The sequence below is a fragment of the Dehalobacter sp. DCA genome (assembly GCF_000305775.1).
GTDB lineage: Bacteria > Bacillota > Desulfitobacteriia > Desulfitobacteriales > Syntrophobotulaceae > Dehalobacter > Dehalobacter alkaniphilus.
Genome location: NC_018866.1, coordinates 229,209 through 286,879, shown reverse-complemented (window position 1 = coordinate 286,879; position 57,671 = coordinate 229,209). Strand labels below are relative to the sequence as shown.

At 44.3% G+C, this 57,671-nt stretch carries 53 protein-coding genes (2 of these 53 cut by a window edge); 19 read left to right on the top strand and 34 right to left on the bottom strand.

Annotated elements, in window-relative coordinates; translation table 11 throughout:
- From ndk to DHBDCA_RS01380, 6 genes are all read right to left on the bottom strand, one after another.
- On the bottom strand, window positions 1-86 hold the 5' end (the start) of the coding sequence (gene ndk, locus DHBDCA_RS01405; RefSeq protein ID WP_015042352.1) for a nucleoside-diphosphate kinase. Its footprint begins 364 nt before the window's first position; the window shows 86 of its 450 coding nt (coding positions 1-86); its start codon is at window positions 84-86; the stop codon falls past the left edge of the window.
- 66 nt (window positions 87-152) lie between these two features.
- The gene (gene ftsH / locus DHBDCA_RS01400; protein ID WP_015042351.1) at window positions 153-2,045 is read right to left on the bottom strand and encodes an ATP-dependent zinc metalloprotease FtsH; all 1,893 of its coding nucleotides are present in this window, start codon (window positions 2,043-2,045) and stop codon (window positions 153-155) included.
- A gap of 134 nt (window positions 2,046-2,179) precedes the next feature.
- Window positions 2,180-3,589 (bottom strand): tRNA lysidine(34) synthetase TilS, encoded by a 1,410-nt coding sequence (gene tilS / locus DHBDCA_RS01395; RefSeq protein ID WP_015042350.1) that lies wholly within the window; start codon window positions 3,587-3,589, stop codon window positions 2,180-2,182.
- Window positions 3,590-3,725: 136 nt separating this feature from the next.
- Complete coding sequence (locus DHBDCA_RS01390) at window positions 3,726-5,849, bottom strand: SpoIIE family protein phosphatase (RefSeq protein ID WP_015042349.1); 2,124 nt, start codon at window positions 5,847-5,849, stop codon at window positions 3,726-3,728.
- Window positions 5,850-6,094: 245 nt separating this feature from the next.
- A complete protein-coding gene (locus DHBDCA_RS01385; protein ID WP_019224818.1) occupies window positions 6,095-6,406 on the bottom strand; it encodes an FtsB family cell division protein in 312 nt (103 codons plus the stop codon).
- A complete protein-coding gene (locus DHBDCA_RS01380; protein ID WP_025204977.1) occupies window positions 6,396-6,635 on the bottom strand; it encodes a sigma factor-like helix-turn-helix DNA-binding protein in 240 nt (79 codons plus the stop codon). The genes DHBDCA_RS01385 and DHBDCA_RS01380 overlap by 11 nt, the downstream gene beginning before the upstream one ends.
- 232 nt (window positions 6,636-6,867) lie before the next feature.
- Here DHBDCA_RS01380 and DHBDCA_RS01375 point away from each other — a divergent pair, with 232 nt between their 5' ends.
- Window positions 6,868-8,244: an ISNCY family transposase gene (locus DHBDCA_RS01375; protein WP_242824890.1), complete on the top strand. Its 1,377-nt coding sequence runs from the start codon at window positions 6,868-6,870 to the stop codon at window positions 8,242-8,244.
- 4 nt (window positions 8,245-8,248) lie between these two features.
- Here DHBDCA_RS01375 and yabQ read toward each other — a convergent pair whose 3' ends face one another.
- The 10 genes from yabQ to pth form a co-directional block, all read right to left on the bottom strand.
- Window positions 8,249-8,701 carry a spore cortex biosynthesis protein YabQ gene (yabQ, locus tag DHBDCA_RS15855; protein WP_034379277.1) on the bottom strand — a complete coding sequence of 151 codons (453 nt, stop codon included), beginning with the start codon at window positions 8,699-8,701 and terminating at the stop codon, window positions 8,249-8,251.
- A 42-nt stretch (window positions 8,702-8,743) separates the two neighbouring features.
- Window positions 8,744-9,022 carry a sporulation protein YabP gene (gene yabP, locus DHBDCA_RS01365; protein ID WP_015042345.1) on the bottom strand — a complete coding sequence of 93 codons (279 nt, stop codon included), beginning with the start codon at window positions 9,020-9,022 and terminating at the stop codon, window positions 8,744-8,746.
- Between the two features lie 65 nt (window positions 9,023-9,087).
- A complete protein-coding gene (locus DHBDCA_RS01360; protein ID WP_015045101.1) occupies window positions 9,088-9,342 on the bottom strand; it encodes an RNA-binding S4 domain-containing protein in 255 nt (84 codons plus the stop codon).
- A 99-nt stretch (window positions 9,343-9,441) separates the two neighbouring features.
- Window positions 9,442-9,714, bottom strand: a complete 273-nt coding sequence (locus tag DHBDCA_RS01355) for an HU family DNA-binding protein (RefSeq protein WP_015042343.1) — start codon at window positions 9,712-9,714, stop codon at window positions 9,442-9,444.
- An 86-nt stretch (window positions 9,715-9,800) separates the two neighbouring features.
- Entirely contained in the window at window positions 9,801-10,970 is a 1,170-nt protein-coding gene (mazG, locus tag DHBDCA_RS01350) for a nucleoside triphosphate pyrophosphohydrolase (RefSeq protein WP_015042342.1), read from the bottom strand.
- A 231-nt stretch (window positions 10,971-11,201) separates the two neighbouring features.
- Window positions 11,202-11,750 carry a stage V sporulation protein T gene (gene spoVT, locus DHBDCA_RS01345; RefSeq protein WP_015042341.1) on the bottom strand — a complete coding sequence of 183 codons (549 nt, stop codon included), beginning with the start codon at window positions 11,748-11,750 and terminating at the stop codon, window positions 11,202-11,204.
- Window positions 11,751-11,988: 238 nt separating this feature from the next.
- Complete coding sequence (locus DHBDCA_RS01340; RefSeq protein ID WP_015042340.1) at window positions 11,989-12,933, bottom strand: peptidylprolyl isomerase; 945 nt, start codon at window positions 12,931-12,933, stop codon at window positions 11,989-11,991.
- Window positions 12,934-12,996: 63 nt separating this feature from the next.
- Window positions 12,997-16,566: a transcription-repair coupling factor gene (gene mfd, locus DHBDCA_RS01335; protein ID WP_015042339.1), complete on the bottom strand. Its 3,570-nt coding sequence runs from the start codon at window positions 16,564-16,566 to the stop codon at window positions 12,997-12,999.
- A gap of 98 nt (window positions 16,567-16,664) precedes the next feature.
- A complete protein-coding gene (locus DHBDCA_RS15345) occupies window positions 16,665-16,841 on the bottom strand; it encodes a hypothetical protein (protein WP_015042338.1) in 177 nt (58 codons plus the stop codon).
- 66 nt (window positions 16,842-16,907) lie between these two features.
- Entirely contained in the window at window positions 16,908-17,480 is a 573-nt protein-coding gene (pth, locus tag DHBDCA_RS01330) for an aminoacyl-tRNA hydrolase (RefSeq protein WP_015042337.1), read from the bottom strand.
- Window positions 17,481-17,682: 202 nt separating this feature from the next.
- On the opposite strand from pth, the gene DHBDCA_RS01325 reads away from it, so the two are divergent.
- Entirely contained in the window at window positions 17,683-18,441 is a 759-nt protein-coding gene (locus DHBDCA_RS01325) for a PRC-barrel domain-containing protein (protein WP_015042336.1), read from the top strand.
- A 13-nt stretch (window positions 18,442-18,454) separates the two neighbouring features.
- Here the strand turns inward: DHBDCA_RS01325 and DHBDCA_RS01320 are convergent, their stop codons facing one another.
- The 13 genes from DHBDCA_RS01320 to DHBDCA_RS01260 form a co-directional block, all read right to left on the bottom strand.
- A complete protein-coding gene (locus DHBDCA_RS01320) occupies window positions 18,455-19,396 on the bottom strand; it encodes a ribose-phosphate diphosphokinase (protein ID WP_015042335.1) in 942 nt (313 codons plus the stop codon).
- A gap of 10 nt (window positions 19,397-19,406) precedes the next feature.
- Window positions 19,407-20,768: a bifunctional UDP-N-acetylglucosamine diphosphorylase/glucosamine-1-phosphate N-acetyltransferase GlmU gene (gene glmU, locus DHBDCA_RS01315; protein ID WP_015042334.1), complete on the bottom strand. Its 1,362-nt coding sequence runs from the start codon at window positions 20,766-20,768 to the stop codon at window positions 19,407-19,409.
- 229 nt (window positions 20,769-20,997) lie between these two features.
- On the bottom strand, window positions 20,998-21,255 hold the full coding sequence (gene spoVG / locus DHBDCA_RS01310) for a septation regulator SpoVG (protein WP_015042333.1): 258 nt from the start codon (window positions 21,253-21,255) through the stop codon (window positions 20,998-21,000).
- 112 nt (window positions 21,256-21,367) lie between these two features.
- Complete coding sequence (gene purR, locus DHBDCA_RS01305; RefSeq protein WP_015042332.1) at window positions 21,368-22,180, bottom strand: pur operon repressor; 813 nt, start codon at window positions 22,178-22,180, stop codon at window positions 21,368-21,370.
- 47 nt (window positions 22,181-22,227) lie between these two features.
- A complete protein-coding gene (locus DHBDCA_RS01300; protein WP_015042331.1) occupies window positions 22,228-22,914 on the bottom strand; it encodes a GntR family transcriptional regulator in 687 nt (228 codons plus the stop codon).
- Between the two features lie 6 nt (window positions 22,915-22,920).
- Window positions 22,921-23,820, bottom strand: coding sequence for a 4-(cytidine 5'-diphospho)-2-C-methyl-D-erythritol kinase (gene ispE / locus DHBDCA_RS01295; protein ID WP_015042330.1), 900 nt, complete (start codon window positions 23,818-23,820; stop codon window positions 22,921-22,923).
- An 88-nt stretch (window positions 23,821-23,908) separates the two neighbouring features.
- Window positions 23,909-26,539 carry a cyanophycin synthetase gene (gene cphA / locus DHBDCA_RS01290; RefSeq protein WP_015042329.1) on the bottom strand — a complete coding sequence of 877 codons (2,631 nt, stop codon included), beginning with the start codon at window positions 26,537-26,539 and terminating at the stop codon, window positions 23,909-23,911.
- The gene (locus tag DHBDCA_RS01285; protein WP_015042328.1) at window positions 26,536-27,411 is read right to left on the bottom strand and encodes a cyanophycinase; all 876 of its coding nucleotides are present in this window, start codon (window positions 27,409-27,411) and stop codon (window positions 26,536-26,538) included. The genes cphA and DHBDCA_RS01285 overlap by 4 nt, the downstream gene beginning before the upstream one ends.
- Window positions 27,412-27,480: 69 nt before the next feature.
- Entirely contained in the window at window positions 27,481-28,308 is an 828-nt protein-coding gene (gene yabG / locus DHBDCA_RS01280) for a sporulation peptidase YabG (protein ID WP_015042327.1), read from the bottom strand.
- Between the two features lie 115 nt (window positions 28,309-28,423).
- The gene (rsmA, locus tag DHBDCA_RS01275; protein ID WP_015042326.1) at window positions 28,424-29,278 is read right to left on the bottom strand and encodes a 16S rRNA (adenine(1518)-N(6)/adenine(1519)-N(6))-dimethyltransferase RsmA; all 855 of its coding nucleotides are present in this window, start codon (window positions 29,276-29,278) and stop codon (window positions 28,424-28,426) included.
- Window positions 29,279-29,902 (bottom strand): toprim domain-containing protein, encoded by a 624-nt coding sequence (locus DHBDCA_RS01270; protein WP_015042325.1) that lies wholly within the window; start codon window positions 29,900-29,902, stop codon window positions 29,279-29,281. It lies immediately after the preceding gene.
- A 1-nt stretch (window position 29,903) separates the two neighbouring features.
- The gene (locus DHBDCA_RS01265) at window positions 29,904-30,575 is read right to left on the bottom strand and encodes an AlbA family DNA-binding domain-containing protein (RefSeq protein ID WP_015042324.1); all 672 of its coding nucleotides are present in this window, start codon (window positions 30,573-30,575) and stop codon (window positions 29,904-29,906) included.
- Window positions 30,576-30,716: 141 nt separating this feature from the next.
- Window positions 30,717-31,838, bottom strand: coding sequence for a PRK06851 family protein (locus DHBDCA_RS01260; protein WP_015042323.1), 1,122 nt, complete (start codon window positions 31,836-31,838; stop codon window positions 30,717-30,719).
- A gap of 307 nt (window positions 31,839-32,145) precedes the next feature.
- On the opposite strand from DHBDCA_RS01260, the gene DHBDCA_RS01255 reads away from it, so the two are divergent.
- The 5 genes from DHBDCA_RS01255 to DHBDCA_RS01235 all read left to right on the top strand — a co-directional run bounded on the left by DHBDCA_RS01255 (window position 32,146) and on the right by DHBDCA_RS01235 (window position 37,523).
- Window positions 32,146-32,493 (top strand): type II toxin-antitoxin system Phd/YefM family antitoxin, encoded by a 348-nt coding sequence (locus DHBDCA_RS01255; protein ID WP_015042322.1) that lies wholly within the window; start codon window positions 32,146-32,148, stop codon window positions 32,491-32,493.
- Between the two features lie 218 nt (window positions 32,494-32,711).
- On the top strand, window positions 32,712-34,475 hold the full coding sequence (gene iorA, locus DHBDCA_RS01250) for an indolepyruvate ferredoxin oxidoreductase subunit alpha (RefSeq protein ID WP_015042321.1): 1,764 nt from the start codon (window positions 32,712-32,714) through the stop codon (window positions 34,473-34,475).
- Window positions 34,468-35,052 carry an indolepyruvate oxidoreductase subunit beta gene (locus DHBDCA_RS01245; RefSeq protein WP_015042320.1) on the top strand — a complete coding sequence of 195 codons (585 nt, stop codon included), beginning with the start codon at window positions 34,468-34,470 and terminating at the stop codon, window positions 35,050-35,052. The genes iorA and DHBDCA_RS01245 overlap by 8 nt, the downstream gene beginning before the upstream one ends.
- A 415-nt stretch (window positions 35,053-35,467) precedes the next feature.
- Window positions 35,468-36,700, top strand: a complete 1,233-nt coding sequence (locus DHBDCA_RS01240; protein WP_015045100.1) for a putative DNA modification/repair radical SAM protein — start codon at window positions 35,468-35,470, stop codon at window positions 36,698-36,700.
- A gap of 79 nt (window positions 36,701-36,779) precedes the next feature.
- Entirely contained in the window at window positions 36,780-37,523 is a 744-nt protein-coding gene (locus DHBDCA_RS01235) for a TIGR03915 family putative DNA repair protein (protein ID WP_242824941.1), read from the top strand.
- A gap of 2 nt (window positions 37,524-37,525) precedes the next feature.
- Here the strand turns inward: DHBDCA_RS01235 and DHBDCA_RS01230 are convergent, their stop codons facing one another.
- The gene (locus tag DHBDCA_RS01230; RefSeq protein ID WP_242824940.1) at window positions 37,526-38,254 is read right to left on the bottom strand and encodes a M48 family metallopeptidase; all 729 of its coding nucleotides are present in this window, start codon (window positions 38,252-38,254) and stop codon (window positions 37,526-37,528) included.
- Window positions 38,255-38,410: 156 nt separating this feature from the next.
- Complete coding sequence (gene glpK / locus DHBDCA_RS01225; protein ID WP_015042316.1) at window positions 38,411-39,904, bottom strand: glycerol kinase GlpK; 1,494 nt, start codon at window positions 39,902-39,904, stop codon at window positions 38,411-38,413.
- Window positions 39,905-40,079: 175 nt separating this feature from the next.
- On the opposite strand from glpK, the gene DHBDCA_RS01220 reads away from it, so the two are divergent.
- The gene (locus DHBDCA_RS01220; RefSeq protein ID WP_015042315.1) at window positions 40,080-40,781 is read left to right on the top strand and encodes a protein-L-isoaspartate(D-aspartate) O-methyltransferase; all 702 of its coding nucleotides are present in this window, start codon (window positions 40,080-40,082) and stop codon (window positions 40,779-40,781) included.
- Here DHBDCA_RS01220 and queF read toward each other — a convergent pair.
- The 3 genes from queF to DHBDCA_RS01205 form a co-directional block, all read right to left on the bottom strand.
- Window positions 40,765-41,229 (bottom strand): preQ(1) synthase, encoded by a 465-nt coding sequence (gene queF / locus DHBDCA_RS01215; protein ID WP_015042314.1) that lies wholly within the window; start codon window positions 41,227-41,229, stop codon window positions 40,765-40,767. The two genes, DHBDCA_RS01220 and queF, sit on opposite strands and share 17 nt — an antisense overlap.
- 313 nt (window positions 41,230-41,542) lie before the next feature.
- The gene (locus DHBDCA_RS01210; RefSeq protein WP_015042312.1) at window positions 41,543-42,256 is read right to left on the bottom strand and encodes a GntR family transcriptional regulator; all 714 of its coding nucleotides are present in this window, start codon (window positions 42,254-42,256) and stop codon (window positions 41,543-41,545) included.
- Between the two features lie 101 nt (window positions 42,257-42,357).
- On the bottom strand, window positions 42,358-44,151 hold the full coding sequence (locus DHBDCA_RS01205; RefSeq protein ID WP_015042311.1) for an ASKHA domain-containing protein: 1,794 nt from the start codon (window positions 44,149-44,151) through the stop codon (window positions 42,358-42,360).
- A 339-nt stretch (window positions 44,152-44,490) separates the two neighbouring features.
- On the opposite strand from DHBDCA_RS01205, the gene DHBDCA_RS01200 reads away from it, so the two are divergent.
- The 11 genes from DHBDCA_RS01200 to acsD all read left to right on the top strand — a co-directional run.
- Window positions 44,491-46,053, top strand: a complete 1,563-nt coding sequence (locus DHBDCA_RS01200) for a methylenetetrahydrofolate reductase C-terminal domain-containing protein (protein WP_015042310.1) — start codon at window positions 44,491-44,493, stop codon at window positions 46,051-46,053.
- Between the two features lie 100 nt (window positions 46,054-46,153).
- On the top strand, window positions 46,154-47,059 hold the full coding sequence (locus DHBDCA_RS01195; protein WP_041225760.1) for a formate/nitrite transporter family protein: 906 nt from the start codon (window positions 46,154-46,156) through the stop codon (window positions 47,057-47,059).
- A gap of 43 nt (window positions 47,060-47,102) precedes the next feature.
- The gene (locus DHBDCA_RS01190) at window positions 47,103-48,779 is read left to right on the top strand and encodes a formate--tetrahydrofolate ligase (protein ID WP_015042308.1); all 1,677 of its coding nucleotides are present in this window, start codon (window positions 47,103-47,105) and stop codon (window positions 48,777-48,779) included.
- A gap of 399 nt (window positions 48,780-49,178) precedes the next feature.
- Window positions 49,179-49,811 carry a cyclodeaminase/cyclohydrolase family protein gene (locus DHBDCA_RS01185; RefSeq protein WP_015042307.1) on the top strand — a complete coding sequence of 211 codons (633 nt, stop codon included), beginning with the start codon at window positions 49,179-49,181 and terminating at the stop codon, window positions 49,809-49,811.
- A 5-nt stretch (window positions 49,812-49,816) separates the two neighbouring features.
- Entirely contained in the window at window positions 49,817-50,665 is an 849-nt protein-coding gene (locus DHBDCA_RS01180) for a bifunctional 5,10-methylenetetrahydrofolate dehydrogenase/5,10-methenyltetrahydrofolate cyclohydrolase (RefSeq protein WP_015042306.1), read from the top strand.
- A gap of 187 nt (window positions 50,666-50,852) precedes the next feature.
- Window positions 50,853-51,656 (top strand): methyltetrahydrofolate cobalamin methyltransferase, encoded by an 804-nt coding sequence (locus tag DHBDCA_RS01175; RefSeq protein ID WP_015042305.1) that lies wholly within the window; start codon window positions 50,853-50,855, stop codon window positions 51,654-51,656.
- A gap of 98 nt (window positions 51,657-51,754) precedes the next feature.
- Entirely contained in the window at window positions 51,755-52,720 is a 966-nt protein-coding gene (locus DHBDCA_RS01170; RefSeq protein ID WP_015042304.1) for an amidohydrolase family protein, read from the top strand.
- A gap of 550 nt (window positions 52,721-53,270) precedes the next feature.
- Window positions 53,271-55,235 (top strand): anaerobic carbon-monoxide dehydrogenase catalytic subunit, encoded by a 1,965-nt coding sequence (gene cooS, locus DHBDCA_RS01165; protein ID WP_015042303.1) that lies wholly within the window; start codon window positions 53,271-53,273, stop codon window positions 55,233-55,235.
- Window positions 55,236-55,323: 88 nt separating this feature from the next.
- Window positions 55,324-56,094 (top strand): ATP-binding protein, encoded by a 771-nt coding sequence (locus DHBDCA_RS01160; RefSeq protein WP_015042302.1) that lies wholly within the window; start codon window positions 55,324-55,326, stop codon window positions 56,092-56,094.
- A gap of 16 nt (window positions 56,095-56,110) precedes the next feature.
- Window positions 56,111-56,878: an ATP-binding protein gene (locus DHBDCA_RS01155; protein ID WP_015042301.1), complete on the top strand. Its 768-nt coding sequence runs from the start codon at window positions 56,111-56,113 to the stop codon at window positions 56,876-56,878.
- A gap of 19 nt (window positions 56,879-56,897) precedes the next feature.
- Window positions 56,898-57,671: the 5' portion of an acetyl-CoA decarbonylase/synthase complex subunit delta gene (gene acsD, locus DHBDCA_RS01150; protein ID WP_015042300.1), read on the top strand. 171 nt of this gene lie beyond the right edge of the window; 774 of the gene's 945 nt are visible here — the first part of the coding sequence; its start codon is at window positions 56,898-56,900; the stop codon falls past the right edge of the window.

The following is a 57,671-nucleotide window of genomic DNA, read 5'->3' as shown; positions in this document are numbered from 1 at the left end:
CCTTTCTTTTCAAATCTGCCAATCACTTCACCAACCAGACCTCTTTGAATGGCGTCCGGTTTAAGCATAAGAAAAGTTCTTTCCACGGGAATCCTCCTTAAATGTCTATTATAAGATATTTTGAGCTCATCTGAGCAAGTATCTTGTCAACCTTAAGCATTTTCACTTTCTTCTTTTGGTTCATTATTTTCCGTACTGTCGCCGTTTGCGGACAGAGGCGTGTCATAAGGATCACCTATGCGTGACTCATCATATTTGGCAATGATATCCTGGAAAGAGTCTGCCTCCAGCGTTTCATTGACCATCAGTGCCTGGGCAATCGCATGCAGAATCTCAATTTTCTCTGAAATGATATCCTGCGCCTTCTGATAAGATTCATCAATGATACGGCGCACCTCATGATCAATCGCTTGGGCTACAGATTCACTGTAATTACGGTCACGCGCAATATCACGTCCCAGGAAAACCTGTTCTTCTTTATGGCCGAAAGTTACCGGTCCGAGCTCTTCCGACATCCCGAGTTCGGTAATCATTTTTCTTACGATGCCTGTCGCACGTTCCAGGTCGTTGGAAGCACCGGTACTGATCTCATGCAAAACCAGGGCTTCAGCTACTCTGCCACCCAAAAGCATGGTGACCTGGTCAAGCAGCTGGGACTTCGTCATATAGTTGCGGTCCTCTTTCGGCAGCAGCAGCGTATAGCCTCCTGCCCGGCCTCTTGGTATAATCGAAACCTTATGCAGGGGATCCGTATGCGGAAGGTATTCTCCCAGAAGCGCATGGCCGGCTTCATGGTAAGAAACCAGTTTCTTTTCAAAATCACTGATCACCCGGCTTTTCTTTTCCGGACCGGCAATGACTCTTTCAATCGAATCTTCCAGCGCCTTCATATCGACTTCCTTCTCATTACGCCGGGCTGAAAGCAAAGCAGCTTCATTGACCAGATTGGCAAGATCAGCCCCTGTAAAGCCGGGGGTTCTGCGCGCTAAAACTTCAAGGTTAACATCTGAAGCTAACGGTTTACCCTTGACATGGACCATCAGAATTTCCTCTCTTCCTTTGATATCCGGGAGAGTGACAACAATCTGTCTGTCAAAACGCCCAGGACGGAGAAGAGCCGGATCCAGGATATCCGAACGGTTGGTCGCAGCAATGACGATGACACCTTCGTTACCGTTAAATCCGTCCATTTCGACCAGAAGCTGATTTAGGGTCTGCTCGCGCTCATCATGGCCGCCGCCCAAGCCGGCACCGCGCTGACGTCCCACAGCATCAATTTCATCGATAAAAACGATACAGGGGGAATTCTTTTTAGCCTGTTCAAAAAGATCCCTTACCCTTGAAGCTCCAACGCCAACAAACATTTCCACAAAATCGGAACCGCTGATGCTGAAGAACGGAACTCCGGCTTCTCCGGAAACGGCTTTCGCCAGCAAAGTTTTTCCGGTTCCGGGAGGGCCAAAAAGGAGTACCCCTTTCGGAATCTTAGCTCCAATCTCATTAAATTTTTTCGGTGATTTCAGAAATTCTACGATTTCTTCCAATTCTTCCTTAACTTCATCTGCGCCCGCAACATCTTTAAACGTATATTTGTGTTCATCTGTTACCAACCGTGCCCTGCTTTTGCCAAATTGCATTACCTTGCTTCCGCCGCCTTGGGTTTGCTGCATCATGTAGAAGAACAACCCAAAAATAAACAGGAACATCAGGAGGGTCGGCAGGACAGAAACCCACCACGGTACAGTGGCCGGAGGCTCAAATGTAAGGTTGATATTCTGTTTTTCCATTTGATCCAGAAGGGTTTGATCTCCCGAGGGACCGGCGACTTCGTAGATCTTGCTGTCTTTCATGGTAACGGTATAGACGTAGTATTTATCATTGACCTGAACGGAAACATCACTGACACCGCCCGAAGCAATAGCCTGCTTAAAAGCATTATATTTTAGACTGGTATCCTTTGCTTCAGGAGGATTTGCCCATTTGATAAGCAAAACTGCAAGAAGAATAATCAACAAATAGATCGCGACATTTTTTAGTATTTTCAATCCGGAGATCCTCCTCTCATTGATGGAAACATATTGTCAATACTTAAAGTACATTATTCGAACGTTTGAAAAACTATGAGATATTATATCATGTGGTTTCCTATTTTACAATCAATCCAAAATAGTAGAAAACCTTATACTTCAGCCGCAACCAAATACAGTCTGGGAGATTGCGGACCAGCCGGCAAAAGGCTGTCTCCCCTGCATACACCTGGGATCCAGACGACGAGATCGCCAAAAGCAAAAAACAGAATCTTATCACGTTCCCCAGCAGGAATATCTTTGTCCTGAAAAACCTTTTTAATTGCTTTATGCCCTAAATTCTTAAAATAAATACGGTCTCCGGCCTGTCTCGTCCTACATACCAAAGGCTTAGTCTGAACAGACATTTGGCTCCTATCAAGCTCGGTACTCCACAAAACATGCTGTTCTTCCGGATAGAAATCAAAAATTCCCACCTGTACTTTTAACTCCGTAATTTCATTCCAAACGTTCAAAGCAAGGGGTAACTTGACAAAAAGCCGGAACTCTTCAATTCTATCTTTCCCGGAAATATACTCTTTTGATTCTCGCTCTACGTTAAAAAAGAAAAGGCCTTGCTTGACAACTTCTACCTTAAAACCTTGAAGATCCTGACGCCATCCGGTCTGTTGCCCCTTTTGCATCCAAAGCTTAACAAATTTAAACGCTGGCCCTCTTGTTTCTCCCGATACCTGCGAAGCCGCTTTCCGGAGCAGGCGGGAAAGGATTGCCTCCGGTTCTTTCCAGGCTTCGTGCGAAAGCAGGACTCCGGTATGATCTGCCCGGAGACAGTACCTGGGCCACAAAGCTTCCGTCTGGGCACAAATATATTCTTCGTCCCAGCGCAGCAGTTCCGCTGTTCGTCCCAAAGCATCGGTAATCCTCTGATTATATTTGCTTTCCAGTTCAGGAATTAGCTCGAGTCTGATCTTATTCCTGTAATAGTCCGTTTCCAGATTGCTCTTGTCAATTGAATAGGGAAGATTTTGAACTTTGCAGTATTCCAGGATTTCTTCTTTTGTTACCGAAAGAAGCGGACGGATGATTTTGTCTTTAACAGGATAAATGCCTGCGAGTCCTGTTGTTCCGCTTCCTCTTAAGAGACGGTAGAGAACAGTTTCCGCCTGATCTCCCAAATGGTGGGCAGTGGCCAGTAAATCACAACCCCACGCTTCCATGTCTTCCTTCCAGCGGGCATAGCGCCATTCCCTTGATGCTTCCTGAAAACTTTGGTGGCAAGCTGAAGCGTTACGTTTCGCATCAAATTCATGCAAAATAAATCCTGCTTTCCATTCCCCAGCAAGATTCTTAACAAGCTCCGCTTCCTCGTCGGCTTCTCTCCTGACCTTATGATTGACATGCGTAATAACAAAAGAAATATTCTTATCTTGATTTTCGCACGAATAGCGGTAAATGACATGAGCCAGGGCCACCGAGTCCGGTCCTCCCGAAACAGCTACAAGCACCTTGGACTGAGACGGAATTTGTTGCGGCAATACCTCCGAGCTCAAGCTTTCATACATTATTTTCTCCGCAGCCTTCCTAAAATCGTATTAATACTATTCTCTCCAGATTTTGCCGATTTGTCAAAGCATTAAAACAAAAATATTTTTATTTTTAATATAAAGGTTAAATCTTAACAAAAGCTTAAAACCGGGTTTAATTTTGGGCATCGTTTCCGGCCAAGTCCTTCCTCTTCACAACCAGGACAACCCCGTCATCCTCCAGGCAGTCCCCAGACAGTCTTCGTGCTTCTTTGACAATGCTGTCGGCCAGATCCTGCGAAGACAAACTTCTGTTGTTCTTCAGATATTCTTTGAGCCAATCGTCCTTTCTTTTAGCTACATCCAAGATTCCGTCTGTTACGATGACTAGCGTCTCGCCTTTAAAAGGAATATCAATCGCCGGGATATCAATATCGTTCAGTATACCAGCCGGCAGACTTGATGTTTTTACTGCATCTACTTTGTTTCTGCTGATGATATAGGTCGGTGCTGCTCCAATTTTTATCAACCTGGCTTGATCTGCCTCGATATTCAACACGGCCATATCGACGGTGACAAAGCTCTCTTCCGGAGAACGTAAAACCAGGATTGAATTAAGCGCTTTGATGGCACTCTCCGGTTCAAATCCAGTACTTAGAAGCTGTTCCAGTATTGTAAGTGCCGCTGAACTCATCCTGGCCGCCTCTTCCCCTGCGCCCATACCGTCACAGATAATCAGCGCGTTTTTGGATGAAGATAACGAAACCGAACTAAAGTTATCGCCGCTTATGCCATTACCGGTTTTAATAAAAGAGCCGATACCCAGATCTAAAACCAGTTTATGCTTGCGGGACCAGACCAGCGGTTTTCCGTCTTCGTGATTATGCTGAGAATGAAGCTCCTGGGCGAGGTGCCCGATCACCTGAGATACACTTCTGTACTGGCCAGCTAAGGCTTCTCTGTTTATGGCCAGACGTTTTTGCCAAACCTCTTTGTCTTTTTCCTGCTCCAGAATAAATTGAGCCGCCAGCATGACTTCTTCAAGTTTACTGCATTTTCCCCATTCGTCAGGCACTTTCTCCTGATTGATTTGATCTGAAGCTTCACCGGTTTGGTTTCTTTGAATTCTTTTCTCTTCATAGGCAAACAAGTCATACATAAAATGATAGGTTTGGTGAAAGTCCTGCTGCCAGCAATAATTTGAATCCGGGCAATGCCGGCATATCTTATCGACCAGGTTATTCATCATTTCCGGTACTTCCGGCTGCAGCCTGGATTCAAGTCCTGCCGCCTGGAAACCATAAGCAAGCTGATCAAATAGGTCGCCAACAGTTTTGACTTTGCTTACTGTTGTTTCGATTTCTGGCATTACTTTATTCTTCAGAAAAAATTTTTCATGTTTTCCGGGTAATAAGAAAAACATAAGAAGCGCAAGCGCGGACGAATAAAGATGAGAAGTCAAAAATGTCTCATTGACAAAAAAAGAGGCCATCAAAATAGAGGCGCTGTAGGCAGCCGCAACTCCCATCTTGCCAAAACGGGTAAACCCTCCGCACATAAACCCGAGTAAGCTGTAGAGTCCCGCATCAATCAGGTTATCGATTCCAATATTCCATTTTAACAAAAAGCCTAAAATTGCTCCGACACCTGCAGCCGAACCGGCTCCGTATTTATAGGCCACAAAAAGCAGAAAGAACCCCAGAAATGTGATTTGTAAATTGATTTTCCCAAAAGCAAGCCCTTGTAAGCCGCTTAAGCAGACTGCCAGAACTAAAATCCACACCATACCTTGTTCGCCCTTGAAATTGCCCTTCATAAGGCTTTCCTTATGAAGAAACGCAAAGAAAAAAATAATTGAAAAGCCTGCCGCAATAATACTTTGGACCATTACCAGCAAGATAGACTCCACTCCGAAGCCATTGGTAAACCATGATACGCCTAATCCGGGCAGTAAGGTTCCAAGTGCCGTAAGCCCGGCGAGAAGAAGTATTTTTCCCTTGCTCTCTTTGATCATCTGAACTGCCAGAACACCTAGAACCACGCTCGGCATAACTTCCAGAAACACTGAAAAATCCTGGACAGATACCAGACCGACCGTGATTCCGGTAAGACCCGGTAGAATCCATTTTTTCATATTCATGCTGAGAACTGCAAGATAGGCAATAGCAAATGGATAAATACCCAATAGGTTTGCCCGGGCTGTTAAAAAACCTCCGATAACAATTAGACATTGTATTCCCAGCGAGTCAGAGAATCGGTTAATGATTTTTTCCGCTTTGAGTGTTGCCCATTCAGCCATAATGCCACCTCTTCCACTTAATGGAATTATTATAGCTGATGGCGTCCGCGAAGCTTGTCTAATTCGGGAATCTTCGTTGGCAATCATTTTTCTTGCTTCAGCAAAAAAACTATTGGCATTGTATCATATACGAATATCACCGCCCAATTGACATGATATTACCTGATCAAAAAGCGCTGCCGTTAACAAATTAAAAATAATTCGTTGTGCGGCAGCGCTTATCAAATACACTTATCATTTATAGATTAATTTTCCGACTCTTTGGGAGCTATTAAAATTTCTCCTTTACGAACCAGTCCAAGTTTTTCTCTGGCTAATTGTTCCACATAACTCGGGGTATTTAATTTCTCTATTTCCTCATGTAATTGACCATTTTGAGCAATAATCTGAAGCTTTTTACTCTCGAGCTCTGCTTTTTGCTGCTCAATGGAACGATCCAACTGAAGCAGCTGATAGGACCAGCTTCCGCCTAACATCAAAGCAATCCCCAAAACAATTACGAATATTGGGTTTATCTTTTTTATTCTCTTCTTTGTATGCTTTTTGCTATTTCTCATTTTCCTCATCATCCTCCAGTGGATAATTCAGCCCTAATTCATGATCCTGGATGATTCCGATGATCTGATATCCTTTGGTCTTGGCCCTTGCGAGCATGGTTGAAACAGAACTGCCGCTTATCCCCAAAACCTTGGCGATATCCTCGCTGGAACGCCCGCTTTCTTTAAGCATGACAGCTTGTCTCTCCCGGAAACTCAGTTTTTCCAATCCTCGTATTTCCCAGTGCAAAATCTTCTTTTCCTTATTGCCAATTTACCAACAAAGACAAAAATCCATCTACATACCAGCTACATATTCCGTACAAACCAACTACAAAAATATTATAAGTATAGTTATTATATAATTAAAGCTAGTCAAAATCAATACTATTTGCTTTTTTTTGTTGTTGATCTGCGATAATGTCATAGTATAATTCTTCAAGGAAAATGTCATCCCCTCACAAAACAGATATAATGGGAGAATGAAATTAGAAATGAGCAAGCAAGAAGCAAGAAAAGTAACCATTATCGAAGAATTATTGGCAGGCCATTTATTAAACAAACAAGCAGCAGGGCTTCTAAATCTCAGCGTCAGACAAGTACAGCGGTTGAAAGTGGAGGCCACCGCCAATGGGGTCATGAGCATTCTGCATAAAAACAGAGGACGTAAGCCTGCTAATGCCTTAGATCCAAAGTTAGCCTTGAACATCATTGAGATTTACGAAAAGGAATTGATCAACTATAACTTTTGCCATGCTACCGATGTTCTCGCTGAAGACAAGGGGATATTTGTCTCTGTCAGCACTGTTTCAAGACATCTAAAAGCCAGTGGTATTCGATCCCCAAAGGCCAAACGAAGACCGAAGAAACATCGGTCAAGAAATGCCCGTAAACGTGAAGGAGAACTCGTTCAGATGGATGCTTCCAGTTATGATTGGCTGGGCAATGACTCCTACCTGCACCTTCATGGTGCTGTAGATGATGCCACAGGTCGTATTCTAGCTCTTCATTTCGAAAAGGAAGAAACCTTTGAAGGGTATTGTGAGTTGATGTTTCAGATGAATCAAGACGGCCATTTGCCAAGGGAAATTTACACCGATGGTAGAACAGTCTTTGCTTATGACAGTAAAACAAAAAAGAAACTGACACTAGATGAAGAACTAACTGGTAAAGTCGAGCGTCAACCCCACTTCGCAAGAGCTCTCAGAGAAACCAAAATTCTACTTATCATTGCCAAGTCTGCACAAGCTAAAGGGGGGATTGAAAGGCTCTGGGAAACTTTGCAGGATCGTTTGCCTAAAGATATGAAGCGTAAAGGCATTAATTCAATTGAACAGGCTAATGAATTCCTGAGGCAATATATTCCCTATTACAACCGCAAATTCTCCGTCCAGGCTGCCAGCATGGAAAAGGCCTATTTGCCCAAACAGGATTTGGCTGCATTTCAGTTAACCTTTGCTATACATGAAACAAGAAAGCTTGATTCAGGCCTTTCCTTTTCTTATAGAGGTCAGAAATACCGGTTGCCAATTTCTAAGGATAATAAAGAAATCCCTGCATCCCCTCATGACACGATTACTGTAGCAACCAGTAAACATATCGGAATGCAGGTTCTTTTCAAGGGCCTTGTGATTAAACCAGAACCGCTTAATACTCAGCCTAAGGAAAGTATAATACATATCTCTCAGCCGGACAACTCTACTAATTGCCTACCTTCTGAGACTTTAATTAAACCTAAAAACAAAACTAATTCCCCTTGGTTTGGCTATACCGAAATTTTCTATTCCAAGAAACTTAGGGATGACATTTCTGCTGCACAGTTATCACCCTATCAGGGTGACATTATCGCAGACTATTGACATACTATTTGCTTTTTTTGATCAAAGTATTCCGGCTTATCGCTTCACCGATCCGATACAGAAGCATCCCCAGCCAGCGCAAAATGCCATAGGGAATCCGCATCATTCCGGCAATTCCGATGTAAACGCCCCGCAAAAAAGCCTGGATAAGCTTTCTGATGAATTGGCTAACGTAACGGATCAAGCGAAATAATACATCAAAAATTTTTTTAACATATCGGCTAAAAATCACAATATAGAGCAAAAGACCTAACAAACTTCCCAAAAAAAGATAAAAACGAAATTCAAGGTAATTTGCTTTTTGCGCTAAGCAAAAAATAATTCCAAGCGCAGCAATAGAGAAAAGTAAATCCCCCAAAAACGTCTGTATCTTTGTCAGGCCCAAATGCCAGCGTAACATTCGGTAAAAATCAAAACATATCCCAACAAGTAATCCACTTAGGACAATGCTAATCAAAACAGCAAACTCGCTAATCCCGATTTCGCCCCCTTCAAAAGGCTATTTGAAAATTTTTTCCCATACTCCTTTGGAGGATTCTCCAGATCCACTCGCAGCATAAGTCAGCATGTCAATTTGGCCTTCAATCTCCAGCTCTGATTGTTCGAGGTTAAGATTGTTTACACCCAGGTCCCGCCCCTTGATCGTCACCCTACCTTTTGTGGTATCCAGCGTAATCTCTTTGGGGTCGAACGATTTTACTTTTTTTACCCCTGAAACTGTCAGTAGTCTTCTGTCTTTGATAACAATCTTATGCTCAATTTCCCGTTGGCCTGTCATTTCCATCCCCCCCAAAGCCCCTTCTGAATAAATACTTATTCAGAAAGTCGGGGGTTTAGACATCATTATTTTTTTTCATCTTTAATCAGCTGATAGAGTGTCTCAGCTTCTTCCGCCTTGGCACTTGGTGGCGTCGACAGCACCTTGACCTCAAGGATATGATTCCGCATATCAATGCAAATAATGTCTCCAGGCTTTACTTCTGCCGAAGGTTTGGCAACTCTGCCATTTACACTGACTTTTTCGCCTCCACAGACATCCTTGGCCACAGTTCTCCTTTTGATAAGCCTTGATACCTTAAGATATTTGTCCAGTCTCAAACAAAACAACTCCTTATTTTGAAATGCATCTTAAAAAACCAGGCTCAAAAAGAACCTGGTTTTTCGCAATCAAGCTATGAACTTAAAAAATTCAAGAACTTACTGTACTGACTCTTTTAAAGCTTTTCCTGCCTTAAAGCCAGGTACTTTGCATGCGGGAATGACAATTTCCTCTTTGGTTTGAGGATTTCTACCGACACGCTCTTCTCTTTTCTTAACCTCAAATGTACCAAAACCAACTAATTGGACTTTCTCACCACTTGCCATTGCTTGACTGATTGTGTCAAAGACTGCGGCTACCGCTTTTTCGGCATCCTTCTTGGTGAATTCGGTCTTTTCTGCTACTGCAGCAACGAGTTCCGCTTTATTCAAAAGTCTCCCTCCTAATAATAAAAACTAATAGCCTCTATATTCGCTATGAAACTGCATTTTCCTTCTTGGAAATGCTAAAATAAACCTCAAACCCCAGTTTTTTCTTCACTTTTTACCACTTCCCAGAAAAAATTCATGTTTTCCATGCTCAATCCTCCACTGTTAGGTCCTTCCAAATCTATTTTGTGCATCATTTTATAAAATCTTTGTTGAAATTTCTTCGTCCCCTGCCGCAGGGCTTCTTCAGCGTTTATTCCGAGAAAGCGCGACAGGTTAACAATAGAAAAGAGCAAATCGCCTAGTTCTTCTTCTATTCTTGGACTTTTTCCCACTTCCTTTTCAAGCTCAGCGAGCTCTTCATAGATTTTAGAAAGGGGGCCCCGGTGATCCTCCCAGTCAAAACCGGCTTTAGAAGCCTTTTTTTGAGTCTTTTCAGCGAATTGCAGCGCTGGAAGCCCTCCTGGAATATCAAAGAAATTCCTTTCCGTTTCTTTTTCCGGACTTTGGGATGTCAGCTTTTCCATTTTTTTAATTTCATCCCAGTTTACCAGAACTTCCTGGCTTGATGCTACTTCAACTGACCCAAAAACATGAGGATGCCGGCGTATCAGTTTGTCCGAAATGCCCTTTATGACATCGTTCAGGCTGAATCGCCCGGATTCCTCTTCAATGCGGGAATGGAACACGACTTGTAATAATAAGTCTCCCAATTCCTCACATAAATTATTCATATTTTTGGAATCAATTGCATCCAGCACTTCATAGGTCTCTTCAATCAGATATTTCTTCAGCGACTCATGATCTTGCTCCTTATCCCAAGGACACCCCCAAGCAGAACGCAATTCGGCCATAATTGCAGTGAGCCTTTCCAGCCGGTCACTATTTTCCCTGATCATTGTCGCCTTCAGAGTAAAAGAAGTTCCAAGCCTTCGGTAAAGTCCGGCTGTGATCCTGCCTTCCGCGATTGGGAAACCCGGCAAAGCGAGCGTTATTTGCTTTTTACCGGACACCGTCATAACCTTTTCTGCAATCAAATCGAGTCCTGTGTCTAAGTCTAAAAGGATATTTTCCGTTTTTTCTGCTGCTGCGAATATTTCCTGGCACGGGAAACCCTCCCGAATCAGATCTGAAGCTGCCGGATGTTCGACATTCCACAGAAATATCAGATCTGAACCTTTCAATAATTTATAGGCGGCAAGAGACAAAGAATCAAGTCCTTGGTCTCCGAGGCCCAGAATATTTAATATCGGGTTCACTTGCTTTCCTCCTGTTTGATATTAAGGTTGACAAGGCACTCGTTGCTTGTCCAATAATACTATAAATGGCAGGAAGATCTTTGGCAAGCATCTCGGGGCGTCTTGGCACTTACCCCGACTGGACTCTCACTAGTTAGATAATGCGTGCTTATCTGGGCACGCCACTTAAGAAAAGGACTGTCAACATGCTGTTAACAGTCCTTTTCGATTTTTATTCTTTGCATTTAAACATTACTGTTCCATTTGTTTGGCTAAAAAGCCCGCTGCAGTTTCAGCAAGTTTGATTTCCAAATCTCCCATCTTGATGTTCGGTTCTTTGGACATGAGTACGACTACCCCAATGGGATCACCTTCAGCAATAATCGGTGCAATGACCTGATTTGTTGCTTTGACTTTTTCCTCTCCTTCTGTTTCTTTCAAAACAGAAGATTCTCCCGTATTGTAAATGGTTCTCCTTTCTTCCATGGCCTGCTCGGCTACAGCGCCAAGAGATTTGTTTAGGTAGTCTTTCTTGGAAGCCCCTGACACCGCGATGATGACATCTCTATCTCCGATACAGGCAATGTGTCCTGTTGATTCAAATAAAGAATCCGCATATTCTTTGGCGAAGTCTCCCAACTCACCAATGGGCGAATACTTCTTTAGTATCACTTCCCCTTCCCTGTCCACAAAAATCTCCAGTGGATCTCCTTCTCTTATCCGTAAAGTCCGCCGGATTTCCTTGGGAATAACTACTCGGCCAAGATCATCTATTCTTCTGACGATTCCGGTTGCTTTCATTAAGTTCTCCCTCCTTTTTCCAAAGCGACTAATTCAATCTTAGTATATATCTTGAACTGCTTTATTATTCATATTTTTCCATACACGCAAAAAAGAATAATCCGGGATGACCGATCTGTCTTGTGCTAAAATATTCTTGGTCTGTTGCAGACTTACGAATAAATAAATAGAGGAGTAACAAAAACTGAAGTTTTGTTACTCCCTCTTATGGTTTGATCAGATTAAATAATCCTATTGCTTATTTAGCAGTTGTATCTGCCGGTTTTAATTCTTCGGCGTATTCGACTTCAGCTGCTTGTCTGAGTTCAGAATAGTAGCTTTGTACTTTTAGATTTTTGGCATTTGCCAAAGCAGCTTCCTGAACGCTTGTTTTAACCTTTTCAAAGTCAGGCACAACAGCCTCTTTATGGTCTTCAACCAGAATGACATGGTAGCCAAATTTCGTCTTGACTGGTGTTTCTGAAATGGTTCCTACCTTCTGGCTGAAAGCAGCATCCTCAAATTCCGTAACCATTTCTCCGCGGGAGAAATAGTCGAGGTTTCCGCCGGAATCCTTACTCACGGTATCCGTAGAATATTCCTTGGCCAGTTCGGAAAAATCTTTACCAGCCTTATACTCCTGGATTACTTTATTGGCTTCCGCTTCAGTCGCAACCAAAACGTGGCTGGCCTTGACCTGTTCATCCTGTCCGCCAAAATCGGAGTAATGCGATTCAAAATACTGCTGGACTTCCTGATCCGAAACTGTCACATCTTTACCAACGTAATACGAAAAAGCATAAAAATTGGCCACTTCTTCTTCGGTCATCGCCTGTTCTTTCAGAAAGCTTGCGTAATCCTGATTGATCAGCGTACTTTTGAGCTCATCTATTTTCTTTGTAACTTCTGGATTGGTTGTATCCCATTTATTCTTCTCAACTTCCTGTCGAATTAATTCTGTCATAATAATATTTTCGAGGACGGAACTTTTGATGCTTTCCAGACTGGCCATGCCCTCATCCGTGCTAAAGTCCATACCCTGCTTCTCATAATAGGTTTTGCTGGCATTTAACTTTTCTTCATAAGTCGTCATGGGGATACTTTGCTTATTCACTTTAACTGCAAATTCCTGTTTGGCGCAGGCATTGAGCATAAGCAGCGAAGCAAGCAGCATGATGATCATTGTTATTGTTATTTTTTTCATTAATCCCTATCTCCCTTTCGCTCGGATGAAGTCATTATACCAAGTTACGATTTATTAAGCAATTTAAACTATACCGGATACGGTCCTGGCAGCTGCTGCCGGATGCATCACATATTCCTCTAAAATATCAAATAATTTAAATATGGCTTTAAAGATATCTTCTATACTCGAAACCCTAAGCCGCAGATTCAATTCAAGATTGCCTTGTTCCCCAGCTGCAAATGACAACGGGTAAGGAAATTTTGCGGCAATACTCATCAGCTGTTCTCCGGATATTTCGGGATCAGCGGCAAACCGCAGGGAGATATTCTGTTTATGCTGAACAACCTGTTCGAGACCCAGTTGTTTGGCTTTCATTCTTATCCTGATAATTTTAGCCAGGTTTTCAACTTCATCGGGCGGGTTTCCAAATCTGTCCACCAGTTCATCCAGAAAGTCACTTAAGTGTTCTTCACTAGAAATGCCGAGCATTCTCTGGTAAAGCGTAGCCTTAATCTGCTTATCCACGATATATTCATCAGGAAGGAGCGCCTTGACCTGAATATCTATGACTGGCTCAGCGACTTCTTCCACTGTTTCACCACGTAATTGCTGAACTGCCTCTTTCAGCATCTTGACATAAAGGCTGAAGCCAATGCTTGCAAGATGCCCATGCTGCTCCCCCCCGATAAAATTGCCTGCTCCTCTTATTTCCAAATCACGCATGGCAATCTTGAAACCGGAACCAAATTCAGTGAATTCCCTGATTGTAGTCAGCCTCTTTTCTGCTTCTTCTGTCAGAATTTTTTGCGGTTGGTATAAAAAGTAGGCATACGCTTTCCGGTTTGACCTGCCCACCCTGCCCCTGAGCTGATAAAGCTGGCTCAGGCCAAATTTGTCCGCTCCATCGACAATAAGTGTATTGACGTTCGGCATATCCAAACCTGTTTCGATGATGGTAGTGCAAATTAGAATATCTTTCTCTTTTTCCAAAAAAGAAATCATTTCTTTCTCGAGTTGGGTTTCGCTCATCTGCCCATGCACAACCCCACAACGGGCTTCCGGGATAATCAAATTCAGCAGTCTGACCACTCTATCCAGTGTCTCAACCCGGTTATGGACAAAAAACGCCTGGCCCCCTCTGTATAATTCTCTGCGTATTGCATCTCTTACCAGATCCGCATTAAATTCGGCAACAAATGTTTGAACAGGGAACCTATCTTCCGGAGGCGTCATGATAACGCTCATATCTCTTAAGCCAACTAGAGACATATGCAGGGTTCTGGGAATCGGCGTAGCTGAAAGAGTTAAAACATCCACATTGGTCTTCAGGGTTTTGATCCTCTCTTTGTGAGCAACACCAAAACGCTGCTCTTCATCGACAACAAGCAGACCCAGGTCCTTGAAGCTAACCCCTTCCGATAGGAGACGGTGGGTACCGACCACGATATCAAGCGATCCGTCCTTCAGACTCTGAATGATCTGCTTCTGTTCCTTGGCTGTGCGAAAACGGCTTAGCATTTCGATTTTTACAGGATAATCCATAAAGCGTTCTCTAAACGTATTATAATGCTGCTGGGCGAGGATGGTCGTCGGTACCATGACTGCAACCTGCTTGCCGCTGATTACCGCCTTAAATGCGGCTCTCAGGGCAACCTCAGTTTTACCGTACCCCACATCCCCGCAAAGAAGCCGGTCCATCGGCCGGGACTTCATCATATCTTTCTTGACTTCCATAATACTCTGCAACTGGTCTGGTGTTTCTTCATATGGAAAGCGGTCTTCAAACTCTTTCTGCCAGTGGCTGTCTTCCGGATAAGCAAATCCCACAGCCCCTTCCCTTTTCGCATAAAGCTCAAGCAAATTGATGGCCATCTCTTTAACAGCACCCTGTGCCCTGGCCTTTGCCTTGTTCCATTCATTGCCGTTCAGTTTGTTCAGCTTGGGTGTGCTTGATTCTTCTGTCCCGAGGTATTTCTGCAGCAGCTGCAGCTGATCAAGCGGTACATACAGCTTATCTTCACCGGCATAACGAATCGCAAAATAATCCTTTTCAATACCATCGACCTCAATGGTTTCAATTCCGGTAAACTTGCCGATTCCATGGTAAAAGTGCACAACGTAATCACCTGGTTTAAGGTCGCTGAAAGAAAGAATATCTGTTTCTTTTGAGCTTTTTTTGGGTTTTGCCTGGTGTTTTCGTTCTCTTCGGTATATTTCCGATTCTGAAAAAATAACCATTTTGCTTACAGGCAGTTCAAAGCCTTGATTGATCGAAAGCGGATAAATATAAACGCCGCCCTGTATGATCGGATCTTCCATCCTGACCAGACTGGCATTAATGCTTCTGTCCTTTAACCCTTGCCCAAGCCTCTGAGATTGTTCCTCGTTCCCTGCAAAAAGTGCAATCACGTATCCGATGGACTTCCACCGCTGAATCTCTTCCACCAGGATTGAAGTCTTACCATACCCGGCTAAAGGGCGGGCAATCATGTTCGTCACTCTTTTAGGGTCAAACCCGGGTATTTCCCGCAATAAATTCGACAGGCCCAGCAAAGGACGCTTTCCGCTGGCGAGCAAATCTTCAAAGCTGATAAATAAATGATCGGGATTAACAAACTCTTCTCCCTTTTCTAGGTTGTCCGTAAATTCAGTAAGACGCTGATTGGACTGAAAATCCAGCTGCTCCTTAAGCCGGAGCGGTTCATCGAGAAATACAAGACAATCATGATCGAGCCATTCAAAGAAAGGAACATACTCTTCGGACAGCAGACTCAGGTAAGGATAAATGCTTTCATCAAGAATTCCCGTGTTCAGCCGGTTTTCAAGATATTCTACTTTTTTATGAAGTCTCTTAACAGCTTCTACCCGATCCAGCCGCTGTAAACGACCGACGGCTTTGCGGGCTCTGGCTTTGATTTCCCCTTTCAGATCCTGCTGCCTTTTGGTATCAATAACATACTCCTGAACAGGAACAATAAGGACCTCAGAAATACTTTCCAGCGATTTTTGGGTCTCCAAATCAAATACCCGGATAGAATCTACTTCCTCATCAAAAAATTCTATCCTGACAGGATCTCTGTCATGTGGTGCAATATCGAGAATCCCACCGCGCAAAGCAAACTGGCCTCTGCCCTCAATGGTTTCTTCACGTTCATAGCCGGCCTCTACCAATAAGCGCATAAGGTCAGAAACTGCATACTGTTCCCCGACCTTAAAAAGGATACAATGTATCAGCCACTTTTCCGGGCGAATTAGTTTCTTCATGATCGCCTGGACGGGCGCAACGACAATTGTTTCGCTGTCTGTTTCCCGGTTGAATGGGAGCAGGGTGCTCAGGACCCGGATTCTCTCTGCCGTAATTTCGTGACTTCTGCTGAAAACTTCAAACGGAAGCCACTCTGTTGTCGGGAAAAGCATAATATTTTTTCCCGGAAGCCATGCCTCCAGATCTCTTGCCCATTTTTGGGCTTGTTCATCTGTATAGGTGATGATCAGAGCCTGCTGCTTCAGCAAGGAGACCTGGGCTGCAAACGCAGCTTTTTCGCTGCCGGTTATTTGGTAAATCATTTGTGGGGACTCTTCTCTGCTTAAAGCAGCGCTTATTTCCCCAATATCCAAACCTTTGTACAAAAAATCATTAATCGTAGGCATCTGCTGCCCTCCTGCAAAAAGTGGCTCATTCCTTATCATATCTCTGGTCAGGATAGAAAATACCTGTTTTCCGAGTATTCAGGTTGAGCAAACCATATTTACTGATAGTACGTCACTCCGCTGATATCCAGTTCCCTCATGCATTTTGAGCAAAGTGTATAGGCAACATTGCCTTTGATTTCAACAGAAAAATCCATCCTGAGTGGCCTGGTGTCATCCATCTCCAGTTCACCAACGATGGTATCACAGCAACGGCATATTTTCAGCATATACATAGGATAAAACACCTCCTGAGTAATATGCTTGCCTATCCAATCCAAGGTTATACGCTTCAGCTTTATTTAAAGTGACTGTTTCTCCTGGTTAAATAGATTCATGGCCTCATCCCCGTGGCCCTCTATCCACAATCCCACAGCACGCTGTGCCCTGTCCAGAGTACCATCCAACACTGCTTTTTCCTCTTTGGCAAACGTTGAGAGTACATGGTTAACCACATCAAATTCTGCCTTTGGTCTTCCAACGCCGATTTTAAGACGCCAGAACTCCTGTGACCCCAATTCCGCAATGATGGATTTCAATCCGTTGTGTCCCCCGGCACTCCCTTTGGCCCTTAATCGTATCCTACCGAGGGGGAGATCCATATCATCATGGACCACCAATATATTCTGCGTATTTATTTTATAATAACTTATCAGTTCCCCAACGGCTAAACCGCTTAGATTCATATAGGTAATTGGCTTCAGAAAGAATATCCGCTCATCTTTGTTTCTCATTTCAGCCACTTTGCCGCGAAAATCATTACGGAAAGACAGTCCTTCCTGAGCAGCAATTCTGTCCAGTAGCATGAACCCTGCATTATGTTTTGTCTCGCTATATTTAACTCCCGGATTCCCGAGACCGATTACAGCCCTCATAAATTCTCCTTATCGGCATATCGTTTAAGTCCTAAGCATAAATTGAATAGACAGAACAGCATCAATCAAGGATTAATTTTATATAGATTATTTTTTTGAAAACTTGGCTGGCGCCAAGCTTTGGCGGTAGACTTAGTTGCACTTAGATCTATCGGAAAGCTGTTAGCATTTTCCTGATAGACTTAAAAAAGGAGGGGATCCTATGCTGCCCAGTAAAAAAATTTTATCCCTGCCGATTATTTCTCTCAAAGAAGGCCAACAAATCGGGTTTGTGCGTAATATCGTCATTGACCCGAAAGCCAAAGCTGTTGCCGCATTGATGGTCGACCCCAAGGGGTTCTTCAAAGAACAGCGTATTATTCCTTATAACAGGGTTGTCAGCATTGGTGAAAACGTCATCACCGTCAGCACTGAGAATCAAGCGGAAAAAGCGACAAATTTGCCTGATATTTTAGAACTTCTCAAAGAAAAAACGGCGATCATTGGAACAAAAGTCATTACTGCCAGCGGCAAAACCCTCGGTATCATTGAAGAGTTCTATATCGATACCGAAAATGGCATGATATCAAGTCTTGATATCTCCGGAGGTAAAATAGAGAGTCTTTTCAAGGGAAAAGCCAGCTTGAAAGCCGACGATATTCTTACCATCGGTTCCGATGTCGTCGTTGCGGTCAAAGGCTGTGAAGAAAGACTTGAACTTTTTACGAAAGGCATCAATGATAATGTCAAATCCATCATCCAGGTTGCTTCCCAAAAGGCAAGCCGAAAAAGTCAGGACCTAAACAGATTCTGGAAAAAGAACAAGGACGCTGAAACAAACGAAGATTTCCCGGATGATACAGACAAGCCAATCCAGCCTGTCTCAGCAGAAATCAGCACGTCTGTTACGGATAATTTCTGCGAGGGGCAGGATGAAGAAGCCACCAATGCAGACAAGGGTCCCAAAGACGGCCTTATCTGAGTGCTCTGAAGGACTAACTGAATAATTTACTGACGGATAAGTCCTCATGGATTCTAACGATAGCTTCTCCCAATAAAGGAGCAACAGAAAGCACTTTAATCTTATCAATCTTCTTTTCCGGGGTTAAAGGAATGGTATTTGTTACGACAAATTCTTTAATAACGGATTTTTCGAGAATGCCGATAGCAGGACCAGATAATACCGGGTGCGTACAGCAGGCATAGACCTCTTTGGCTCCTTTTTCCATCAGTACAGCTGCAGCCTGGGTAATCGTACCGCCGGTATCTGTGATATCGTCAATAAGTACTGCTATTTTTCCCTGCAGGTCACCGATGACATGCATTATTTTTGATACATTCGGTTCAGGCCGACGTTTATCCACAATTGCGAGCGATGCCCCGATTCGTTCCGCAAAATTCCTGGCCCTGCCGACGCCTCCGATATCAGGCGATACAACGCAAATATTTTCGAGTTTCTTCTCCATAAAATATTCCGCGAGGATCGGTACCCCGGGGAGATGATCAACTGGAATGTCGAAAAATCCCTGAATTGCAGGTGCATGAAGATCCATGGCCACCAGACGATCCGCTCCAGCAGTCGTTATGAGATTGGCCATGAGTTTCGCCGTAATCGGTTCTCTGGCCTTTGTCTTCCTTTCCTGTCTGGCATAGCCGTAATAGGGGACCACTGCCGTAATCCGATAGGCTGACGCTCTCCGCAAGGCATCAATAAGGATTAACAGTTCCATAATACTATCGTTGGTTGGCGCGCAGGTCGGCTGAACAACAAACACATCGGCACCCCTTACGCTTTCATCAATTCCGATGTTAATTTCGCCGTCCATAAATGTTTTGACATTGGCAACCCCCATGGAAATGCCAAGATAATCGGCAATCTCCTGCGCGAGCTCCCTATTTGCGTTTCCGCAAAAAATTTTAAGTTCTTTCGTAGCCATAATTTTCCCCCTACTTTTTCTTGGCCAAGTGCCAATTTTCAATAATTCGCTGTTGTGATCTTTCGATTGCCAGAGCCTGATCAGGAACATCTTTCGTAATTGTTGACCCGGCGCCGATGACTGCTTCTTTGCCGATAGATACCGGAGCAACAAAGTTTGTATTGCTGCCGACAAAAACACGGTCTTCAATAATGGTCTGGTGCTTATTCTCGCCATCATAGTTGCAGGTAATCGTTCCTGCACCTATGTTCACATTTTTGCCCAACCTGGAATCGCCAATATAGCTCAGGTGAGGGATTTTGGTTCCCTCTTCAATGATGCTGTTTTTAATTTCTACGAAATCGCCAACTTTAACCTCTTTACCCAAAACCGTTCCGGGTCTCAGGTAAGCATACGGTCCCACAAGGCAATTCTCTCCGATCACCGCGTCTCGCGCAACAGAGTGTTCGATCTGACATCCCTTCTGACAAACACAGTTGATCAGTGTTGTCGAGGGGCCAATGTTCGCGCCTTCTTCAATCCTGGTATTTCCTTTAATCATTGTAAAAGGATTAAGGATGACGTCCTTCCTAAGAACAACTTCCGCATCTATAAAAACCGATGGAGGATTGATGATCGTTACTCCCTCCATCATCCAGTATTTTCTGATCCGATCATACAAGATATCCTCAGCTTCAGCCAGCTGAACCCGATTATTAATGCCTAAAGCTTCTGACGGGTCGTCCGTACAAAAGATCTCAATTTTTTGACCGGACGAAAGTAGGATATCAAAGACATCAGTGAGATAATACTCGCCCTGGGCATTTTTAGGCGTAATCTTCTGAAGCGCAAATTTTAAGGCTGCCCCGTTGAAACAATAGGTGCCTGTATTGATCTCCTTAATCCCTTTTTGCAAAGCATCTGCATCTTTTTCTTCAATAATGCCTTGAAAAACATTGTTCTCTTTCAGTATCCTTCCATAACCGGAAGGATTCTCCATGATTGCCGTGAGTACTGTAGCTGAAGAGCCCGTCTTTTGGTGAATCTCCATTAATGACTGAAGCGTATGCCCGGCTAAAAGCGGCTGATCCCCGCTTAAGACCAGAATGCTACTGTCTTCATCGATCAATGGCAATACCTGCATCACGGCGTGACCTGTGCCCAATTGTTCTTCCTGAACAACCACCCTGGTTCGTTCCCCAAGGTGTTCCGACAACATTTCGCGGCCATGACCGACAATCGTAATAACATCATTAATTCCCGGTTTTGCAACCTTCTCCAGAACGTGGTCGATCAGCGGACGGCCAGCCAACGTGTGCATCACTTTTGGTAATTCCGATTTCATACGGGTACCTTTTCCCGCAGCCAAAATGACTGCTGTAAAATGAGACATTTCCTTATTTACCCTCCAAGTGATCAAGTACCTTATCAACCCTAAAATATCCTATGATGGATGAGCAGATACTTGCATAGTTGTACTTCATTATTATAACGAATTATTGCCAATAATAAAAAGAAATTACAGATATTTTTTTGTATTCCGCCTATATTATTGCAGATTTATTTAATATGATAAAAAAGAGACCTCTCAAATGATGGTCTCTCCTCAGCTGAATCAAATATTATTCAATGCCCTTTCCGTATTCTTCCAGTACCTTAGTCTGGATTTTTTCTCTTGCCGCAGATGAAATCGGGTGGGCAATATCGCGAAAATCGCCTTCTGGGGTCTTTCGACTGGGCATCGCCACAAATAGACCATTCGTCCCTTCAACCACTTTTACATCGTGAACAACAAATTCGTTGTCAAATGTAACCGATACGACTGCTTTCATCTTGCCTTCGGCATTTACCTTTCGGACTCTGACGTCAGTAATCTCCATGCTGAGAATCACCACCCTTCTCTTTCGCCTCCAGAAAAATCTTCTTTTTTTATTCTCTATTTGGCAAAAAACTCCTTCTTTTTAACAAAAAAAATTTCCAATTCAAAATATTCTACATCATTTTTGGGTCATTTGCCTTGACAAACGTCCTGCCTTTTGAAGAATCGATTTCCAGCTGCAGAAGAGCAAGGTAGTCTTCGACTAGCCTTGAGTTATTCCAGAGTGTGTCTTCCATCAAAATGCCAAGGCCTACGACTTTGGCATCAAATTCCTGCATAAGGTCGATCAGCCCTTTGGCTGTGCCCCCGGCTTTAATGAAGTCATCAATGATCAGTACTTTTTTCCCGGTACCCAAAGCCTTGCGGGTTAAAGACATGGTCTGAATTCTTTTGGAGGAACCGGATATGTAATTGATACTAACCGAAGAGCCTTCCGTCACTTTATTGCCATGCTGCACCACAACAGCAGGTACACCCAGCGCATCAGCAGTCATCAGGGCCAGCGGAATCCCTTTTGTTTCAATCGTTATCACGGCTTCAGGACTTCTTTTTCGAAAAACGCTCGCAAAAATAAGCCCTAATTTCCTGGCAATGATAGGATTATAGAGAATATCGGACATATAAAGAAATCCGCCAGGAAGCGTTCTGTCGCCCGCATTTAAATTTCCGGCAAGAGATGTCAGGAAGTTTTTTGCTTCTTCTCTGCCGATTCCGGGCAAATACTTGACACCTCCGGCCGCCCCTGAAATTGTATCCAAATTGCCCTTGTCCGTGAGCATTAAACTTTCTTTAATCGCGACCAGATCTTCACTGATGGTCGATCTCGCAGTATCAAAACGGTCGGCAAAAAAACCCAAAGTCAAAAGCTCATTCGGGTGGGAAATCAGGATTTCTGTTAACGCAATCATTCTTTCAATTCTTTTCATGCAATCATCTCTTTTATTTCATCTCATAAAACACTATGCAGGAACTGTTATTCGCTTTTGCGGCTCGATGACATGCCCCTTAAAGCTTCAAACATGACATTCCCGGCATTTTCAATATGCGCCGCTGCAAGCTTTTGCGCTTCTTCCACATCATGCCTTGCCACAGCATCAATGATCGCCCGGTGTTCCTGAATCGTATTTTTAACCCTTCCCGGAACTGCCAAAGATGTTGTCCGGAACCGCTGTGTCTGCTCTTTCAGGTTCGCAAGAATTTGGATCAGCCTTTCATTCCGGCTTGCCTTATACAAAAGAGCGTGGAAGTCTATATCGGACTGGACAATAACATCCAGAGAATCAGGCATTTTTTCATAATATAAAATCCGCTCCATCTCGTCAATCTCTTCTTCTGTAATCTTCTCGGCGGCGAGTCCTGCTGCCAGTCCTTCCAGGGCTGCACGGATTTCAAATACGTCTTTGACATCCTTATGAGAGACCCCTGCCACATAAGCGCCCCTTCGCGGAACCATGACCACAAAGCCCTCCAGTTCAAGTTTGCGGATCGCTTCTCTTACAGGTGTACGGCTTACGCCCATTTCCTCTGCCAGCTGGATTTCCATCAAGCGTTCTCCCGGCTCCAGGACTCCACTGACGATAGCCTCCCGTAGAGCCTCAAGCACAATTTCCCTCAGAGGTTTATAGCTATCAAGTTTTACCGGTACTAAACGTCTTTCCATCAAAAATCACTCCTTTTCTCCAAGTTTAATATTTCGAGACCCGATCGTTTTTACTAACCAGGTTTGATGATAACCCTTCTCAGCCAGAACCTTGCGCATCTTTTCTCCCTGACTATGATCCTTCACAATTCCGAACAGCGCAGACCCGCTTCCGGACATCAGAGCTTCAAGGCAGCCTCCTTCCAACAACAGCCGTTTTAAGACAGAAATCTCAGGGACAAGATCAAAAACAACATTCTCCAGATCATTGGAAAGCATTCTGCCAATCATATCGATCCTGGCAGCACTTAGAACACTCACCCATTTTTTTTGATTGAGCTTCGAGAATTCAGCGCGTTTATCAAACAATCGATATGCATCTGCAGTGCTTACTCCCTGTTCCGGTTTAACCAGGATGATATCCATCTCGGGTGCCCTGGGAAGTTCTTTGAGTTCAGAACCGGTCCCTTCCCCCCATGCTGTTCCTCCAAGCAGACAAAATGCCGTATCCGAACCACACTGTTTAGCCAGTCCCACTAAATGTTCATAAGAGAAAGGATTTGACAGTAGCCTGTTCAATCCTATAAGAACAGCTGCGGCATCACTGCTTCCCCCGGCAAGCCCCGCCTGCAACGGAATATGCTTTTCGATATTAATCTCAGCTCCGGGAGTTACACCTGATGTCCTGGCCTTATATTCATCCAGAAAAAGCCCGGCAGCCTGATAAGCGAGATTTTTTTCGCCGCTTAATTCGCCGCAAAGGCAAGATATCCCGTCACCTTGAAGTGTAATTTCAACCCGGTCAAATAGAGACACAGATTGGAAGACCGTTTCAAGACTATGATATCCGTCAGTCCTGATATCGTTGACAGCCAGCGCGAGGTTTATCTTGGCCGGTGCCAAAACAACCACAGAATTTTCTTTCATATTTACCAAGTTCTTTTACCTTTGATACGATAGAATTATTTTCCTAATATTATAGCGTATTACACCCTCATCCTGCCAGAAAAATATTCTAATCCGCCAAATTTCTTATTTCCGGCAGGATTAAATTGAGGTGGTCATTAATGATTTTTCTTAACGGCTCTGCTTTTTCATAAAAGATCACGACAATATCTCCTTCTCTGGCTTTTGCCAGAGCTTCGCTCAGTGCTTCCTCTTCCTTAAGAATGATCTTCATTGAACTTGCCTTTTTCCCTTCACTTAAAGCCTCTTCATAGATCATATGCGCAATTTCTCCTGATTTTCTGCCTCGCAGATCTGCATCTTCCTTAATATACAGCAAATCAAATCCTGCGGCAGCTTCCCTGGCAAATTGTTTTACTGTGGCGTCGCTTCTGTCACCGGGCAAGCCGATACACCCTACAATCCTCTTGTGCCCAATCATCTGAAGTGTTTGGACAACCTCTTTAATACCGGCGGGGTTATGACCGTAATCCAGAACTACCTTAAAGCCATCCATTTCATAATATTCGAGCCTTCCCTGATTATCTTCAGGATTTTGCCCGAAGCCGCTTACCGCCCTCCTGATTTGCGGAGCATTATATCCCAACGCATAGCAAGCTGCAACAGCTGCCAGGACATTTTGAACATTATGCCTCGCTTTTCCTCCCCAGGTAATCGGGATTTTGTTCAGGTTACAAACAGTTGAGCCGCAGGTCCCCTGATAAATCCATATCTTCTTCTGATCTGCGACCACGGCAACCCCTCCAAACGCCAGGTGTTTACAGATTCTTCTGTTCTGGATTTCGGTACTAAAGTAAATAACATGGCCACTGGTTTTTTGATCCAGGTTCACAACCTGAGGATCATCCGCATTCAGAATGGCAAAACCATGCTTTTGTACTCTTTCAGCAACCAGACTCTTCACCTTGCTCAAATCCTCAATATTGTCAATACCGTATTGACCGAGATGATCCTCAGAAATATTTGTGATAATTGCGACATCCGCATAATCATAACCCAGACCTGCCCGCAAGATCCCCCCTCTGGCTGTTTCCAGGACTGCAACTTGGACATCGGGGTGTCTCAGGACAGTCCGGGCGCTGGCAGGTCCGCTGTGGTCACCCTTGCTGAGCAGTCTGTCATTAATATAGATTCCTTCCGTGGATGTCATCCCTACAGTTAACTGCTGTTTCCGGAGCATCTTACTTAAAAGACGGACGACAGTTGTCTTGCCATTGGTTCCTGTCACCGAGACAATAGGGATTCTGCCGTTTCCATGCGGAAGGAGCATATTGACAATATCCCTGCCGATATTCCTGCTTTGGCCGGCACTGGGCAGCAAATGCATTCTTAAACCCGGAGCTGCATTGACCTCAATAATTCTGCCATCCTGCTCCCGGTAAGAATGCCTGATATCTCCCAGAATAAAGTCTATCCCGGCAATATCAAGTCCCAGTACGCTTGCTGCGTAAACAGCCAGCTCAGCATTATCCCTGTGCACCAAATCCGTCACGTCCACTGCCGTTGATCCGGTACTGAGGTTCGCACTTTGCCGAAGTACGACTTTTTCTCCAAGATGCGGAACAGATTTCAGCGAAAATCCCTGCCGGCTGAGATCCAAAATAAGAATGGGATCAACCGCGATTTTTGATAAATACTTTTCATGCCCCGTTCCCCTTAGCGGATTGTTATTTTCCTGTTCGATCAGTTCTTCAATGCTCGATTTGCCGTTTCCGGCAACCATCGGCGGTCTTCTCCTAGCCGCCGCCACCAATTTGCCCCCAATAACAAGAAGCCGGTAGTTGTTTCCTTTGATGTATTCTTCGATAATCACCTTTGTGCTGTAGACCTGCGCCAGGCGGCAGGCTTTAACGATCTCACTTTCCTTCGTTAAATTGAGAGATACACCTTTCCCTTGATTGCCCAGACATGGCTTTATAACCACACTGCTGTCAAATTGTCGGAACAGCTTCAGAATCTCCTCTTCCGAAGAAGCAATCTTTCCGCTCGGAACCGGTATGGCAGACTCACTGAGTATTAGCCGCGTAAGCTGTTTGTCTGCTGCAATATCTGTTCCGATGCAGCTCGTTCCACTTGTCATCGCCGCCTGTATTCTTTTTTGCAGACGGCCATAGCCAAGCTGATAAAGATTTCCATCCCCGAGCTTATCGTAAGGAATACCTCTGTCAAGGCAAGCCTGAAGAATGGCTTGCGTGGACGGCCCGGGCATATACGCTGAGCGAAGTTTTTTTAATTGAGCGACCAACGGCTCAGCATTCGGCTCTTCCCCATAGCGCAGCTGGTTGAGAAAACCGGCTGCAGCATAAAGTGCCTCAATCGCTGCTTCCTTGCATTCATATTCATAGATCACTTCATATTCTTCCATTTCTTCAACCAGAACACGCGTTTTGCCGTAACGGCTTTTTTCTCCGGCTAAAGTCAGCAATTCTATACTGACATGCTCCAGTACATGTCCAGGCAATGTTCCTTCTTCCAGTCTTTCAACAAACCCTCCGGGTTTTCCACGGGAACAGGTATGGTCGGCAAGTGAAGGTAGCGCCTTTAACAATCTTTGATTGAAATCGCCAAGCTGATGGGTCATTTTCCCCTGCCATTCGGCAATACTGACGATTCCACGGATCACGGGCCTGTAACTGAAAAAGTTTGCACCTTCAATTGCTTTCACCTGATGTATCCTCATGAAGATGTAGCCTCCTGTTTCATTTCCTTTTTAAACAGCTCCGAATAATTCATACTGAATCCTTCAGCCTCACTCAGAAAGCTGGTCCGTTCAGTAATATTAAATCTCCAGCCTTCGCTCAAAATGTGTACTTTGACCGGGGCAAGGGCCAGAGGCTTTCCATTATTTAAGTCGTCCACATTACTGATTACTGCACATGAAGCATCGGTAATAAGTACCGTTCCGCGCCCGATCACCCGAAAGTTCCCGTCATTTCTGATATGGACAGATGTATCTTCATCAATTCCGATTCCTAAGAAGTACGGATTTAAGGAGACAGCCGTCATTAGCCGTCCAATCCTTCCTCTTTGGGCAAAATGCTGGTCAATAATGATACCCTTCAAAAGTCCTAGTCCGGGGGCCATCTGAATTAAGTCTTCACCAGGCGTATCTCCCTGTCCGCCGATGATCATTGTATCAGACATTACGGATGCTCCGGCACTGGTCCCTCCGATAATTACTCCTTGCTCATACAGATGCTGCAAGGCCATACCCATTGCAGTTCCGCCGATCATCGCTGTGATCCTGAGCTGGTCCCCCCCTGTAAAGAAAATCCCGCTGGCTTGAACGATCTTTTCAATATTTTCACCTACATTGGCAGACGCTCTGTCTTGAATGGCAATCACGTCTATATTTGAGCAGCCAAACTTCATAAAAAGGTCTCTATAAATGATCCCCGCCTGCTCCCCGTCCTCTGAAGCTGCAGTAATCACACATATCCTGGATCTTTTTTCTCCTGCCTCGCGGTAATAATATTTTAAAATTTTACAGTCTTTTTCCTTGTCTTCTGCTCCACCGATAATAAGCAGATTTCCCATAATATGCTCGGTCATAGCATCCCTCCGAGCTTAATTTGTGGAAATCTGCGTAAATTATTCCTAAACTTGTATTTTATTCATGAATTAATGCTCTACTTTGGGGTAACCTCTTCTGAGCTGTCCTCTTGTTTCAATTCCGCCTACACCGTCTACGCCCGTAACTGTATGCCGAATAATATCTTTGAGAGAAACGGTACGGTCAATTGGCGTATAGGCAATGCTCTCCACCAGAAACACAGGGTCTAAGGCATGAATCATCATTCGTCTTGGCGAAGAGGCAAAGTTTGCACCGGCTTCAATGATTGCTTCGAAATTAGACTGGCATCCGCCTGCAAAGATAACCAACTGATCTTTATTCGGCTGAATTCGCCTTGCTTCCGTAACGGACTGCACAAAATGACCCGAGCTCCGGTAGCTGTCCAGACTCTTCAAATTGCTTTTCCCTTTAAGCAAAGAATCATGGCCTGTCAAAACCAAAATATCCGCCGGATAATCTCGCAAAGACCCGGCAATTGCCTTGGGCTGTTCCGCTTCCGATTTACAAATTCCTTTGGCCTGAAGTCCCAATTGTCTATACGTTTTTAGACAATGATCCAAATATTCCTGATCTCCGTCCAAATGAAGAATTTTGCCTGGTATTTCAAAGTACTCTTCTTCAACCTTGAATTTGCGGTCGTAGACAACCTTACGGAATTTTTTATAAACTTCCTGAGAATCGGCCAGCTGATAATGGACAATTTGCTTATCATCCTTGAAAATAAGATCATCGACATTGGCGTCGGCGATTAATCGGTAATTGAGCCCACCGAGTACTGCCGTTACTTTCTTGCGCCTTTTATTCAGGGCCAGTATTTTTAGAAATAAATCCTGGTTATAAGAAAGGCGGGCCACAATATCTCCTGTCTTAAACATGTCTAACCCTCCTGCTCCTCGTAAACTCCTTTAAAAATAGCTGCATCTATATTTTCTGATTTACTCTATTTTATGACATAAAAAAATACCGGTTCCCAAACCGGTATCCTTAGAATCAATTTCTTTGCGCCTCCCAGACGGCTACAATCTTCTGATAATCAAGTATCCCGACATCTTCAGCCCTGAGCTTCGGGTCTACTCCTGCAGCCTTGAGTATCTCCGCAGTTTGCTCTTTGGGTAAGGAGAGTCCGCTGGAAAGCGTATTCAGCAGCATCTTCCTTCGCTGCGCAAAAGCCGCCCGCACAACCTTGAAAAAGACGTCTCTCTTTTCCAATGAGAATCCTGGATATGGCCGGATATCCAGTCTTAGCACCGTCGATGTGACCTTCGGCTGAGGCCAGAAGGCCGAAGGTGGAACATCGAACAGCCTTTTAGCCTCGGCTGATAACTGAACGGCAATCGATAATATCCCATAATCCCTTCCCCCGGGCAGGGCACACATTCGGTCGGCGACTTCTTTCTGGACCATTATCGTCATGCCCAGCAGCGATTCCGCTTGGTCAAGAAAATGCATCAGTAGCGGATTTGTGATGTAGTACGGGAGATTTCCAATCAGCCAGCCTTTTTCCTGTCCCCAAAGATTGGCTAGTTTAAGCTTTAGGGCATCCATATGCAGCAGAACAAACGGGTAGGCGTTTAATTCTCTTTGGAGCAACTCAACTTTTTCCTTATCAAGTTCTACCGCCCACAATCTGGGGAATTTTGGGGCAAGCATCCTCGTTAGAGCACCTGGTCCCGGTCCAATCTCAACCAGCGGCAGATCATTTAAGGGCATACCCTCCCGAACGATCCTTTCGATAATGCTGTCATCAACTAAAAAATTTTGACCCAAAGATTTTTTGGCCCGGACCCCATGGCGTACAACTCTGCGGATATAGGACGCCGTATCTTCCCATCCTGCTTTCGTCACTTACTTCCCATTCCCTTCCATCTGCTTTACTGCGGAATAAAATTCGTCTTTGGTTATCCCAAAACGGTTGACGCGAAATAAAAATTGCTTGGCGTTGGTATCCCCAATCCCCAAAATTTTCCCGAGCCGGACCCGTTTTGCAGCCGAACAGCATTGCCCAACCAGGCCACTTTGCCGCAAATCAGCCATTACTACCACCTCAGCATTTATCTTCTCAGCAATTTTCACTCCATCGTTGCTGTCCATATTCGAAATCTTTACTTCGAGTATTTTGGAAAACGCTTTCCTGATCTCCTCCGAAGAAACGTTTTCCAGGCCAATATCATGATCTTTCGGATTGCGGGCTACCTCGACTGAAAGATAAACGTGCCTGGCTTTCGGGATCCGTTTATTGATTCGCTCCCGAATCTGTTTTCCGGCAAAATCAGGATCCGTACAGACAATAACGCCGCGTCTCTCTGCCATCTCCGCAATATACTCCAGCTTTTGCTCGGTCAATCCAAACCCCTCCGTCCAGATGACGTCAACTTTGCCCAAGGCGCGTCTGACCGCATGCGCATCGTTTTTCCCTTCGACCACGATTAGCGGTTCATAATCAAGATCCGTATTTGTGTTGAAATTCATTTTATTCTCCTTTAGCTTGCAGCGACAAAAGCTTATCTATTTTTTTATCAATAGCCGCTATTCTTTCCAGGCTGTTTTGATTGCTCCCAATGGCAGATTCAATCTGCAGCACTTTGCGTCTGAGCTCGTTTAAGGCATTTTGAAGCAGTGTATCCGAAGCCAGAATATCTTTCCCCAGTTCTTTCGTTGCTTCGCGAAAGCGGTTAAAAAATGTTTCGCTTTGTTTTTCGATGTAAAGGGCCAGCAGCCTTCCGGGAAGCAGGGTGTTGGTCCGGCCGTCCCCTCTGATCTTGTATGTGCCCCCGGCCGTGCAGTACGGCTTTTCTTTACCGGAGGGAATCTCAATTCGATAGATTGGTTTTCTGGCATAGTTTTCTATTATTATAGCGACTTCGACAGGTGGAACACAACTCTCCGCTTTACTTAAAATAAAGAGTCTCTCCTTGTCACCAACCGGACAGCCGATGATTCTACCTTTCTGCATGCTGTTTTTATCTTCAACTTCACCCACGCCAGCTAAAATGGTTCCTCCATTTTCTGAATTCGCAAATGCTACTAAATCTGTGGCTTGAATGCCTTTAACTGTCATCTTGAAATCCGCATCGAAACCTTCCTGTTTGACCAGCAGCTGTTTTGTTTTGCTGGAAATCGTCATATATAGATCTTTTTCCATAAAAACCTCATGATAGGATATTTTCCTATTCTATCATAACCAATCATCAAACAAAAAATCACTTCAAAGGACCGCATCAGGAAGATAGAAAAACAAAGGGAGGGAGGGACATATCTTTTGTCCCCCCCTCCGCGGTATGTCTTAATGCAGTTGTTTTTCTGCTGCGCAGGCCTCACTGTCCGCAATATCCAAAATCCTGCTCAAGATCTCCTCGTATTTTTCTTCGACAGCCTTGAAATTCATATACGGGACATAATATTGCTCCAGAGCATCGTGCTCCTGTTTGGCCTGATGAATGCAGTCCATTCCGCTGTGCATAAGATGACCAAACAAATCCAGGTCACTGTTCAGTTCCTGTGTCAGTGATGAAGAAAGCTCTGTATGGACATGACTGTTCAGGTTAACGGACTCTTGATGATTGTTTCGGAAATATTCGCTCGACGTCAGGGCAACCTGCAGTTCTTTAATCACAATCGTTCCGATCTTGGAAGGGATCAGCGGTAAGTGATAGATTTCTACATCAAAACCTTTTTCCATGGCCTTGGTGGCAATTTTCTCCATAAAAACGGATCTTCCAGTGCCCATCTCGCCTTCCAGATAAACGATTTCCCGGATTTCCTGCAGAATAGAATCTGTAAAATCAACAAAACCTTCCGGTGTATACGCACAGGAAAACAGATGTCTGGCCACGCCGGTCCTACCGGAGTTTTCCGCCATGTACACACCCTCAAATATTTTCTTTGCCAAACGCGATGTTTCCATATTCAACGCGGAAAAATCCATAGACTGCCTGGTTATGGCCATCATATTCTCCGCGACCGCTCTGGCTGCACTTAACAAACGGTAAGCCCTGGCAAACAGACGGCTGACTTCACTTGTTGACGCGATAATATGCTTTACATTGTGCTGTATGGCATCCGTATCCCAGAATTCTCCCAGATTGATGATTTCATCCAGACCTCCAGGATACTTCGGATCCACAATATGCGGTGCAGTTCCATCAACCATCACAACCCCGGCATCCACAACCGCTATTCCGTCCAGGGAATGATGATCGGAAGAGCAGTGGTGGAATTCCACATCATAACCCATTTCTGCCATTCTGTTCCCAATTTTTTTCATCAACGTTGATTTTCCGACACCAGGTCCCCCTTTGAGCACAAAAATCCGTTTCGTACCTTTTTCCAGCAGAAACGAATAGTACGAAAAAAAACCCTCTGAGGTATTTCCGCCCGGAAATACATGTTTTATGTTTCCTTTCATTTTACCGACACTCCTCAATGAATAATATGTTCACGCTTTATTTTATTGCCTGTTGCCTTAAAAGGTTCAATTGATGGTTCAGGGCAGTTCAGGAAAAAAAATTTTGACAAATCTCATTGATTTATTTCTCTTATAATAAGGATTGTCGTTTCTTCGACTATTTTCATGCATATATGCATGTTAATTACCACTAAAATCATTCAGCAGCTTGTTGCATTATTCCAGTTTCCAGCTTATAATCAAAATGTCTTTGGACGTTTGTCTGAGCATGACATTTGTGATCTGCTGAGGGAGGGGAGATTCTCGCATGGATTTGCGCCGGGTATTTGACTGTATGATTTCCGTTTCGGAGTTAGGCCGCGGACAAGCTTCAAAAGTTATTCAGGCCGTTGAAGATGAAGGCAATCCCTATATTATCGTCAAAAATAATAAACCCCAGGCTGTCATCATCTCCATCCATGAATATTCGGAACTAATGCGCATCCGAGATATGGTCGCCTCTGGTCAGAATATCAGTTCTCCGCTCTATTCGCCCCATTTTCAAGATAATTATGCCTCCCTGAAAACAAATGCTCTTTCTGACGATGAAATCAATATTTTCCTTGAAAGTGAAGACCTCGAAGGCCTGGATCTTGAAAGCGAATCAAATGACTAAATGACGAACCAATAAATTGATCCCTATATATAAATTGAACAGTTATATAAATGATAACAGTTTGGCAATCATCCAGATATTTTCAAAAAAATAACTTGGATTTTGCTTGAACTGTTTTCTTTATTCATACTATAATGAATCTTATATCACCGAAAACAACCTATAACATTTGATGATATCTTATAAATGCAGATCTAAAATTTGAGAGGATGGGGACAATGAAAAAGCTTCTGACAGGCAACGAAGCGATTGCAAGAGGTGCCTGGGAAGCCGGAGTTGTAGTATGCACGGCTTATCCAGGAACCCCCAGTACGGAAATTACAGAAAACGCAGCAAAATATGATGAGATGTATGCAGAATGGTCCCCGAACGAAAAAGTAGCACTCGAAGTTGGTTTGGGTGCTGCGATCGCCGGCGGAAGAGCGCTTGTCTCCATGAAACATGTCGGGGTAAACGTAGCAGCAGATCCCTTGTTTACACTGTCGTATACCGGTGTTAACGGTGGACTGGTACTTGTATCTGCTGACGATCCGGGCATGCATAGTTCTCAAAATGAACAGGATAACCGTCATTTTGGACGGGCAGCAAAAATTCCGGTACTAGAGCCGGCCAACAGCCAGGAATCCAAAGATTTTACCAAATTGGCTTTTGACATTAGCGAGATGTTTGATACACCGGTTATGCTCAGAACGACAACACGGGTGGCACATTCCCAGTCCCTGGTCGAACTTACTGACCGCGAGGAGAAAGGAATCAAGGAATATCAGAAAAATCCTTCCAAATATGTGATGATTCCCGCAAATGCCCGTCACCGCCATGTGGTTGTTGAGGATAGGCTAATAAAACTAAAAGACTACGCTGAAAGTACCGATCTAAACCGCGTTGAATGGAACGATACGAAGATCGGAGTAATTACCAGCGGCGTAACCTACCAGTATGTCAAAGAAGTTTTACCGGAAGTTTCAATCTTAAAACTTGGCATGACCTTCCCGCTGCCCCAAAAAATGATTATGGACTTTGCAGACAAAGTAGATCAGTTATATATTGTCGAAGAATTGGAACCTTTTATCGAAGAGTATGTAAGATCCTGGGGTCTTGATGTTCATGGCAAGGATACTTTTCCGCTGATCGGAGAATTACTGCCGGAAACGATTGCCGCCAAAATGGTGCAGACGCTTGGGGACTGTTCTCCCCGCGAGACGGCCGAACCAGATCAACTGCAATATGAAGTTCCTCCGCGTCCTCCTGTCCTATGTCCCGGCTGTCCGCACAGAGGTCTTTTCTATGTGCTTAATAAGCTTAAAGTCACCGTCGCCGGTGACATCGGTTGTTATACGCTTGGCTGCCTTGCTCCGCTTAAAGCCATTGACACGACCATTTGTATGGGAGCAAGCATCGGTACTGCCATTGGTATGGAGAAAGCCAGAGGTAAGGATTTTGCACGCAGCCTGGTCGCTGTAATTGGAGATTCTACTTTTATTCATTCGGGAATAACTGCACTTGTTGACGTCGTCTACAATAAAGCAACAACAACGACAATTATTCTGGATAACCGCATCACGGCAATGACCGGCCACCAACATAACCCGACGACCGGGTTTACAGTTAAAGGAGAGCCTACCAAAGAAATTGATCTCGTCCTTCTGGCCAAGGCCGTCGGCGTAGAACGGGTACGGGTTGTTGACCCGTTTGAGCTGGAGGGTCTGGAAAAAATTGTCGGAGAAGAACTGGCTGCAGAAGAGCCTTCAGTCATAATCACCCAACGGAATTGCGCCCTGATCGATAAAAGCAGGAATAACCCTTATAGCGTATTCCCGGGAGCTTGTACCGGCTGTCTACGCTGCCTTAAGTTAGGCTGTCCCTGTATTGCCAAAGAAGGGAAAAAAGTCAGGATCAACCTTGCCCAGTGTGTAGGCTGCGGGCTTTGTGCCACCGTCTGCCCCAGCGAAGCAATCAGGAAAGAAGGTAGCGCCAATGACTGATATCACGAATATTCTCATTGTTGGAGTAGGGGGACAGGGAACAATTCTTGCAAGCAGAGTACTGGCGGGCGCCGTCCAAATGACCGGTCAGGACGTTAAGGTCTCGGAGATTCACGGGATGGCTCAGCGGGGCGGGAGTGTGGTTACCCAGGTAAGATACGGCAAAGAAGTCGCCTCCCCGATCATTCCTGAAGGTGAAGCGGATATTATACTCGCTTTTGAGAAGCTGGAGGCTCTCCGCTGGCTGCCCTATCTGAAAAAGGATGGCAGCATCTTAATTAATGACCAAAGGATCGATCCTATGCCAGTAGTCGTCGGAACGGCGCAATATCCTTCCGATATCCTGGATATCATAAAAAAAGAACGCAAAGAAGTCTTCATCATTAACGGTCTCGGAAAAGCTATCGAAGCCGGCAACGCCAAAACGGTAAACGTAGCTCTGCTGGGACTGCTGGCCAGATGTCTGAAGATAGACAAGAAAACCTGGCTTGATGTTATCCGGGAAACGGTCCCCTTCAAACTGCTTGAGGTCAATCTGAAAGCTTTTGAAGAGGGCTGGAACAGTTTTGACCGCTGAGTTGTATCTCTATACAAAAAATGACCGATAGGATACTGCTAATAGTGTTATGCTATTGGCAGTATTTTTTTAGGCTCTATGTCAAATGTTGGGGTGAACCCCAAAACAAGAGTAACTCTAAACCGATATGATGCTGCTAATGGTTCTTGACTGTTATCAGCATTTTTTTGAGCTAAGCTAAGGTTGACGACATGGTGCCATCCGCTTTTCGGCTGTTGTGCCATCCATGGCACAAACAGTCGCGTTCCGCATACGAGCTCCACTTGGCGCGGACAGCACCATGTCGTTAATATCTCGTTCATTAAGCCATCATAGAGAGAATGTGGGATTCTCATACGAAAAAAAGGGGGCAACACGACTTTACCGAACATACGTTTGCTTTATTCATTATCCTGTGCTAGAATTAATTGGGGTGATGAGCATGGGTACTCTGGAAAAACTTGCAGTCCTCGCTGACGGAGCCAAGTATGATGTTTCTTGTGCGTCAAGCGGGGTAAATAAGCATAATCGAGGCGGTATCGGCAACTCCAAATCATTTGGCATTTGCCATACCTGGTCTGCCGATGGCCGCTGTGTTTCGCTTTTAAAGATTCTCCTGACCAACTACTGCATCTATAACTGCAATTACTGCGTCAACCGCAATCAGAATGATATCCCGCGAGCCAGTTTCACGCCAAGGGAAGTTGCCGACCTGACGATTCAATTCTACAGGCGAAATTATATTGAAGGTCTTTTTTTGAGCTCGGGGATTGAGCGCAGTCCAAATCATACCATGGAAAGAATTTATCAGGTTCTTGACATTCTGAGACATGAATATCACTTTTACGGATATATACACGTCAAAGTGATTCCCGGCGCCGATCCGGCGCTGGTCAACAAGACCGGATTGCTCGCCGACAGGATGAGCATTAATATTGAACAACCTACAGAGCAGAGCCTCAAACTCCTGGCACCGCAAAAGACACTGCCCGTCCTATTTGCGCCAATGAATCAAATTCATCATCAAATGACGCAAAACGCTTCCGAAAGAAAGATCTTCCGACACGTCCAAAAATTTGTTCCGGCAGGACAGTCGACCCAGATGATTGTCGGGGCAAGCAAAGACAGTGACCTTTCCATTATTAAAGCCACAGAAACCCTTTATAACCGTTTTCAGTTGAAAAGAGTCTATTACTCGGCCTATGTTCCCGTTAATGAGGGCCCAAATCTTCCTGCTCTTTCCACTTCTCCGCCTTTGCTTAGAGAACACCGGCTCTATCAGGCGGACTGGCTGCTGAGATTTTACAGCTTTAAAGCGGATGAAATCGTCAATGAACAAAGTCCGTTTTTGGATACCGATTTTGATCCCAAAATTTCTTGGGCGCTTCGAAACATGCAGTTATTTCCTCTAGAAATCAACCAAGCCTCTTATGAAGAGCTGCTTCGAATTCCTGGCGTAGGCGTGACTTCCGCCCAGAGAATCATTCGGCAGCGCAGGCTGGGTAATATTTCTTATAATCATCTTAAAAAAATGGGTGTGGTTCTTAAGCGCGCTAAATATTTTATCACGTGTCAGGGCTGTTATTACGGAGGCATCCCTGCAGAAAGTGCCTTGGTGCGCCAGGCCCTGACACCTGTGGCCAAACCCGTTCAGCTATGTTTGTTCTGATTTATCCTGTAAACATAGCTGATCATTTTAGGGTTGACAAGGTTCTAGGAATCTTCCGAAGAATGAGGGACTGTTGAAAATGGATTATTTATATGACGGAAGCTTTGACGGTCTGCTGACTTCAATATATTACAGCTATTATGAACAAAGAGCCCAGGGAATCTATTCTGAGGCTTCGTATCAGTTCAATATGTTCACGCCATCTACCGTTATCCAAAGTGATCCTGTGCTTGCTGCCAGGGTTTATGATGCGATAGACAGAAAAATTTCTGTCTACTCCTTAATGCAAATCTATTATGTATACCTCTCGAACAATACCGCTAAAGAAAACCTCATCTTAAAATACCTTCAGCTTGGCTTTCAATTAGGTCCGAAAATTGACAGCATTCATTCTCATCCCGAGGTATTGCCGATCCGGCAAACAGCCAAGAAAGTATCTTTTGAAGCAGAACGCTTTTTGGGGCTACTTCGCTTTACGGATACCCGCAATTATCTTTATGCGGTTCTGGAGCCGGATCATAATATATTAATTCTTCTGGCCGACCATTTTGCCGACAGGCTAGCAGGCGAACGTTTCATTATACATGACAAAAAAAGAAGCCTTGCGATCATCTGCAATAAAAAAGACTGGTACCTTTCCGATTTCTCCGAGGAAGCAGCCATTCCTGATTCAGAGACAGAACAATTATACCAGGAGCTCTGGGCTAAATATTTTACCGGTATCAGCATTGAAAACCGCAAAAATAAAAAGCTCCAATCCCATTTTATCCCCCAGCGCTATCGTCATAACCTGGTGGAATTTCGAAAATCGGAGCTGCTTTAGTCTCATCCGTCCATCAATTCATTACAATGTTTTTTCAGCCAGCTTTTCCACTTCTTATAGTCCGGCAGAATTTGTTCCACGAATGCCCAAAATTCCTTGGAATGGTTCATGTACTTAAGATGGGCCAATTCATGAATAATCACATAAGCCGCAACCTGGTTCGGTGCCATGATAATGCGCCAATTTAAGTTGATGTATCCTTTGCTTGAACAGCTTCCCCATTTTGTTTTTTGATCCTTAATTCTAAGTTTTTGGTAGGTAATATCCAGCTGTCTGGCATAATATTCGACCTGTTCAGGAAGAAGCTTTTGGGCCTGCCGGATATACCATTCTTCCAGTATCTTTTTGGTTGATTGACTTTTCTTCTCTTTTGATAACCCCGGTGGAACGATTACAACGATCCTGCTTCCAATAAACGATGCTGAGGAGCTTCCGGGTCCGGCCTTTTCCTCGATCAGCAGAGGATAATGCCTGCCCCTGTACAGTAGTTTTTCACCTGAAACATATTCCTTCGCAGCAGTTTCACCTGCTGCTGAATTTTGTTTTTCGATATGCTTTAATATCAGGTCTTTATTGTTTTCCAGATATCGTCTGGCCTGGGTAAAAGTAATTTCGGCAGGAACAGAAACCTTTAACTTCTGATGTTTGATGGTAACAATCAATCTTTTTGCTTTGCTGCTTTTTCGAAGCTCATATTCAATTTGCCTTTTGCCTATACGAAGGTATTCCATTTTGCCTTCCACTTTACTCCCGAAAATAATGATATTGCCCTGTGCAAAAAATCAAGCAAGACTATTTTACTACGACTAAGGGAAAAAAAGAAACCTTTACGCCAATAAATATTATCTGAATATATCTGTTATTTGTATTTTCCGTTCATAATCCCATCATACCGTCCGATAGGTTGCCTGACTGACTGCCGCTTTCCATCCGCTCAGGTATTGCTGACGCTCAGATTCGGTGATGTTCGAATCAGAAATAAAACGCCCTTTACTGAGGCATTTTAGCTCTTCCTTGTCCTTCCAGTATCCGGCTGCCAAACCTGCCAGATATGCTGCTCCCAAAGCCGTAACCTCACAAATTTCTGACCGTTCAACCGGAATCCCGCTGAGATCCGCCTGAAACTGCAGCAGAAAATTATTATCGGCTGCGCCGCCGTCTACTTTCAAGGCCTTAAGAGGGATATTGGCATCCTTAGCCATTGCCGTAAGAACATCATTTGTCTGATAAGCAATGCTCTCCAGCGCGGCTCTTACAAGGTGGAAGCGGTTTGCTCCCCGGGTAAGTCCGGTCACTATGCCGCGGGCATGCATATCCCAGTATGGTGCGCCGAGTCCGACGAAGGCCGGAACAATATAGACACCGTTCGTATCTTTGACCTGAGTTGCATAATACTCGCTTTCGGCAGAAGTTTTCAGCAATCCAAGTTCATCACGAAGCCACTGAATGACTGCTCCGCCAATAAATACACTGCCTTCCAGCGCATATTCCACCCTGTTGTCAATCCCCCAGGCAATTGTCGTCAGCAATTTATTTTGAGACCGGATCATATTTTTACCGGTATTCATTAGGATAAAACAACCCGTACCGTAGGTATTTTTGACCATTCCTTCTGTAAAGCAGGCCTGCCCAAAAAGTGCGGCCTGCTGATCACCGGCTATTCCAGCTATCGGTATTTCAGCGCCAAATATCGAAGAATCTGTTACCCCGCAGCAGAGGCTGCTCGGACAGACTTCCGGCAGCAGTGATCTGGGGATATCCAGATAAGATAATATTTTGTCATCCCACGCTAGTTCCCTGATATTATAGAGCATGGTTCGGGAGGCATTGCTGTAATCCGTGATATGCAGCCGGCCTTTGGTAAGATTCCAGACGAGCCAGCTGTCAATTGTGCCAAAAAGCAAATCTCCTTCTTCGGCCATCACCTGGCCATCCGGGATATGATCGAGGATCCAGCGGATTTTTGTTCCGGAAAAATAAGCATCCGCAACAAGGCCGGTCGCATCTGAAATATACTCGTTTAAGGTACTGTTCAGTATCTGCTCGCAAAGTTCCGTCGTTCTGCGGCATTGCCAGACAATCGCATGATAGACAGGTTTGCCGGTAAAACGGTTCCAAACCACAGTCGTCTCCCTTTGATTTGCTATCCCTAGCCCAACAATATCATCCGGATTTATGTCCGTCTGATCCAGAACCTCTCTGATAGCAGCCAGCTGGGTGTCCCAGATTTCCAAAGGATCATGTTCAACCCACCCCGGGAACGGATAGATCTGAGCAAACTCTTTTTGGGCTTTGCCTACAATCATTCCTTCATGGTTAAAAACGACAGCCCGTGAGCTTGTCGTCCCCTGATCGAGCGCAATAATATATTTTTGGACCATTTATGTTCCTCCATTAACCAGTTCAATGAGCCAAAGCCCGAATACTTTCCGTAAATATTTTTATTATACTATAATTAATGAGAAAACAGGCCAAAATAATTCCAATCGGTACCCGATTAAGCTGAATAGATGAACACGGCCACCGGAATTATCTGAGGAGGGTAGTGATCAGACTATGCAAGACTGGCAGGAAAAAGCAGCTATACTCGTTGATGAGTATGTAGCTCCTCAAGGAATTCATGACAAACGCATCCTGGACGCCATTAAAAAAATCCCCAGACATTTGTTCATTCCTGAAGATTTATGGCCCTACAGTTATGATGATGAACCGCTTCCGATCGGAGAGAAGCAGACGATATCCCAGACCTTTATTGTAGCTAAAATGACCGAACTATTGGCTTTGGAACCTGGTGACAAAGTCCTTGAAATAGGTACGGGTTCCGGCTATCAGTCTGCTTTGCTGGCCGAGATGGGTATGGCCGTGACAACCATCGAAAGAATCGAAGCGCTCGCCCTTAAAGTTCGAATATTATTTGAACAGCTGAACTATCCGATCTGCAGTATCATTGCTGACGGCCGAAACGGTTATGAACCAAATGCACTGTACCGGGGAATCATCGTAACGGCAGCGGCACCGGTCATTGAACCTTGCTGGCTTGAACAGCTCGATGTCGGCGGGAGAATCGTTGTCCCGCTTGAAGCCGGCGAAGGGCTAGCCTGTCAGCGTTTGCTGGTCAGACAAAAGACCAATACAAATCCGGAAAGCTATATTGACAGCTGGGATGACTACTGCCGCTTTGTACCGCTGCTCTCTGGGACAGCAGCGGGGACAAAAGAAGCGCTTCCATGTCCCCGCTCGTCTATTTCCCGTACTTAAGCAGCCTCTTCACGGCAAATTCTACCCATTTGCTGTCCGGCTGTCCATAATTGCTGTAAGGATGAATGGAAATCCCTCCTCTGGGGCTGAATTCTCCTATAACCTCGATGTATCTGGGTTCAAGCAGCCGGATCAGGTCTTTCATGATGATGTTGACGACATCTTCGTGGAAACCACCATGGTTGCGGAAACTGAAAAGATATAGCTTCAACGATTTGCTTTCTACCAATTTTTGATCCGGGATATAATTGATAATCATCGTTCCAAAATCCGGTTGGCCGGTAATTGGACACAAGCTGGTAAATTCAGGGCAATTTAAGCGGACAAAATAATTATTATCGGGATACTTGTTTGCAAAACTCTCCAGTATGTCCGAATCATAATCAAAAACATAGCGTGTTTGTCCCGATCCCAGAAGTGACAGGCCCTCAGTTTCCTTGTTTTTCATTTACGGTAACCTCCCAGCGGTTCTTAATCATAAACAGAATGCTTATTCCGAGCATTTGCATCAGACTCTTAACAGCAAACTGCCCAAGTACTGCATTCGGCACAAAATCCCAGGTCAGGATGCTAAATAAAGAATAAGCAACATTATTTTTCTCCTAATAATAAATAATGATCCAAAAGTTTGCCACCCCTTGCTGTCCATGGATGTTAAAATAAAAAGGGCATGTAACTGCCCTAAAACTACCAGACGATAGCTTCCCTAGTTTTGTTTAGAGACAGGATGGATGACGAACTGTCTTATTAAGTTAAATGGTCTATTCCATATCGATAAACGGCCAGGATGCGGATAGCTTGCAGCTGTCTCCTCGATAATAAGTAATACCCAGCCCGATTGGCTTATCCTGTGTATTAAACAGTCTTTGCTCAACAACCAAAAGTGGGAGGGCATTGTACAGGGACAGGTATTTCGATATTTTTTCATCAGGCATTTGGGCAGAAATTGTTAATTCTTTCTTAATCGCAAACAGAGAAGTATACCGAGAAACAATTTCCGGGAAAGTACTGTATTTGATTTCTTTTTCAACGATAGGCATTCCCTTGTAGTAAATCAGGTATTTTTCATCATACGCGACTGCTTCTCCATTGCTGTAATGGATCCGTCTAACCATAATTATTTTTTTGCTTTGGGGTATATTCAGACTGTCAATGAGTCTTGGTGTCGGCAGGATAATTTTAACTTCAATCAGCTTGGTCGTATCGATGGTGTTAATCAGATTTGCCATCTCGTTGTAATATAAGATGTATTTCTTGGAATCCGGCTCATTCACAAAGCTACCCTTGCCAGGGATAGAGGTGATATATCCCTCATTCACTAAGATTGCCAGACCCTTGCGGACCGTCATCCGGCTCACGCCATAGGTATCGCACAATGAATTTTCTGAAGGGATCGCATCTCCCGGCTTCAAAACACCCTCTTTAATTTTTTTCTTTATCTCTTCAATAATATGTTGATAGATTGGTAATTCCATCTTCTTACTCCTCGGCAATTATTTAGTTATCATATATTATACATAGGAACAGATTAATAAATCCATCAATATTTTTTAAGCAACTAACTTATTTACTTTCTTCAAAAACCTGTATTCTGCAGATATTCCTGTTGAAAAGCAGGATTTGCCGCCAGGTCAAAATGGGTTGTCTTTGCCAATAATATCAAAGTATTTATCCGTATATTTCTGGACAGTAGAAAATTCGATGCTCCGGCTCCTGCCGCATTGCCTATGGACCGGATGGGTACATTCGAAAAATTGGGAAACAAACCGAGTACCTGAGCACTTGGAGCGTCGATATAGTTGCCGAAGGCCCCGGCAATCAGAATTTCCTCGAGATCTTCTCCTTCCAGCCCATATTCTTTCATTAATAGCATGCATCCTGTATAAATGGCGCTTTTGGCAAGCTGTACAGCACGAATATCCTTTTGGCTGATGTAAATTCGGTCGTTATCACCGGACTGTCCCTCATCCATCAGGTAGAAAACGCTGACCCCGTCAAGATTTGCCAGATTATTGGCAAATCTTTGATTTTCCGGCCGACAAACTTTTAAATATTTGTCGGGAGACAGCAATCTGCCTTCTTTACTGATCAGCTCGGCTTTCAGCATTTCTGCAACTGCATCAACAATACCGGAGCCACAAATCCCTTTGGGATGTTCTCCGCCAATCACTTTTAATTCAATTTTACCTTCCGACAGTTTTACCCGTTCGATGGCTCCGTTTGTTCCACGCATTCCAAAGCAGATCGTTGCTCCTTCGAGGGCCGGTCCGGCAGCAGTTGATGTGGCCAGCCATTTCTTCTCGTTCCCCAATAAAATTTCGCCGTTTGTTCCAAGGTCAATAATCAATCTGTTCCCTTGACGTTCCCCTTCAGGCAAAGCCAGCAGGACAGCTAAAGTGTCCGCTCCGACGAAGCCCCCGATCAAAGGTAAAAAATCAATAATGGCATTGGGATGAATGTTAAGGCTCAACTCCCGTGCTGTTGTTAACACTTCACTTAAAATCGTGTTGGTGTAAGGCGTCCTGCCAAGAGATCCAGGATGCAAACCTAAAAAGAGGTGCTGCATGGCACTGTTGCCGCAAATCACCATCGTATAGATATTTTCGGCGCTGATCTGGTTTTGCTGTATCGCTTCCAGAATCAGAGCGTTAATGGTCTCTGCCACTTTACGCTGAAGAATTTTTAGCCCTTCAGGATTCTTCATCGCCGCCATGATACGGGATATAACATCTGCGCCTTCCGTAATCTGACCGTTCAAGGCGGAATATACCCCTACTTTTTTACCGCTATTAAGGTCATATAAGTAGGCCACAACAGAGGTACTCCCAAGGTCAACGGCAAATCCATAATTGCTGGCTGAGGTGTCGCCCTGCTCAATATCAAGCAGCTGTTCGTCTCTTAAGACCAAAGTAATACCGTCCATTTCCTGTTTCTGCATCAGCTGTGATAATTTTTGCAGAAGGCATAAAGCTGGCGTATTAATCCGGACCGGAACCTTGGCTTGAATATGTTCCCAGTCCCCGTAATAGAATGGTGTTTTTAGAAACTTCTTATCGATAAAAATCTTTTTAACCGTCGGATCGATGTTCAGCTCTGTTTCAATGCGGTCCGTTAAAATCGAGGCTTCATGTTTGTAGTCTCCATATTTAAGATAAACGATCAAGCCGTCGCTTACTGGCTCCTGACACGCCAATACTTCCTGCCGTATGCCGTCCTTTTCTATTTCGACTGTGCATTTTTTACATGTGCCTTTTCCTCCGCAAACAAGATCAAGCGGATATCCAAGGCCTGAACATGCAACAGCAACCGTGTCATTCTTCTGGCATAAGATTTCTTTATTCTGGCTTGGAAATAGAACTTTTTTCATCATATTGTTTTCCTTTCTGTTATAATAAAACCTATCATTTTCAGCGAAGGACAACCGTCTTTTTCCAAGAATCATTCTAACATATCATATTATAAAACGTAACTTTCCTTAATTACAAGTCGGTGGTTGAGGCTATTGTCGAAATAGAAATTATTTTCTAAAAAATCTCTTGTTTTTTATCTTTTGAATATATTGACTATTGAAAATTTGGGTGATATATTAGAGTAAGCAAAACTCCTGTATATACAATAGTATACATCATTCTGGACACAATTTATCTCTTTTCATTATCTTATCTTATGTTAGATTTTCTCAGAGAATAATTGGAAAAGGGGGATACTCATGGAGAACGCTTTTCGCAAATCAATACAGGACAACAATGAGTTTATTGTAACATGGGAACTCGTACCTGGCCGTGGCTCCAAAGAAGTTTCCCAGGAAAAAGCGCTTCAATTGGCGGAGCAGGCTGCTAAAGGAAAAAAGATCCATGCGGTTAGTCTGACTGACAACCCGGGTGGAAGCGTCGGTATTAATCCTGAGGGCATTGGCAGGGAAATCAAGGGCCTAGGCTTAGATGCAATCATTCATGTTGCCTGCAAGGACAAAAACCGCACGCAACTGGAAAGCCAGCTTTTTTCCCTGGAACGTTCGGGACTCCATAACTTGTTGGTACTGACCGGCGACCATGATCCGGGTAACTTTTTCGGACGGCCCAAACCGGTTTTTGACCTTGATTCCACTCAGCTCTTGGCCTTTATCGCCAAGATGAATGACGGATTGGAACTCCCCACAGCTAAAGGTGTCCATAAACTTCAGCCGACCCATCTTTTTGCGGGTGCTGCTGTTTCACCTTTTAAAGCCACCGAAGCCGAACAGATGCTCCAGTACACCAAGCTCAGAAAGAAGATCGAGAACGGTGCTCAGTTCATTATACCCCAAGTTGGCTACGATGTCAGGAAGTACCACGAACTCTATCAATTTGTGAAGCACAATAACCTGCACGGATGCTTAATGGGAAATATTTACTTGCTGACTTATGGTGCTGCCAAAGCGATGAGTATGAATAAAGTCCCCGGATGTGTTATTACGGACAAGCTCGTTGCTGAACTGGAACAAGAAAAACAAAGCAGTGACAAGGGTGCCGCCGCCATGCTGGATAGGGCAGCGAAACTCTTTGCTATCCTGAAAGGTATGGGCTATAAAGGCGTTCATCTCGGGGGGCATAATACGACGTACGAACAAGTTGAATATATTATTGACCGCGGAAACGAACTGGCCGCCAACTGGCAGGATTATGTCCGGGAGTTTGACTATCCTCAGAAAAACGGTTTCTATGTTTACGCCAAAGATGAAAAGACCGGCCTGAATACTGCTCAAAAATCCAATGACTACAACAATTATGAGAAGAGCTTTGATTTAAATTATAAGATGTCCAGAGTTGTTCACAAGATGATGTTTGAGCCCAACAAAGGAATGTTCGGCTTTATGCGCGGATTTTGTCATGCCATAAAGGATTCTGCGCTGGAAAAACCTTTTCACGGCATTGAGCACCTCGCCAAATCCTGCATGTACAATTGCCAGGACTGCGGTGACTGTGCGCTGATTGATGTAGCCTACGTCTGTCCAATGGGCAATTGTCCCAAGAACCAACGGAACGGCCCATGTGAAGGAAGCTACAACGGCTGGTGTGAAGTGTATCCGAACAAGCAGAAGTGCATCTGGGTCAAAGCCTATTACCGCTTAAAAGGCTATTCTGAGGAAGAAAAGCTGAATTCCTATCATGTGAGCCCTTACAATTGGGAAAAACAACATACTTCAGGCTGGATAAACTTTTTTGAAGGCCAGGACCACTCTGCGGAAAGACTTGGCATTAAACCTAGAACAAATTTCGAAGAAAAAGAATAAAGGTCATAAGGTTTGAAGGCCATTCAGTCTTTGTAACCGTCCTTTAAACTTTATGACCTTTTAAATCAGCCTAAATACACTTATAATAGGGGTAGGAGAAATGGAAAAAATGTTTAAAACTCCTTCAGAGATTACTGAGGGATTTGTAGAATATGGAAAGAATAAAACCAATTCTTCTATATTGAAATTGCTGCTGTTGGCAATACTAGCAGGAGCCTTTATTGCCTTCGCGGCGGAAGGCTCTAATACTGCCATTCACACCATCACTTCTGTTGGCTTAGGCAAAGCACTCGCTGGTGCCTTATTTGCCACAGGACTGATGATGGTGGTTATCACCGGAGCTGAATTATTCACCGGAAACACCCTGATTGTGGTATCTTGTATGGAAAAAGAATCAAGATGGCTAAAGATGCTGCGGAATTGGACGATTGTCTATGTCGGGAACTTTATTGGTTCCATGCTTATCGTCCTGTTTATCCTTTACTCCGGCCAGTTTGACTTTTCCTCAGGTTTGCTCGGAGGGTTTACAATCAAAGTCGCCGCATACAAGACGGGCCTGACTTTTCCGAAAGCTTTCTTCATGGGAATCTTGTGCAACTGGCTGGTTTGTATGGCCGTTTGGATGGCGAATGCAGCCAAGGATATTACCGGTAAACTCCTCGCTATCTTTTTTCCGATCTGGCTGTTTATTACTTCCGGTTTTGAACACTGTGTAGCCAATATGTATTACATTCCTGCCGGCATTCTCGCCAAAGCCAACCCAACCTGGGTGGCCCAGGCTGCAACGCTCGGTGTAACACCTGAAAAACTTGCTCACCTTAACTGGGGAACGTTTGTTGTGAATAACCTTATTCCTGTTACGCTCGGAAATATTGTCGGCGGCAGCCTGTTTGTCGGGATTATTTACTGGATGAGTTTCATGTACAAAAAGAAACCTACTGCTGTTATGGATATAGACCATCTTGTCCAGAAAAAATTTGATAGTGCTTACGTAAAATCTAAATAAAGTTAAGCAAAGATGTCCATAATTAAAAAAAGGGGGAAAACCAATGGCTTTCAAAAGTGATATTGAAATCGCCCAGGAATCAACCATGCTGCCTGTATTAGATGTAGCAAAAGAACTCGGAATCCCCGAGGATTATCTGGAATCCTATGGCAAATACAAAGCCAAAGTCGACTACAACTTATTGAATCAAAAAGCGGACACACCGAATGGCAAACTGATTCTGGTTACTGCCATCAACCCGACTCCTGCCGGAGAAGGTAAAACTACGACATCCGTCGGTTTAGGAGATGCTCTCCATTATCTCGGCAAAAAAACTGTTATTGCACTACGCGAACCATCCTTAGGCCCTGTATTTGGTGTCAAAGGTGGCGCCGCTGGCGGCGGTTATGCTCAGGTCGTACCAATGGAAGATATCAACCTTCACTTCACAGGTGATTTTCATGCCATTGGTGCTGCTAACAATCTGATTGCAGCGATGCTAGACAACCATATCCAACAAGGCAACGCGCTGGATATCGATGTTCGCAGAATTACTTGGAAAAGATGCATGGACATGAATGACCGTCAGCTCCGCTCCATTGTCAACGGACTTGGTGGCAAAGCCAATGGTACTCCGAGAGAAGACGGCTTTGACATCACGGTTGCTTCTGAAATCATGGCGATCATGTGCCTGTCCAGCGATATTGACGACTTCAAAGCGAGAGTTGAGAGAATCATTGTCGCCTACAACAGAAGCGGTGAGCCCGTAACTGCCGGTCAACTGAAATGTCAAGGTGCTGTTGGTGCCCTGATGAAAGATGCTTTAAAACCGAACCTTGTACAAACTCTTGAACATACACCAGCTTTCATCCACGGCGGACCGTTCGCGAACATTGCTCACGGCTGCAATAGTGTTATGGCGACCAAGATGGCTTTAAAGCTTGGCGACTATGTTGTAACTGAAGCTGGATTCGGCGCTGACCTCGGCGCTGAGAAATTTATTGATATCAAATGTCGTTTAAGTGGCCTGCGTCCGGAAGCCGTTGTTATCGTTGCAACTGTTCGTGCGCTCAAATCCCATGGCGGCGTAGCTAAAGCTGATCTCAACAAAGAAAACCTGGAGGCTCTCAAAAAAGGCTTGCCGAACCTCTTAAAACACGTTGAAAACGTCACCGTCAACTTTGGTCTGCCTGCCGTTGTTGCGATCAATAAATTCCCGATCGACAGCGAAGCTGAACTGGCAATGATTGAAGACGAGTGCAAGAAACTGGGCGTTAATGTAGCCCTTTCCGAAGTTTGGGAAAAGGGCGGCCCTGGCGGCGCGAAACTGGCTGAAGAAGTCCTTCGCATCATTGACAGCCCGAAAAACTTTAACTTTGCTTATGACATCAACATGGGTCTCAAAGACAAAATTACCGCAATTGCCACCAAGATCTATGGTGCAGACGGTATTGACTTCATTGGCAGCAGCTCCGCAGATATCGAGAACATTGAAAAAATCGGCTATCGTGATGTTCCGGTCTGTATGGCGAAGACCCAGTATTCCTTGTCTGATGACCAGAAGAAACTGGGACGTCCATCAGGCTTCAGAATCTCGATCCGTGGCGTGAAGATTTCTGCTGGTGCGGGCTTTGCTGTTGCACTTACCGGAGACATCATGACCATGCCCGGCCTGCCGAAAGTACCGTCCGCTGAAAACATTGACGTAGACAGCACCGGTAAGATTTCCGGCTTATTCTAAGATAAAGTTTAATATTGTTTCCAATAAGAATGAGATGGCAGCTTTGTACTACCATCTCATTCTATAAATGCTCTTAATCTTTATTGGGTAGGTCTGTGTAATATATTGCCGCTTTCGGCTTTTGTGCCCTCCGTGGCAAGTTGCTCCTTGTCGAATGCTATGTCATCCGTGACGCACTCGACCCCAGACACCTCCCGTGCTTGCGTGCTCCACTGACGCCGTCTATGTATTACATACACAGACTAGTTTCTAGAGCAAGATGCCAGAATTTGAGATTTGAGTATTTTCTAGAATATTTGCCTTAAGATAACATAACTATGGGATCGCTATATATTGGTTGTTACGCAATAATTAGTAGCTAAAAATTTAGAAAAAAATCAAGAACAGGAGATGAATATTATGTTGAAAAAGAGCTGTATCGAATTTGTAGATGCGCTGTCTTCCAAAGAGCCGGTTCCTGGCGGCGGCGGTGCTTCTGCATATGTTGGCTCCATCGGCATGGCGCTGGGTGTCATGGTAGGAAGTTTAACTGTCGGCAAGAAGAAATATGCTGATGTTGAAGCCGACGTACTCGTCCTGATGGAAAAAGGCAAGAAGATCATTGAAAAACTGCAGGTTCTGGTCAAAGAAGATGCTGATGCTTTCTATCCGCTTTCCCAGGCTTACGGACTGCCCAAAAATACTGAAGAAGAAATCCGGACCAAAGAAGAAACCCTGCAGGCTGCTTTGGTTAAAGCAACACTTGTACCGCTCGATATTGTTAGATGCTGCGCTGACGGCATCAATCTTCAGGAAGAATTTGCTCAGAAGGGCACCCGTATTGCGATCAGCGACGTCGGTGTCGGCGTAACCTTCCTGAAAGCTGCGCTCGAAGGCGCCAAGCTGAATGTCTTAATCAACACCCAAATCATGAAAGATCAGGTTCTAAAACAGAAAATCGAGACCGAACTGAACGAACTTGTCACCACATATACCGCCAAAGCCGACCGCATCTTTGCGGATGTTCAGAATGCAATTACGGGAGGTAAATAAGCAGCATGACTCAGATTCTTAACGCTAAACCCGTTGTCCAGGCCATGAAAGAAAACCTCCAGCAGGAAGTTGCGGCTTTAAAGGCTGAAGGCATCAACCCGACCTTAGGTATCATTCGCGTCGGCAGCCGTCCGGATGACGTTTACTATGAAAACAGTATTATTAAAAACTGCAATAATCTTGGCATTGCAACCAAGACCTATCCTTTGGACTTAAATATCAGCATGGAAGAATTCACAAAAGTCATGACGGGGGTCAACAATGACAGTACCATTCATGGCATCATGCTGTTCCGTCCACTACCGAAACAGCTGGACGAAGAAGTCATCAAGCACCTGATCTCGGCAGATAAAGACATTGACTGCATGAATCCGCTGAACCTGGCCAAGGTATTTGAAGGCGATATGAGCGGACTCCTGCCCTGCACGCCCGCAGCATGTATGGAAACTTTGAGCCATTACGGCTACAATCTTAGCGGCGCGAATGTAGTGGTTATGGGAAGAAGCCTAGTTGTAGGAAAGCCACTGGCCATGATGCTCTTAAAAGAGAATGCGACCGTAACGATGTGCCATTCCAAGACCAAAGACATGGCCGGAATTGCGAAGAAAGCGGACATCATCATTGCTGCGATGGGCAGAGCCAAAATGATCGATGACAAATACGTATCCGAAAACACTGTCGTTATCGACGTTGGCATCAACGATGCCGGTGACGGCAAGATGTGCGGGGATGTCGATTATGATGCAGTCGTGGACAAAGTCAGTGCGATCACTCCTGTACCGGGCGGCGTAGGTTCGATTACCACCGCGATTTTGATGAAAAACTGTCTGCGGGCAGCCAGAAAAAAGCACTGATAAACCTTGTTGACCAAGCAATTTAAATAGTCTATGAAAGATAGAATATGTAGGATACTTTTATTTTTTAAATCTTTTTAGAATATAGTATACTTTGTCGAAAAAGATATTGACCGTATGTAGAAACAATGTTAAACTCTAAGCGTATACCTGTATATACAAATTTCATAAGGAGTGAATTTGATAGATGATTATTATTGGTGAAAAAATCAATGGTACAATCCCTATCGTGAAAAAAGCGATTGAAGAGAGAGATGCTAACTTTATCCGCCAGCGTGCGATTGACCAGACCAATGACGGCGCCCACTACCTAGATGTCAGTGCCAGCACATCACCTGATGTTGAAGTGGAAACACTGAAATGGCTAATGGATATTGTTCAGGATGCCGTTGACACTCCGCTCTGTATTGACAGCCCGAATCCGCGTGCGATTGAAGCCGTTTTTAAATATGCCAAGAGACCGGGACTTATCAATTCCGTTTCCATGGAAGGCGACAAATGCGATGTCATTTTCCCGTTGATTAAGGGAACGACTTGGGAAGTCATTGCGCTAACTTGCGACAATGACGGAATTCCCAAAAACATTGACACCAGAGTTAGAATTGCAAAGCAAATGGTTGAGGAAGCTGCTAAATATGATATTACTCCTGACAGGATGCATGTCGACCCCTTGGTTATTGCTTTGTCTACTGATAACAATTCCATGTACTCCTTTAATGAAAGCATGACAAGAATCAAAGAAATGTACCCGACAATCAAAATCACTTCCGGTTTGAGCAACATCTCTTTCGGAATGCCTTTAAGAAAAGTTGTCAACCAGAACTTCCTTGCCCTGGCTACTTTCTTTGGTATGGATTCAGCGATTATGGATCCCTGCAGCAGAGATATGATTGCAACCCTGCTCGCAACTGAAGCATTAATGGGCAAAGACAAGAACTGCAGAAAGTTCAGCACCGCTTTCAGACAAGGCAAAATTGGTCCTGTGAAATAAAATAAATAAAATAAATAAAATAAATGAAACGTCGTGTCCACCAAAAAGGCTTCCCCTTTCTGGTGGTCTGCAAAACCTTTTAAAGCCAGGTGAATAAAGTGATTAAAAGCATATTGATTGACACCCATGTTCATTTGGCTTTGGATGGAATAGCTTTTCAAGAGGCACGTCTGCAGCACAAAGATAACCCCAATTCAACTATAATTACCAATTTCCTTAGAAAATATAAAAAGATGGGCATTTGTGCACTGCGCGACGGAGGAGACAACTTAAATGTATCTCTTCTGGCCAGAGAACTGGCCCTTGAAGAAGGAATGATTCTCCGGACCCCTGGTTTTGCGATCTACAAACAAGGATGCTACGGCAGTTTCTTAGGCAAGCCGGTCGCCGATATGGCTGATTTCAAAAATGTTTTTAAAAAGCTGCTTGCGTCAAATCCTGATCATCTTAAGATACTACTTACCGGACTTGTAGATTTTAATCAATTCGGGAAAGTTGACGGCTCACATTTCAGTTATGATGAAATGTACTACATGATACAGACGGCAAAGGATCAAGACCTTCCCGTAATGGTCCACACTAATTCGGCAGAAGCAGTTGGTATCGCTGTGAAAGCCGGTGCAAATACAATTGAGCATGGTTATTTTCTGACAGAAAATGAATTGCAGCTGATGCTGGAACACGATACTATCTGGATTCCTACGTTAGCACCTTTGGGAAACCTGATTGTTTCAAAAGACAGCCGCTTTACAGACCAATTGCCGAATATTGCCCGGATCTATGATGCGCAGAAAGCTCAGGTCAAAAAAGCCTTTGAATTAGGCGTAAAAATCGCCGTTGGCAGCGATGCGGGGTCATACGGGGTATCCCACGGAAAAGGTTTCTATGATGAAGTTGGTCACATGGTTATGACAGGAATAAGCAAACACGCCATTTTGGAGCTGGCCACTGCAAACGGAATCGACGCTTTAAATCTCAATAATAAAGAATTAGATTATATTTTCCAAGCAAAAAAATCGGTTGAGTTGAGGAATTATGATGAAGACAGTAGTGATTTGCTGTAAAATGTTGAAAAACGAGCTTTCTGCCATCATCGGAAAACTGGCATACACTATCCTGTCGTCTGGATCTCCTCAGAATATCATAACATCCCGAGACCATAACCCTACGTGCTAAGTTACTAAGTGAGATCGATAAGTGATATCTTGTGAAAAAATTCTTTTGGTGTAATTATTCTTGTATATACAAAAATATACAGGCCTATACAGATAACTTTTTTAATTTTTATCTATATACAAGTATATATAAATTATGCTGTTAAGAATTGAATAATTGCTATTCAGCCCCCCGTTTCGTTCGTTAACAACGGATCAATATATTCCCGAAAAATTTCGTACTATAATAATCTTAAATTACAATGTCTTTTTTAACTTTTTACTGCCAGAGATAAAGCTCTGATCCTTATATTTTTAAAAAAGTTTGTGAATTTACTCATAAATGACCCGATTTTGAGTTAAAACCTCAGTACACGACACTTTTTACTTTAAGTATTCGCCATCTGTAGCAGCTAAACGAATTTAAAGACAACGTATGGTTATTGAAGGAGGAAACGCAATGGACGAAAAATTACTGGACGAAACAACACTGTCAGTAGATTTAGCTACTCAAGAACTTTACGTCAAGGCCCGAAATGACGGTTCTGAAACACTCTGGGACAGAAAGGCCGCTCTCAAAAACCAATGTGGTTTTGGTGAGCAAGGTGTATGCTGCCGGATTTGTACCATGGGTCCTTGCCGCGTCAGCCCGATTCCAGGAAAAGGCGTTCAAAAAGGTATTTGCGGCGCCACTGCGGATGTTATTGCTTCCAGGCATTATGCCCGAATGGTAGCAGGCGGTTCATCTGCACACTCCGATCACGGCAGACATATTGCCCATGTACTTCATATGGCAAGTCCGGACGGAGATTATCAAATCCGTGACGAGAAAAAACTGCTGAATGTTGCAGCCAGATGGGGTGTGGCTACAGAAGGCAAAGATATCTACCAGGTTGCCCATGAAGTTGCTGAAGCAGCTCTGAATGATTTTGGCAAGCCTTTTGGTTCAATGGTTATTCCGCCAAGTATTACTAAACAAAGATTAAAAGTCTGGGAAAATAATGATATCCTCCCCGATGCTATTGACAAAGAAGTTGTATCGATTATGCATGCTACACATATGGGCTGTACCGCTGATGCTGAAAGTATGATCAATCTTTCTATGCGGACATCTTTGACCGACGGTTGGGGCGGTTCCTATATCGGTACTGAATTCAGCGATATTATCTTTGGAACCCCGATGCCGAGAGAAATCGAAGCCAACATGGGTGTTATTGAGAAAAACATGGTGAACATTGTCTTGCATGGTCATGAACCCAGTTTATCGGAAATGATCGTTGTTGCCGCTGATGACCCTGAGCTGAAGGCTCTGGCCAAGAGTGTCGGCGCAGAGGGAATCAACCTGGTCGGCATTTGCTGTACCGGCAATGAAGTCGCGATGCGTCACGGCATTAAAATTGCCGGGAATTTCAATCAGCAGGAGCTCGCGATTGTTACCGGTGCCGTTGAAGCCATGATTGTGGACGTTCAATGTATCTTCCCTGCCCTGGCCAACCTGGCTCAATGTTACCATACCAAATTTATCACAACCTCAAGACTTGCCAAAATTAAAGACGCCGTTCATATTGAATTTGATGAGAACAACGCCTATGAATGCGCAAAGAGAATAATTCGGAAAGCAGTAGAGAACTATACAAACAGAAAGCACGAAAAAATTTCCATCCCAACACATAAATCAACCGGCACGATCGGTTACAGCAACCAGGCTATTATTGGCCAGTTGGACCGCGTTGTCAATTCTTATACGCATAAGCCAGGCACGTTTGAACCATTGGCGCAATGCTTAGTCTCTGGTGTATTAAGAGGCGCAGCCGGTGTCGTCGGCTGCAATAACCCGAAGGTGAAAGGTGACCACAGCCATATCGAAATTATTAAAAAGATGCTCGCCAATGACGTCATTGTTGTTGTTACCGGCTGTGCGGCTCAGGCTGCTGCCAAAGCTGGTCTCTTAAGCAAAGATGCCGTCAAGTATTGCGGAGTAGGATTACAAAAAGTATGCGAACTGGCCGATATTCCTCCTGTTCTGCATATGGGTTCCTGTGTTGACAACAGCCGTATCCTTGAACTGGTTGGTGAAGTAGCCAAGATTCTGGGACTCGATATGAGCGAACTGCCGGTTGTCGGCGCAGCTCCGGAATGGATGTCCGAAAAAGCTGTCGCCATCGGTACCTACGTGGTAAGCTCCGGAATCGATACCTTTCTAGGCGTTGTTCCTCCGGTAACCGGAAGCCCGGAAGTTACGGATATCCTGACAAACAGACTGGAAGACTGGGTAGGGGCAAAATTCTACTTTGAAACAGATCCGGCTGTAGCCGCAGAAAAAATGCTGGCCAGAATTGAAGAAAAGAGAGCCAAAGTCGAAGCGCTTAACGTTCAGAGAATGAATGTTACCGACTATGACGATTTAGCTCCTGCCGGCTTTTAAAAAACGCGGCCATGGTCGTTTTTTTTGCCAGAAGAATTTCTTCAGGCAACAGATAACAAAAGATAAATGATGCGTCGGGGTGATTTAAATGAAGATAGCAATTACAGGTAAAGGTGGCGTCGGAAAAACAACTTTTGCAGCAATTCTAAGCAGGCTGTATGCAGCGGAAGGCTACCGGGTTCTGGCAGTTGATGCCGATCCTGATGCCAATCTGGCTTTGGCCCTTGGTTTTCCTGACGAGATTATTTCCAAGATCGTGCCGATTGCCGAAATGAAAGAACTGATTGCAGAAAGAACAAGTACCCCGACCGATTCCTTTAGTAAAATGTTCAAATTAAATCCTCAGGTAGATGATATCCCGGACAAATACTGTACCTGCTGCAACGGTGTAAATCTGTTGACGATGGGTACCGTCGAAAGCGGCGGCAGCGGCTGCGTTTGCCCGGAACATGTCCTGTTGAAAAGACTTACTTCTCATTTAGTCCTGCAAAATAAAGATGTTGTCGTTATGGATATGGAAGCCGGGATTGAGCATCTCGGCAGAGGAACAGCCCAGGGTGTGAATACCTTTATTGTGGTCGTTGAGCCCGGAGCCAGGAGTCTCCAGACGTACCACAAGATTAAGAAATTGGCTTCCGATATCGGCATACCTAAAATTTATGCTGTGGGCAACAAGATCAAAAACGATTCGGATAAAGCGTATATCCTGGAAAATATCGATCCTGAAGCCTGCTTGGGCTTTATCTCTTACAACGTAGACGTCGTCAATTCTGACCGGCCAGATCAGTCTCCCTTCATGAACAGCAAGATTGTTGAGGAAGTCAAAGCAATTAAAGTTAAGCTCGATGCTTTGATCTAGAAAAGAGGTAGTTTCGATGGGAAAAACGATTGCGGTAGCAGGTAAAGGCGGAACCGGAAAAACAACCATTACTGGACTTCTGATCGATTACCTTGTAAAAAACAAGCAAGGACCTGTACTTGCTGTCGATGCAGATGCCAATGCCAACTTGAATGAAGTGCTGGGAGAAACAATTGAAGTTACGCTTGGCGAAATCAGAGAAGAAGTCAACTTGAGAGAAACCATGCGCGATGGTTTTCCCGGAGGAATGACCAAAGCCCAGTATCTTCAGTACCAGCTGAATACCTCGATCACCGAAGGAAATGGATATGACCTCCTCGTCATGGGAAGGTCCGAAGGTAAAGGCTGTTACTGTTTCGTCAATGGGATTTTGCGGGAACAGCTTGATAAGGTCTCTGATAAATACAGATATGTTGTGATTGACAATGAAGCCGGCATGGAGCACTTAAGCCGCGGAACAGCAAGAAACATTGATATTTTGATTCTCGTCAGCGACTGTTCGCGCCGCGGTGTTCAGGCGGTAGGCCGTATTAACAAGCTGGTCAAAGAACTAGGTTTAAAAGTAGCTCAACAATATTTAATTATCAATAAAGCCCCGGATGGGAAATTAAACGAGGGAATTATTGAAGAAATCTCCTTGCAGGGGTTGGAACTGCTGGGAATCATTGCCCTGGATCCATTGATATATGCGTATGATTCTCAGGGAAAAGCCTTGGTTAATTTGCCTGATGACAGTTTATCAAAACGGGCAATTAAAGATATCTGCCAAATAATTGGTTTATAAGAAGAAGGAGGAGATTCTAGTGGCTTTTAAAACCTCAGTCCAAAAGTATAGTGGAAGCATTTGCAACTTGGAATTAGGGACAGGGGAAAACACCTTAGCGCTCGGTGGACAGAATGTGTTTCCGTTTTACAGTTTTGACGGTGATACCGGTAGCGGTACAAAGATTGGTTTAGAAATTCTTGATGTTTACCCGGAAAATTGGGTAAAAGGCCTTAAAGAGCTTTATGGTTCGGTTGTTGGAAATACTGTAGAATGGGCCAAATATGTGGAAGAAAAATTTGCACCTGATTTCATTTGCTTACGGTTTGAAGGCGCAGATCCGAACGGCCTAAATAAATCCGTTGAAGAATGTGCCACTCTGGCTAAGGAAGTTGCTAATGCTGTTAAACTGCCTCTTGTTATTGCCGGGACACAAAATTATGAGAAAGACCTTAAATTATTTGAGAAAGTAGCCGAAGAGCTGGAAGGTAAAAATGTCCTTCTGTTATCCGCTGTTGAAGATAACTATAAGACTGTTGCTGCAGCCGGCGTAACAGCTTATAAACATAAAGTAGCTGCTGAGTCCTCGGTTGACATCAACCTGGCTAAGCAATTAAACATTTTAATCAACCAACTGGAAGTCAAAAACGAAAATATCGTAATGAATGTCGGGACCGCACCTGTCGGTTATGGTTTTGAGTATGTCGCTTCAACCATTGACAGAATCAGACTGGCCGCTTTGGGTCAAAATGATAAAACCTTACAGATGCCGATTATTACACCGGTTGCTTTTGATACGTGGGACGTTAAAGAG

Bases quoted from the DNA above. Each gene is read 5' to 3' on its own strand.
- tilS (WP_015042350.1), bottom strand. From the start codon at position 3,589: ATGTATGAAAGCTTGAGCTCGGAGGTATTGCCGCAACAAATTCCGTCT.
- DHBDCA_RS01390 (WP_015042349.1), bottom strand. From the start codon at position 5,849: ATGGCTGAATGGGCAACACTCAAAGCGGAAAAAATCATTAACCGATTC.
- DHBDCA_RS01385 (WP_019224818.1), bottom strand. From the start codon at position 6,406: ATGAGAAATAGCAAAAAGCATACAAAGAAGAGAATAAAAAAGATAAAC.
- DHBDCA_RS01375 (WP_242824890.1), top strand. From the start codon at position 6,868: ATGAAATTAGAAATGAGCAAGCAAGAAGCAAGAAAAGTAACCATTATC.
- yabP (WP_015042345.1), bottom strand. From the start codon at position 9,022: ATGACAGGCCAACGGGAAATTGAGCATAAGATTGTTATCAAAGACAGA.
- spoVT (WP_015042341.1), bottom strand. From the start codon at position 11,750: ATGAAAGCAACCGGAATCGTCAGAAGAATAGATGATCTTGGCCGAGTA.
- DHBDCA_RS01340 (WP_015042340.1), bottom strand. From the start codon at position 12,933: ATGAAAAAAATAACAATAACAATGATCATCATGCTGCTTGCTTCGCTG.
- mfd (WP_015042339.1), bottom strand. From the start codon at position 16,566: ATGCCTACGATTAATGATTTTTTGTACAAAGGTTTGGATATTGGGGAA.
- DHBDCA_RS15345 (WP_015042338.1), bottom strand. From the start codon at position 16,841: ATGTATATGCTGAAAATATGCCGTTGCTGTGATACCATCGTTGGTGAA.
- pth (WP_015042337.1), bottom strand. From the start codon at position 17,480: ATGAGGGCTGTAATCGGTCTCGGGAATCCGGGAGTTAAATATAGCGAG.
- DHBDCA_RS01325 (WP_015042336.1), top strand. From the start codon at position 17,683: ATGCTGCCCAGTAAAAAAATTTTATCCCTGCCGATTATTTCTCTCAAA.
- DHBDCA_RS01320 (WP_015042335.1), bottom strand. From the start codon at position 19,396: ATGGCTACGAAAGAACTTAAAATTTTTTGCGGAAACGCAAATAGGGAG.
- glmU (WP_015042334.1), bottom strand. From the start codon at position 20,768: ATGTCTCATTTTACAGCAGTCATTTTGGCTGCGGGAAAAGGTACCCGT.
- spoVG (WP_015042333.1), bottom strand. From the start codon at position 21,255: ATGGAGATTACTGACGTCAGAGTCCGAAAGGTAAATGCCGAAGGCAAG.
- purR (WP_015042332.1), bottom strand. From the start codon at position 22,180: ATGAAAAGAATTGAAAGAATGATTGCGTTAACAGAAATCCTGATTTCC.
- DHBDCA_RS01300 (WP_015042331.1), bottom strand. From the start codon at position 22,914: ATGGAAAGACGTTTAGTACCGGTAAAACTTGATAGCTATAAACCTCTG.
- ispE (WP_015042330.1), bottom strand. From the start codon at position 23,820: ATGAAAGAAAATTCTGTGGTTGTTTTGGCACCGGCCAAGATAAACCTC.
- cphA (WP_015042329.1), bottom strand. From the start codon at position 26,539: ATGAGGATACATCAGGTGAAAGCAATTGAAGGTGCAAACTTTTTCAGT.
- DHBDCA_RS01285 (WP_015042328.1), bottom strand. From the start codon at position 27,411: ATGACCGAGCATATTATGGGAAATCTGCTTATTATCGGTGGAGCAGAA.
- yabG (WP_015042327.1), bottom strand. From the start codon at position 28,308: ATGTTTAAGACAGGAGATATTGTGGCCCGCCTTTCTTATAACCAGGAT.
- DHBDCA_RS01270 (WP_015042325.1), bottom strand. From the start codon at position 29,902: ATGAATTTCAACACAAATACGGATCTTGATTATGAACCGCTAATCGTG.
- DHBDCA_RS01265 (WP_015042324.1), bottom strand. From the start codon at position 30,575: ATGGAAAAAGATCTATATATGACGATTTCCAGCAAAACAAAACAGCTG.
- DHBDCA_RS01260 (WP_015042323.1), bottom strand. From the start codon at position 31,838: ATGAAAGGAAACATAAAACATGTATTTCCGGGCGGAAATACCTCAGAG.
- DHBDCA_RS01255 (WP_015042322.1), top strand. From the start codon at position 32,146: ATGGATTTGCGCCGGGTATTTGACTGTATGATTTCCGTTTCGGAGTTA.
- iorA (WP_015042321.1), top strand. From the start codon at position 32,712: ATGAAAAAGCTTCTGACAGGCAACGAAGCGATTGCAAGAGGTGCCTGG.
- DHBDCA_RS01245 (WP_015042320.1), top strand. From the start codon at position 34,468: ATGACTGATATCACGAATATTCTCATTGTTGGAGTAGGGGGACAGGGA.
- DHBDCA_RS01240 (WP_015045100.1), top strand. From the start codon at position 35,468: ATGAGCATGGGTACTCTGGAAAAACTTGCAGTCCTCGCTGACGGAGCC.
- DHBDCA_RS01235 (WP_242824941.1), top strand. From the start codon at position 36,780: ATGGATTATTTATATGACGGAAGCTTTGACGGTCTGCTGACTTCAATA.
- DHBDCA_RS01230 (WP_242824940.1), bottom strand. From the start codon at position 38,254: ATGGAATACCTTCGTATAGGCAAAAGGCAAATTGAATATGAGCTTCGA.
- glpK (WP_015042316.1), bottom strand. From the start codon at position 39,904: ATGGTCCAAAAATATATTATTGCGCTCGATCAGGGGACGACAAGCTCA.
- DHBDCA_RS01220 (WP_015042315.1), top strand. From the start codon at position 40,080: ATGCAAGACTGGCAGGAAAAAGCAGCTATACTCGTTGATGAGTATGTA.
- queF (WP_015042314.1), bottom strand. From the start codon at position 41,229: ATGAAAAACAAGGAAACTGAGGGCCTGTCACTTCTGGGATCGGGACAA.
- DHBDCA_RS01210 (WP_015042312.1), bottom strand. From the start codon at position 42,256: ATGGAATTACCAATCTATCAACATATTATTGAAGAGATAAAGAAAAAA.
- DHBDCA_RS01205 (WP_015042311.1), bottom strand. From the start codon at position 44,151: ATGATGAAAAAAGTTCTATTTCCAAGCCAGAATAAAGAAATCTTATGC.
- DHBDCA_RS01200 (WP_015042310.1), top strand. From the start codon at position 44,491: ATGGAGAACGCTTTTCGCAAATCAATACAGGACAACAATGAGTTTATT.
- DHBDCA_RS01195 (WP_041225760.1), top strand. From the start codon at position 46,154: ATGGAAAAAATGTTTAAAACTCCTTCAGAGATTACTGAGGGATTTGTA.
- DHBDCA_RS01190 (WP_015042308.1), top strand. From the start codon at position 47,103: ATGGCTTTCAAAAGTGATATTGAAATCGCCCAGGAATCAACCATGCTG.
- DHBDCA_RS01185 (WP_015042307.1), top strand. From the start codon at position 49,179: ATGTTGAAAAAGAGCTGTATCGAATTTGTAGATGCGCTGTCTTCCAAA.
- DHBDCA_RS01180 (WP_015042306.1), top strand. From the start codon at position 49,817: ATGACTCAGATTCTTAACGCTAAACCCGTTGTCCAGGCCATGAAAGAA.
- DHBDCA_RS01175 (WP_015042305.1), top strand. From the start codon at position 50,853: ATGATTATTATTGGTGAAAAAATCAATGGTACAATCCCTATCGTGAAA.
- cooS (WP_015042303.1), top strand. From the start codon at position 53,271: ATGGACGAAAAATTACTGGACGAAACAACACTGTCAGTAGATTTAGCT.
- DHBDCA_RS01160 (WP_015042302.1), top strand. From the start codon at position 55,324: ATGAAGATAGCAATTACAGGTAAAGGTGGCGTCGGAAAAACAACTTTT.
- DHBDCA_RS01155 (WP_015042301.1), top strand. From the start codon at position 56,111: ATGGGAAAAACGATTGCGGTAGCAGGTAAAGGCGGAACCGGAAAAACA.